Origin of the sequence: Pseudomonas sp. C2B4 (genome assembly GCF_013359695.1) — a bacterium.
Taxonomy (GTDB): Bacteria; Pseudomonadota; Gammaproteobacteria; order Pseudomonadales; family Pseudomonadaceae; genus Aquipseudomonas.
In genome coordinates, this window is sequence record NZ_JABFMU010000039.1 from 1 (window position 1) to 57,288 (window position 57,288).

Consider the following 57,288-nt stretch of genomic DNA (forward strand, 5'->3'; position numbering starts at 1 on the left):
GCAATGTGTCATGCGACATCAATGTTGACTGATCCACCGCTTTCGCGAGCAGGCTCGCTCCCACAGGGGATCGCCGCTGGACTCACTGGCACCGTAATACTCGGGTTTGCAATCAACTATTAAGCCGGACCGATTGGTCTGGCGACTGAAACCTGTTGGGAGTTTCACATGGCAAACGCCTCCAGCATCTACAGGAAGGCCCTTGAAGGTCACCAGGCACCGAAAAAGGTGTTGGTGAAAGTCGATCGCGTCACCAAGAAATTCGACGAAACCACCGCGGTGGACGATGTGTCCCTGGAAATTCATCAGGGCGAAATCTTCGCCCTGCTCGGTGGCTCCGGTTCCGGGAAATCGACGCTGCTGCGTATGCTCGCCGGCTTCGAGCGCCCGACCGAAGGCCGGATCCTGCTCGACGGCGTGGACATCACCGACATGCCGCCCTACGAGCGGCCGATCAACATGATGTTCCAGTCCTATGCCCTGTTCCCGCACATGACCGTGGCGCAGAACATCGCCTTCGGTCTCAAGCAGGACCGTTTGCCCGCTGCCGAAATCGACGCCCGCGTGCAGGAGATGCTGCGCCTTGTGCACATGACCCAGTACGCCAAGCGCAAACCCCATCAGTTGTCCGGCGGCCAGCGTCAGCGCGTGGCCCTGGCCCGCTCCCTGGCCAAGCGGCCGAAACTGCTGCTGCTCGACGAGCCGATGGGCGCACTGGATAAAAAGCTGCGTTCGCAAATGCAGCTGGAACTGGTGGAAATCATCGAACGCGTGGGCGTGACCTGCGTGATGGTGACCCACGACCAGGAAGAGGCCATGACCATGGCCCAGCGCATCGCCATCATGCACCTGGGCTGGATCGCCCAGATCGGCAGCCCGGTCGACATTTATGAAGCACCGGTCAGCCGCATGGTCTGCGAATTCATCGGCAACGTGAATGCCTTCGACGGCACCGTGGTCGAAGACCTGGAAGGTCACGCGATCATCCACAGCCCGGACCTGGAGCAGAAGATCTACGTCGGCCACGGCGTCAGCACCTCGGTGCAGGACAAATCGATCACCTACGCCATTCGCCCGGAAAAACTGCTGGTCAGCACTACCAAACCCGACACCCGCTACAACTGGTCCAGCGGCAAGGTGCATGACATCGCCTACCTCGGCGGTCACTCGGTGTTCTACGTCGAACTGCCTGGCGGCAAAGTCGTGCAGTCGTTCATGGCCAACGCCGAACGCCGTGGCGCACGCCCGACCTGGGACGATCAGGTCTACGTGTGGTGGGAAGACGACAGCGGCGTGGTACTGCGCGCATGAGAACCTTCAATCAGCAATTCCTGCGCCTGGTGCCCAGCGGTCGAAAGATTGTCATCGGCATCCCGTTCCTGTGGCTGTGCCTGTTCTTCATGCTGCCGTTCTTCCTGGTGATGAAGATCAGCTTCTCGGAAGCAGCCCTGGCCATTCCACCCTACTCGGAGATCTACACCTACGCCGAGCAGAAATTCAATCTGCTGCTCAACATCGGCAACTACACGTTGCTGGGCGAAGATGAGCTGTACCTCTCGGCTTACCTCGGTTCGTTGAAGGTCGCGTTTTTCAGCACGCTGATGTGCCTGGTGATCGGCTTCCCGATGGCCTACGCCATTACCAAGGCAAGCAAGGAAGCGCAAAACGTGCTGATGCTGCTGATCATGATGCCGACCTGGACGGCGATCCTGATCCGTGTCTATGCGTGGATGGGCATCATCAGCAACAACGGTTTGCTCAACGCGTTCCTGATGTGGACCGGGCTGATTTCCCACCCGATCGAGATCCTCAACACCAACACCGCCGTCTATATCGGGGTTGTCTACGCCTACCTGCCATTCATGATCCTGCCGCTGTACGCCAACCTGGTGAAGCACGATCAAAGTCTGCTGGAAGCGGCGTCTGACCTGGGTTCGAGCACCTTCAACAGCTTCTGGAAAATCACCGTGCCGCTGGCCAAGAACGGCATCATCGCCGGTTGCATGCTGGTGTTCATTCCGGTGGTGGGCGAGTTCGTGATTCCGGAACTGCTGGGCGGCCCGGAGACCCTGATGATCGGTCGCGTGCTGTGGCAAGAGTTCTTCAATAACCGCGACTGGCCGGTGGCATCCGCCCTGGCGGTGGTGATGCTGTTGATCCTGATTGTGCCGATTCTGCTGTTCAACCGCAGTCAGGCCAAAGAGATGGAGGCACGGGGATGAAGCGTTTCGGTTTCTCAAAAATGATGTTGTGGCTGGGTCTGTCGTTCATCTACCTGCCGATGCTGATTCTGGTGATCTACTCGTTCAACGCTTCCAAGCTGGTGACGGTGTGGGGTGGCTGGTCGTTCAAGTGGTACGCCGGCCTGCTCGACAACTCGCAACTGATGGGCTCGGTGGTGCGCTCGCTGGAAATCGCCTGCTACACGGCGATTGCGGCCGTCGCACTGGGAACGCTGGCGGCGTTCGTACTGACCCGGGTGACGCGTTTCAAGGGTCGCACGCTGTTCGGTGGCCTGGTAACCGCGCCGCTGGTGATGCCTGAGGTGATCACCGGTCTGTCGCTGTTGCTGCTGTTCGTGGCCATGGCGCAGCTGATCGGCTGGCCGATGGAACGCGGCATCGTGACGATCTGGATCGCCCACACCACGTTTTGTGCCGCTTACGTGGCAGTGGTAGTCTCCGCCCGCCTTCGCGAGCTGGACCTGTCCATCGAAGAAGCGGCCATGGACCTGGGTGCCAAGCCGTTCAAAGTGTTCTTCCTGATCACCATCCCGATGATCGCACCGTCACTGGCGGCGGGCGGCATGATGTCCTTCGCCCTGTCGCTGGATGACCTGGTGCTGGCGAGCTTCGTTTCCGGCCCGGGTTCCACGACCCTGCCAATGGAAGTGTTCTCGGCGGTGCGCCTGGGCGTGAAACCGGAAATCAACGCCGTGGCCAGTCTGATTCTGCTGGCGGTGTCGATCGTGACCTTCATGGTCTGGTACTTCAGCCGCCGTGCCGAAGCCAGCCGTAAACGCGCGATCCAGGAAGCGATGGACCAGACGGCGAGCGAATCCTGGCAACAACCTAAGAAGCAAATGGTCGGAGCAACGGCCTAGCACCACCTGATGCCTCTGTGGTGATGGGGCTTTTGTGGCGAGGGGATTTATCCCCATCCGGTTGCGAAGCAGTCGTAAAACCTATGAGCCAGGTGTACCTGATACACCTCGTTAGCAGGTTTTGGGGCCGCTACGCAGCCCAGCGGGGATAAATCCCCTCGCCACAGATAAATCCCCTCACCACTGGTTTTGTGTTCACCGCTTTTGATTTGAATAAAAAGAATGGAGTTGTACCGATGAAAATGTTTGGCAGGACTCTGCTGACACTGTCCTTAATGGGCGCAATGGCGACTGGCGCCCAAGCCAATGACAAGGTACTGCGCGTCTACAACTGGTCGGATTACATTGCCCCGGATACCGTCAAGAAGTTCGAAGACGAGACCGGGATCCAGGTGACCTACGATGTGTTCGACAGTAACGAAACCCTTGAAGCACGCCTGCTGGCGGGCAAATCCGGCTACGACATCGTCGTGCCGTCCAACAGCTTCCTGGCCAAGCAGGTCAAGGCTGGCGTCTATCAGGAGCTGGACAAGTCCAAGCTGCCGAACTGGCAAAACCTCAACCCGGTGCTGCTGAAAAACGCCTCCGCCAGCGACCCGGGCAACGCTCACGCCTTCCCGTACATGTGGGGCTCGATCGGTATCGGCTTCAACCCGGACAAGGTCAAGGAAGTGCTCGGCGCCAACGCCCCGACCAACTCCTGGGACTTGCTGTTCAAACCGGAAAACGCGGAAAAACTGAAAGCCTGCGGCATCAGCTTCCTCGACTCCCCGACCGAAATGCTCCCGGCCGCCCTGCACTACCTGGGCTACCCGGTGAACGATCAGGACAAGGCGCACATCGCCGAGGCCGAAGCGCTGTTCATGAAGATTCGCCCGTCGGTGGCGTACTTCCATTCGTCGAAATACATCTCGGACCTGGCCAACGGCAACATCTGCGTGGCCGTCGGTTACTCCGGCGACGTGCTGCAGGCCAAGGCCCGCGCCCAGGAAGCCGGGGACAAGGTAAAGATCGAGTACAGCATTCCGAAAGAAGGGGCCGGCAGTTTCTACGACATGGTCGCCATCCCGCGCGATGCCGCCAACGTCGAGAACGCCTACCTGTTCATGAACTTCCTGATGCGCCCGGACATCATCGCCGAGATCACCAACAACATCGGCTACAGCAACGCCAATTCGGCGGCAACGCCGTTGGTGGATGAAGCGATTCGCAACGATCCGGGTTCGTATCCGTCCCAGGAAACCATGGCGACCTTGTATGCCATTCCTGATATGCCGATTGGTGTGCAACGGGTAATGACCCGGGGTTGGACCAAGGTGAAACTGGGCAAGTAGTTCACTCAGAACAACTGCTGAATCTGATTCCGCTTTCGTCGGAACGCCGCCCGGAGCCGGCTCGCTCCCACAGGGGAATGCATTTCAAATGTGGGAGCGAGCCTGCTCGCGAAGAGGCCAGAACATCCAACATGGAAGTCAGATCAGCCACACGATTTCCGTTCACGCAGCGCCTTACCACCGCTGCACTCGTCTCCGAAGAACGGCCTCACCTGGCTCCTCGGTTAAGGTGAGTTTGGCGCCCTCGGGCGCCTTTTTTCGTTTCGGCTACGCAGTTCCCAGCGGCCACGAGGCCAACGGTATGTACCGGCCCTTGTGCGATTCGAACAAGGCGAATCGATCGGCGCGCAGGAAAAACTCCGGTGGCGTGGCGGACTCGGGCACCGGTGCGCGAAAATCCCGGGCCAGGGTCAGGTGCGGGCGAAACTCCCGTGGCGCACCTTCCAGGGAAAACGGCAACACGGCCTGTTCCAGGTCATACACCAGACGCAACAAGTCAGACGACGCCTGCTCCGGCGCCAACACCAGAACCCCTGCCCTGCGCCAGACATCCAGCCGATCCAGCACCACGGTCAAGCGTTCGCCCGAGGTGCGCACTGACGCGGCCGCCTTGCAGATGTCGGCCACCTGCGCCGTCGCGACCGCCCCCAGGAACTTCAGGGTCAGGTGAAAATTTTCCGCCGGCACCGGGCGCCCATTGCGCAGTTGCAAGGCGCTGCGCCATTGGGCGATGGCCTTGCGTTGCGCCGGCGCGCAGTCCAGGGCAAAAAACAGCCGTTTGAACGGCTCATGGGATTCGTCGCTCATGGGTGGCACCTCCTGACATCCAAGTTATAGTTCATGCAACCGCTGCAACGGGAGGGGGCCATGCGAGAGATCATCAGCAAAGAGCCATGGTGGGCCGTGCCACCCAAACCCGGCCAGGATGAGTCCGAGCTGGAATGGGGCTGGCTGGTTCACTACAACGAAGGTGAACCGCGTTTCGAGTTCGTCAGGGAGCGACCAACGGACAGCGAGATCCGCAATCGCAAGAGTTGCCGGATCACCCCGTCACCGGAGTGATCCCGGGCCGTCGGCTCAAGCCTTCACGATGATGTCAAAACCGCCAAAGATCATCCGCTGGCCATCGAACGGCATCGGATTGACGTCCGGCTGCATCCTCGGATCGGCCATCATTTTCTCCATCGCGGCGTCGCTGGTGGCCTTGTCCGGCCAGATGAGCCAGCCAAACACCACGGTTTCGTCGTCCTTGAGTTTTACCGCCATCGGGAACGACGTCACCTTGCCATCAGGCACATCTTTGCCCCAGCACTCGACCACGCTCAACGCCCCGTTTTCCTTGAACAGCGCGGCGGCGATGTCGGCATGTTGCTTGTATTTTTCACGGTTGGCGTTGGGCACCGCAGCGACAAAAGCATTCACGTAAGACATGGGATTCTCCTTCGGTCATGGGTTGATCTGCTGATTAGTCGATTGGCTCGGCTGCCATTCGACATGACCGGCTTCCAGCCCGACCGGCGGTTCGGCGCTGCTGGCCAGGTTGCCCTCGATCTGCGCCGCCATGTACAAGGTGCCGGCCATGACCCCCGATGTCGGGTTCTGCACCAACTTGGTCCAGGCCTTGTCGAACGTGTTGCCCAGGCTGCTGCGAATCAGCGCCTCGCTGTCGGGCCGGTCATTGGCCTGGATAATCGCCCGGACCCCGGCCACGCCCACCGAAATCAGGGCACCAGCCAGTTTCCCTGCTGCCGCGGCCACGGCACTGGCTGCACCACGGGGCGCCATTTCGGCTTCGATCCGGCGGCTGGCGCGCCTGGCGACCGGCGCCATGGCCGTGTCGGTCGAATCGACGCCCTTGTCACCACCCGCCTTGTGGATCTTGTCGACCAGCGCGGCGTAGGCCGGCAGGGTGTTCAGCGACTCGGCGTACACCACCTGGTACAGCGAGGCGTCACGCGCCGGGGGCGGCCCGAGGGCAATCGCGGGGATTTTCTGGATCCGGCCATTGAGCTGGGCGATCGGCACGCCATGACGCTTTGAAATGCGCTGCATATCTTCCTTGAGAATGTCCAGGTAGAACGCCGACGCCAGGCTGAGGATCTGATCGGGATCGATCTCCACCGCCACGGGCGCCAGTACCTTTTCCTGGTATTTCTCCAGCAAATAAGCGGCCAGGCGCCTTTCCGAGGCATCCTGCTCGCCCTGGGCGCTGACGGCGTACCAGCTGACCTTCATCGACAGCCATTCCTGGGTCCAGTAGCTGCTGAACCAGGGAATGAAGTTCTCTTCGGTCAATTGATAGACCCGCGTACGCCAATAATCCATGGCGCCACGGGCGTAGATCCTGGTCTGCTCGGTGGCCGATTGCGACGCCTCAACGATCTCCCGATCCACTTGCTGCCAGGTACTGGGCGAGATCATGACCTGCGGCACTTCCACCGGCGCGCGCGGCGCCGTGACGCATCCCGCCAACACCACCAGCACGGCGACGATCAGCGAACGCACGCTCATCGCGGTCCCCGAAGTCTGCGCCGGAGCGGATGCCCGGCGATTGAAAGGTCCTGAATTGAGTATAGGTGGCGACCATTACTCATTCGGGATTGATGTTGTCCTTTAGGGCCCCATCGCGGGCAAGCCCGCTCCCACAGAGATCAGGGGTGTGGGAGCGGGCTTACCCGCGATGGGGCCCTAAAGAACACCGCAAAAACCGACCATCACTCCCATCGATATTCACCATCGCCACGATTGCCTTCCGCCCGGCAACCGTCAGCGTAGGATCAATTCCAACCCAACACGAAACCCTGTAGCGGAGGGTCGAATCATGCTGATCCATCTCCTGACCTGTCTGGCCCTGACGGCCTTCACGTTGAGCGTATTTGCCTGGTTTGTCCTGTCCGAGGAGCGCACGTCATGATCAACGAAGTCACCCTGGCCGTGAGCTTCCCGGTGTTCGGCAACAACTACTACTCGCAGCAATACGAGTCTCGTAAAGTGTTGACCCTGGTGTTCGACGAAAAATTCGAAGCTTTGATGATTCCGGCAGCCGGTCATCACTTCAATAACGAAGTGATCGGCCTCAACGATCAGTTCCGTTTCCTCAACGACGTGCTGGCCGAGCATTTGCTGGAGATCGAAATGGCTCAGGCCGCGCCACGTTCGACCCGATCCTTCACCTTCTAAGACGCCATATCGGTTGCCGGCGCGCACACCTCGCGCAGGCAGCCACGCAACCAGCGATGGACCGGGTCGGCATCCAGCCGTGGATGCCAGAGCATGGCCACGGTAAATTCCGGCAGTACCAGCGGCAGCGCAAAACTGTGCATGCCGGTTCTCAGATTAGCGGTATGGCGTTCCGGCACACTGGCGATCAGATCACTGGCGCGGGCAAGCGCCAGCGCGGTGGAGAAGCCGGCGACGATCGTCACGATCTGCCGCTGCAGGCCGAGCGGCTCCAACGCTTCATCAATCGGCCCCTTGTCCAGTCCTCGCCTGGACACACTGATATGGTTGCCCGCCGCATAGCGCGAAGCCGTGACCTCGCCCTCCCCCAGCCCATGCCCGGTCCGCACCACGCCGATGAATCGGTCACGGAACAACCCCTGGGTCCGCAGCTCCGGGCTGGTCGTTTTGCCAACGACCCCGGTTTCCAGATCGACTGAGCCATCGCGCAGTGAAGCACTGTCCTTGTCGGGTTTGTGCACGAAGCGCAGTCGCACGCCCGGTGCTTGCCCGGCAACGCGGGCGATCAGCGCGGCACCGAAGTTTTCGACGAAGCCTTCGCTGGTGCGCAAGGTGAAGGTACGTGCCAACTGCGTGAGATCGGGCGGCTGCACCGGGCGCAGGACCGCTTCGGCGTCCTGCACCAACTGGCTGACCCGCTCGCGCAATTCCAGCGCCCGCGGCGTCGGCACCAGCCCACGCCCGGCCCTGACCAGCAGCGGATCGCCGGTGGTTTCCCGCAAGCGCGCCAGCGCCCGACTCATGGCGGACGGACTCAGGCGCAAGCGCTTGGCGGCCCGGGCCACGCTGCCCTCTGCGAGCAGGACATCCAGTGTGATCAGCAGGTTGAAATCGGGCGTGGACATGGAGAGCACCTGTGCGCGGTGAAGTGGCGTCAGACGCATGTATTCAGTGCAACCGATGCGTCTTCCGCCATGTTAGGCGCGGGCGTAGATTTTCGGTAGCTCCAATCGGGAGCCTCCGGAAAAGAGGAACAGCATGAACGCCACAACAGCCGTCACCGATATCGGGCAACGGACACGGTCCGTCAGAGGGGCGCTGGCCAGCCTGTCGCTGTCGATGTTGTTGTCATCCCTGGGCACCAGCATTGCCAATGTCGGCTTGCCGACGCTGACCCGTGTGTTCGATGCCTCCTTTCAACAGGTGCAGTGGGTTGTCCTCGCCTACCTGCTGGCCATCACCACCCTGATCGTCAGTGTCGGGCGCCTGGGAGACCTGACCGGTCGTCGCCGTTTGCTGCTGTCCGGAATCGCTGTGTTCACCCTGGCTTCGACCTTGTGCGGCCTGGCGCCGAGCCTTGAACTGCTGATTGTCGCCCGCGCCCTGCAAGGCCTTGGTGCGGCAATCATGATGGCGCTGACCCTGGCGTTCGTGGGCGAGACGGTCGCGAAAGAGAGAACCGGTAGTGCCATGGGACTGCTCGGCACGATGTCGGCCATTGGTACGGCGATGGGCCCTTCGCTCGGTGGCGTGCTGATCGACGGTTTGGGCTGGCGGGCAATCTTCCTGATCACCGTGCCGCTGGGTGTGCTGACCCTGCTGCTCGCCTGGCGTTATTTACCCGCCGATCAACAGAAGGCAAACACCGCCAGGACCGCCTTCGATCCGCTGGGCACGTTGCTGCTGGCCCTGACACTCGCCGCCTACGCGCTGGCCATGACCCTCGGGCGCGGCCATTTCGGTGCGCTGAACAGCGCATTGTTGGCGCTGGCGTGCGTGGGTGCGGGATTGTTTGTGTGGGTCGAACAACGTGTCGCGGCGCCGTTGATTCGGCTGGCCCTGTTCCGCGATCGGTCGCTCAGTGGCAGCCTGGCCATGAGCCTGTTCGTGACCACGGTGATGATGGGCACGCTGGTGGTGGGGCCGTTTTACCTGTCGCTGGCGCTCGGGTTGAACGCCGTCGAGGTCGGGCTCGTACTGTCGGTCGGGCCGTTGGCCGCCGCGCTGGCCGGGGTGCCTGCGGGACGCATCGCCGACCGTTTCAGCGCCCGGCGCATGACCTTCGTCGGGTTGCTCGCCATCGCGCTCGGTTGCCTGTTGTTGTCGGTGTTGCCGAGCAGCCTGGGGGTCGGTGGCTATATCGTGCCCATGGTGGTGATCACGCTTGGCTATGCGCTGTTTCAGACGGCCAACAACACGGCGGTCATGGGCGATGTCCGGCCGGAGCAACGGGGGGTGGTGTCCGGGCTGCTCAATCTGTCGCGCAATCTGGGGTTGATCACCGGGGCTTCGGTGTTGGGGGCGGTGTTTGCTTTGGCTTCGGCGACGGTTGATATCGGTTCTGCGCAACCCGAGGCGGTTGCCAGTGGGATGCGTGTGACCTTTGCCGTTGCGCTGAGTCTGGTCGGGGCGGCTTGCCTGATCGCTGTCGGCAAGCAGCAGTAGGCTTATCTGAAAACACTCACATTTGTGGCGAGGGGATTTATCCCCGTTGGGTCGCGAAGCGTCCCCCAGCGTCCGATCAGTTATACCGAACTGGTAGGTTTACGACTGCTTCGCAGCCGAACGGGGATGAATCCCCTCGCCACATCTAACCCTTTCGCCACAGGTCTACGTTTATTACTTGAGGATCAGCAGCGGCGTATCTTTCTTGACGATGTAGGTCGCCAGTTCCGAAGCCTTGTCCGTGCCGATGTTCTTCGCCACATGGGCGGTGCCGGCCGGGATGTACAGGGATTCACCCGCCTTGAGGATCACGTTTGGCTGACCTTCGAGCTGGTATTCGAACGTGCCCGAGATGACGTAGGCCACTTCAACGCCGGGATGGGCGTGTTTCGGCGACACGACGCCCGGATCGAAATCGACGCGCACCTGAATCACTTCACGCCCTTCAACATCGAGATCGCGACGCACCAGGTCGGTACGGCTGATGCCTGTCTGCCAGCTCTTGGCGGGAGCTGCTTCGGCGGCTGGCCTGCTTTCCTTGGTCTGAGCCTGGGCTTGGGACAAGCCAGCGAACGCGGTCAAAGTCGCGGCGACGAAGGCAGCGCCGAGCAGGCCGGCGGTTTTGAATTTGTTATTTCGGGACATCGCAGTTCTCCAATGAGCGCGGGGTAAACAGTGCGCGGGATGCCTTTGTGAGGCATGTCCATTACGCAGCCAGCGTGTATCGCGTTCGTGTCGCCGGGGGCCGGTTTTTGTATGCCCAAGTAGCTGACGGACAGGGAGATACGTTCAGATACAGAGTTCTGATCCGACGCCTGAAATTTTTTTCAATTTGCACTGATACCTTTTTCGCTGTCGTTCGGTGTGTAGGGGAATTCTCATTTTCTCTTTGCATCCACAGGCATGCCGCATGACACCCAGATCGCCGCAGAACCTTTCCCGACGCCGTCCCGCCCGCCTCCCCCTGAACGTACTGAGCCTGGCCATCGCCCTGACCGCCCTTGCCCCGGTTCACAGTGCCCTGGCCGCCGACACCCCACAAAGCGCTGCCACCCGCAGCTACAGCATCGGCCCGGGTTCGCTGTCCAGTGTGCTGGCGCAATTCGCGGCGCAATCGGGGGTGCTGCTGTCGTTCGATGCCAACCTGCTCAATGACCAACAAAGCGCTGGCCTGCAAGGCAACTACAGCGTGCAGTCCGGTTTCGACCGGTTGCTGCAGGGCAGCGGCTATTCGCTGATCAATACCGGTGCCGACAGTTACACCGTGGCGCCGCAGGTCGAGGGCGGCGCGGCGCTGGAACTGGGCGCCACCACGGTCAATGGCGTGAGTAGCGATGCCGATACCTATGCTGGCGGCCAGGTAGCCCGTACAGCGCGCCTCGGAGTGCTGGGCAATCGCAGCATCAACGACGTGCCGTTCAGCGTGGTCAGCTACACCGCCAAGACCATCGAGGATCAGCAGGCCCGAACCGTGGGCGATGTGCTGCTCAATGACGCGTCGGTGCGCCAGTCCGCCGGCTTCGGCAACTTTTCCCAGGTGTTCACCATTCGCGGGTTGCCACTGACCACCGACGACATTTCGTTCAACGGCCTCTACGGCGTGCTGCCCCGCCAGATCATCACCACCGAGGCGCTGGAGCGTGTCGAGCTGTTCAAGGGTCCGAACGCCTTCATCAACGGTGTGGCGCCGTCCGGCAGCGGCATTGGCGGCAGCGTCAACCTGGTGCCCAAGCGCGCCCAGGACACCCCGACCCGCAGCGTGACCCTCGACTACGCCAGTGACAGCCAGGTCGGCGGGCACATCGACCTCGGTCAGCGCTTTGGTGAAGACAACCGCTTCGGCGCCCGGGTCAACCTCGCCAATCACGGTGGCGAGACCGCCGTCGACGACGAGTCCGAACACTCGCAACTGATCGCCCTCGGCCTGGATTATCGCGGCGAGCGCCTGCGGGTCTCCACCGACCTGGGCTATCAGAAGCTACGCATCAACAACGGTCGCTCCGTGGTCTATCCCACCGGCACCAAAGTCCCGCATGCGCCATCGGCCAAGGACAACTACGCCCAGGACTGGACCTGGTCGGAGCTGGAAGACACCTACGGCATGGTCAACGCCGAGTACGACCTCAACGACAACTGGACCGCCTACGCCGGTGGTGGCGCCAAGCACACCCGGGAAAACGGTCAGTACTCGTCGCTGTATGTCGGCAACGATGGCAGCGGCAAGGTCGGCTTCCTCTACTCGCCCCATGACGAAGACAACAAAAGCGCGATGGCCGGTTTGAACGGCCACTTCAACACCGGCCCGATCAGCCACCAGATGAACTTCGGTTTGTCCGGCACCTGGGGTGAACAGCGCTCGGCATTCGAAGCGATCCTGGTGGCCAACCGGGTCAACGGCAACCTGTACAACCCGGTGCAAGTGTCGCGACCGACCAATACGTACTTCGGCAGCGATATCCATGATCCGCGCATCGTCGGCAAAACCCGGGTCAAAAGTGCCGCCGTTTCCGACACCCTGGGCTTCATCGACGACCGCGTGCTGCTGACCCTCGGCGTGCGCCGCCAGACCCTCGAAGCCGATGCCTGGAACACCACCAGCGGCGCGCGAACGGCCAATTATGAAGAGTCGATCACCACGCCGGTGTACGGTCTGGTGATCAAGCCGTGGGAGCATGTGTCGTTCTACGCCAACCGCATCGAAGGCCTGCAACAAGGCCCGACTGCGCCGACCACCGGCGTGACCAACCCCGGCGAAGTGTTCGCCCCCAACCGCAGCAAGCAGACTGAAGCCGGGGTCAAGCTCGACTGGAACAGCTTTGGCGCGACCCTGGGCGTGTACCGCATCGAGATGCCCAACAGCTCGACCTCGACCGTCGCCGGCGCGCGCCTGCCGACCTTCAGCGTCGACGGCGAGCAGGTGAACAAGGGAGTGGAACTGAACCTGTTCGGCGAGCCCATCGATGGCCTGCGCGTGCTGGCCGGGGCGACGTGGATGGACACCGAACAGAAGAAAACCTCCAACGGTCTCAACGACGGCAATCGCGCCGCTGGCGTGCCGCGCTTCCAATACAACCTGGGCGCGGACTGGGACATCCCGGGCATTCAGGGCGCAGCGCTCAACGGGCGCCTGTTGCGCACTGGCGGCGAATACGTGAACGCGGCCAACACCCTGAGCATCCCGGCCTGGACCCGCGTCGACCTCGGCGCCCGCTACGGTTTCAAGGCCGACGACAAGTACATCACCCTGCGTGCCAACGTCGAGAACGTGGCGAACAAGGCGTATTGGTCGGCGGCTTCGACCGCGAACAACTACCTGACCCAGGGTGAGCCACGGACGCTGAAGCTGTCAGCCACCGTGGATTTCTAAGCCCGCATTACCCCCGTAGGAGCGCGCCCTGCTCGCGATGGTATCAAGGGCACCGCGTACCTTCAGACAGCACGCGTTATCGTTGACGACCATCGCGAGCAGGGCTCGCTCCTACAGTCGGCGACCGTGGATTTCTAAGGGTCAAACGCCCTGACGACGCTTGCGGAACTCGGCCACCTTATGCCGGTTGCCGCACAGCGCCATGCTGCACCAACGCCGTTTATGGGCTTTGGTGCGGTCATAAAACATCAGCGAACAGTCCGCGCTTTCGCATGTGCGCACCAGGTTGAAATCGCCTTCGGCGAGCAATTCAGCGGCGGCATAGGCGAGTCGGCTCAGCTGCCGAGTCATCACATCCGCTTGATGGAAGCGATCCAGTTCGGGTGCCCCCGGTTGTTCCCAGACCAGTTGCGGCACGGCGCCCAGCAGGAACCGGTTCAGCGTCGCCGGATCCGCCGGGCGACTCTCGCGGCGTGCCGTGACCAGGCTTTCGATGCTGTCGCGCAGTGCCCGCAGCTCACCGAGCAAACGCCCGTCGCCAACTACCGTTGCCACCCCCAGCCCGATCTGTTCCAGCCATTGGGCTGCCTGCGCGTCGTTTTGCAGAAGGTCGCGTTTGTGCCCCTCGACCAACATTTGCGTGTTCAACAAATCCAGCGCCGGATGATCAGCCAGGACAAAGGGCGGCGGAAGATCAGGCATTGCGTCGGTGGTTGTCATGGCATTCATCCCCGGAATCGATGAAGCAATTGTAACCCATAAAAACAATTTGACCAGTTACTAAATCCATGCACAATAAAGCCATGTAACCGTATTAACTAATATTTAACAGTTACAGGAGCGCTAGCAATGTCGTCGTTCAACCACCCCTCTGTTGCCTATCAATTCGTCGAAGCCGACGGTGTTAAGGTTTTCTATCGCGAGGCCGGCGCGGCGGATGCGCCGGTTTTGCTGCTGTTGCACGGGTTCCCCAGCTCGTCCCATCAGTTTCGCGACCTGATCCCGCTGCTGGCCAACCAATACCGCCTGATTGCGCCAGATCTGCCGGGATTCGGCTTTACCCAGGTGCCGGCCGAGCGCGGGTACGTCTACACCTTCGATGCCATTGGCAAGACCCTCGAGGCGTTCGTCGATGCGCTCGATCTCAAGCGTTATGCCCTGTACTTTTTCGATTACGGTGCGCCGACGGGCCTGCGCCTGGCGCTGGCACACCCTGAACGGGTCAGCGCGATCATTTCGCAGAACGGCAATGCGTACCTGGAAGGTCTGGGGGAAGCCTGGGCGCCAATCCGTCAGTACTGGGCAGATCCGTCGGCGGACAATCGCCAGGTGATCAGCGATGCCATCCTGCATCTGGAAGGCACCCGCTGGCAGTACGTGGAAGGTGTGAGCAACCCGGACGTCATCGCCCCTGAAGCGTATTACCTGGATGCCTTGCTGCTGGAGCGCCCGGGGAACAAGGACATCCAGCTCGATCTGTTCTACGACTATCAAAACAACCTGAAGCTGTACCCGGCGTTCCAGCAGTTCTTCCGTGACACCCAGTTGCCGACATTGGCGATCTGGGGCAAAGGCGATCCGTTCTTCATTCCGCCAGGCGCCGAGGCGTTCAAGCGTGACAATCCGAAGGCGGTTGTCGAGTTGCTGGACACCGGGCACTTTGCGCTGGAGACCCACGCCGAGCACATTGCCGGGCGCATCGTTGAAGTGTTGGGCACGGCAATTGATTGAGCCCTGCCCCCTGTAGGAGCGAGCCTGCTCGCGATGGAGGCCCAGACGACGCGATCATTCAGACAGCACGCGTTATCGTTGACGTCCATCGCGAGCAGGCTCGCTCCTACAAAGGGATTGGGGATTGCATAAATCCCGGCTTCGACAAATGAACAGTGTGGGAGCGAGCCTGCTCGCGAAAGCGTTGTGACAGTCACAATCGATGTTGACTGACCTGACGCCTTCGCGAGCAGGTTCGCTCCCACAGAGGACGGGGGTCAGGCCTTCATTTCAGCGACCAGTACATTGACCAACGCGGCCGCTGGCATTTCCCGGGCGAGTGGCGCGCCCTGCCCGGCCCACTGTACGGCGAAGTCGGTGTTGGCCTTGGTAGCGGCCGCAGCGTTGAGCGCTTTATTGGCGTCGTAGGCGATCGGATAGTCCGGCAGCGCCGGGGCATTCGCTTCGAGCTGGGTGAAGTTGCGATTGACCATGCCTCGGGCCGGACGGCCGGAGATGGCGCTGGTGACCCGGGTTTGATGAGCGCGCGGACCTTTGAGGGCTTCGCGATAAGCCGGATTGGCGGAGGATTCGGGGCACAGGATAAACGCTGTGCCCAACTGCGCGGCACTGGCGCCCAGTTGCAGGACGGCCTTGATCCCGGCACCGTCCATGATGCCGCCCGCCGCGATCACCGGCAGTCGGCATTCATCGCTCAGCACACGCACGAGGGTAAACGTGCCCATCTCGCTGTCCTGTTGCGGATCGAACACCCCGCGATGTCCCCCGGCTTCGTAACCTTGCGCCACCAGCGCATGCACGCCAGCGCGTTCCGCCTGCTGCGCTTCGGCCAGGCTGGTGACGGAACACAGCAGCACGATGCCGGCGTCCTTGAGCGCGTCGATCGCCGGTTGCGGCGGCAAGCCGAAATGGAAGCTGACCACAGCCGGTTGCTCTTCCAGCAACATCTGCAACATGCCTTCGTCTTCAACGAACGAGGTATAGATCTCGCGCAGCGACGTTGGCGCAGCGGCGTTGAATTCGGCGAAGAACGGCGCGAGGAAGTTCAGCCATCGGGTTTCGCGCTCGCCGTCCTGCACCGCCGGCGCGTGGCAGAACAGGTTCACATTGAAAGGCTTGGCCGTCAGTGCCGCCGTCTCGCGCAGCATGGCCCGCGCCTGTTCGACGTTGCTCGCGCCGATCCCGATGGAACCGAGCCCGCCGGCATTGGACACCGCTGCCGCGAGCCGGGGCGTGGAGACGCCCACCATCGGCGACTGGATGATCGGCAGTTCAATGTGCAAAAGGGACAACAGAGGATTGGACATGACAGCACCTGAATGTGATGGGTAAAAAAACTAAAGCTCCCCGGTCAGAAACTGCGCCCGGCCTCGGCCAAACGACCAGTCGGCATCGGTGTTCTCTACCAGCGAAATGATCAAGTCGTCCGGTGACAAATCACAATCGACTTGCAGCTGCTCGGCCAGCAAGCGGTAGAACGCGATCTTCTGCGCGCGTGAACGCGGGCGCGAAAAAACCGTCAGCAGGACGGCGTTGTTCGACCGCGTGTAACCCAATCCCGTGTCGTGCAGCACCAACTCTCCGGGACGGTGTTGCGTGACGCTTTGGTAGCGGTCACTGGCGGGGACTTCGAACGCCTCGACCATGGCCCGATGCGCCCCATCCAGCAAGGCCTTGAGCTGCTGATCGTTGCGGCCTTCGAGGATGTCGAACTTGAGCAATGGCATCGCGGTTCACCTTTGAAAAAGGGAAAAAATCGGGAGCGAGGAGCTCGCCCCCCCGGGGAATACGGAGTGCGTGCCAGCCCGCGCCAACACGCACTCCCGCCCGAAAAACGACAAACCTTGTTGGGACGTCGGCATCGCGAACCCGGCGCCCCTGGCAATACTGTTCGGCCAGCGCTGCATGGTCGATTTCCGCCTGGTGCAGAAGCGCACGCCCTCTTCGCCATGGGCGGGCCTTTTACTGCGGCTGGCAGAGCCAAGGTAGGCCGGTCGCTTGATCATGTAAAATGATGATTAGTGATCGCATGAATCACAAATGATGAATACTGATTTCAGTGTCTGTCATGGATGAGCCCGTGATGAAGGGGATGCGAGCCGTCGATCACTTGTGATCCACTGTTCACTCCGCGTTCGTCCCTGGAGCCTTCAATGCCGTCCATCACCACGCGCCTGGTGGCGCTGTTCGTTCTGTGCCTGACGCTTGAAGCGCCAGCCCAGGACAACGCCTGCCCGCCTGGCGAGAAACAAATATGCCTGGACGGCTGCATCTGCCTGCCCGACCTGGGCCCCCTGCTTGGCCCCCTGCCTGAGGACATCCACCAGATCGCGGCACCGGCCCTGGCGTTGTGGCTGACCCAGGCCCAGGCTGATGCAGACATGGCCGGCACCCAGCCCATTCCAGAGCACATCCGCGAGCAACTGCTGCGCTGGTACGCCCCCAGCGTCCTCGATGCTGCGCGCTACCAAATCAGCGACAACGGCCAATTCAACGCCGCCACGGCCATGCTGCAAAATCCCGATGTCGGTGCCGTGACGCTGGTCGACATCATCCTCTTCCGCGACGCGCAAAGCGCAGAACAGAACGTCGCGCTTTGGGCTCACGAGCTCAAGCACGTGCAGCAGTATCAGGAATGGGGCGTCGCTGGATTTGCCCAGCGGTATACGCAGGATTTCAATGCGGTGGAGGCACCGGCTTATGCCATACAGGCGGAGGTCAGGCGGGCGGTGCGAGATGCAACTGATTGAGGGGTGAAGAAGTGACTCGCCGTTTCATGGATATGTTCACCATTCTTGCCGTCTGACACATCGCCTTCGCGAGCAGGCTCGCTCCCACATTTGTACGGGGTACAGCCACGAAAACCCGGTCGGCAACCACAAGGGAATCGGAGGGCATCCGCAAAGTCAGAGCGCGTTTTCAGCGCGCTTTTGCAGGTACTTCGCCCGTTCGGACAGCCGTCGCTTCCAGTCGTCTGCCAGGCCACGGGTGGCCGCCAGCGCCAGCAGCTCATCGATCTGCGGTCGGTGCGCCAACTGCACCTGCCAGAACCGGTCGATGGAAAACCGTTCAGTGTGCCGCTCCAACAGTTCGATCCGGTCCCCCGCTTGCAGGTTGCCCGGCTGAAGCACGCGGTAATACCAACCGGTGATGCGCTCTTTGGCGACAAACATCGACATATGCTCGGCATCAAAACGATGGTTGATCTTCCAGCACGGGCTGCGCGGCTGCGACACCTGCAACACCGTGCTGCCGACCTGGAACACATCACCAATGTGCACGTTGCATTCAGAGAGCCCGGACGCGGAGATGTTCTCTCCCAGACTGCCCGCCACCAGTTGCGGGGCACTCTGAGCAAAGGCCTGCGCCAGCCGTTCATAGTGCTGCGCCGCGTAGTGATGCACCGCCTTTTCCGGACCTCCGTGCACCCGAGTGTCGCCGTGCTGGTCGCCGACGATCCCGTGCAGCGCCACCTGTACAGGGCTTTCGTGGCGCTGTTTGAAGATGCCCGTGCGCTGCCATTCGGGTTGCAACACACCCAGGCCGCCGGCAAAAACGTGGTCAATTCTGGTGGTCAGTGTCATCGGTCGAACGGCGCTCGATATCCGGTTTCGGTCACTTTACTAACCGCCGCCGACAGACGTAAAGTGATCGTTAAATATATCCATAATCACTTTTAGAGATGGATGGGGACGATCATGGAAATGCGCCAACTGAAGATTTTCTGCGCCGTGGCGGAGCTGGGCAGCTTCACCGCCGCAGCGTTGCAGGTGAACACGGTGCAGTCCAACGTCACCATGCGCGTGAAGGAGCTGGAAGCCGAACTCAATCGCGAGCTGTTCATCCGCAAGAAGTCCGGGGTGGTGCTGACGTCGGCGGGCGAAACCTTCCTCGGTTATGCGCGACGCATCCTGCAACTGACCGACGAGAGCCGCAGTGCCTTGATGGACACCGGCAGCCCGACGGGCCTTTTGCGCCTGGGTTCGATGGAAACCACCGCCGCCATCCGTCTGCCGCAAGTGCTCACCAAGTACCGCGAGCAATACCCCGAGGTGCAATTGTCGCTGCTGACCGGGACAACCGTGGAGCTGATCAAGGCGATTGAATCCCATCGGCTCGACGGTGCCTTCGTTGGCGGCTTCCACCAGAACTCGGCATTGGCCCAGGAAGAGGTGTTCAGCGAGGAGCTGGTGCTGGTCAGCAGCAACCAGTTCGATTCCCTGCCGGCGCTGATGGAGAAAATGCCCCAGCAGACGGTATTGGTGTTTCGCACGGGCTGTTTCTATCGCTCGACCCTGGAAAACTGGTTCTATCAGGTGGGACTGGTGCCCAACCAGATCATGGAACTGGGCACCCTGGACGGCATCCTCTCGTGCGTCGCGGCCGGCATGGGCGTGACCTTGCTGCCCAAGGCCATCGCGGAAAATTGCAGCGTGCGCCACGGGATTCGCTGGCACACGCTGCCGCCGGAGTTCGCCAACGTGTCCACGGTGTTCATCCGCCGCAACGACTCGATGATCACCTCGGCCATGAGTGCGTTCATTGGCTTGGCGCAGCAGCAGATTGCTCGGCCAGCGGTGGCTTGAATAAATCCGCTCCCACAGGGGATTGGGTGTGTACCCGGATTTCGGCGTCGACAAATAACCATTGTGGGAGCGAGCCTGCTCGCGAAAGCGTCGGGTCAGTCACCCTTAATGCTGAATGTGCCGCCGTCTTCGCGAGCAAGCCCGCTCCCACAGGGGATTGGGTGTGTACCCGGATTTCGGCGTCGAGAAATGAACATTGTGGGAGCGAGCCTGCTCGCGAAAGCGTCGGATCAGTCACCTTAGTGTTGAATGTGCCGTCGTCTTCGCGAGCAGGCTCGCTCCCACAGGGAATTACTGCCAGCCCAGCGTTCTTCTTTGCTCGTTCAGGAATCGCCCTGTCGCAGCATAGTCAGTGCCGCTTCTTTCAGGCACAGGCCGCTGATCCAACCCTCGCGCCAGCTCCGCCACCCGCTGCGCCGCCGGGACGACGCTGTGGATCTTGCCCACCCCCTGCCCCGCATACAGCGACAACTTCTCGGCCATCCGCGCCTTGTCGATCGCCCGGGCACCGCCGCCGATCAGGCGCAACAGGTTCCATTTGTCCCGGTTGGGGATCACCCGGTGCGGCGTGCCATAGGTCCAGCCGAACGAATAGCCGGTGCGGTATTCGGTGTCATCGCTGGTCGCCTCGACGATCTTCTGCTTGTACAGCGGGTGCGCGTTCGACTCATCGGTGGCAATGAACGCCGTGCCCACCACCACCCCCGATGCACCGAGGGACATCAGCGCCCGCACATCGTCGCCGTGAACGACGCCACCAGCCGCCAGTACCGGCCGACCTTCAGAGACCGCAAGGATCGAGGTCAACAGCGGCATGATGCCGATCGTGCCGCGATTGAGGTGACCGCCGCTTTCACTGCCCTGGGCGATGATGATGTCCGCGCCCTGCTCGATGGCGATGTGGGCCAGTTCCACCGATCCCGCCTGCACCATGACCAACAGCCCCGCATCTTTCGCCCGGGGGATCATGTCGGCGGCGTATTTCTCGGCGTAAAACAGCGACAGCAATTTGGGCTTTTCCTTGAGAATCACCTGGAACTGCGCTTCAAAGACATCAGGGCCGCCGAACTGCGGCACCAGGTTCACACCAAAGGGTTTATCGGTGAGCGCGCGGGTTTCCTCGATCCAGCGGCGCAACGCCAGGGGCGGCAGGCGCAAGCCGCCGATGACGCCCATGCCCCCGGCATTGGCCACGGCCCCGACCAGTTGCGGGCCGGAAATGGCCGCCATGCCACCGAGAAAAATCGGGTACTTCACACCGCAGAGCCGGGTGATGGCGTTACCGGCAAAATCGAACTCGTTCATGACTCACAGCTCCACATGTTGGCCAAGCATCCGCTTGAGCGTGTTGTTCTTCAGGAGAAAGTGATTCTTGACCGCGCCGAAGATGTGCAGCGCCAGGCCGGCGAGGAACGCCGAGGCACCGATGTTGAACAACACATCGACCACATGCTTCAACGTTGCATTGGTGGGCAAGACCGACGGTATCCACCAGCCGCCCGGAAGTTCCACGACCTCGCCGGCCGCGGCGCGCGACGCCCAGACGGCGATGGGCAACAGCACCATCGCCAGGGCCAGCGACACCGCCACCGAGCGGCTGATGATCACTTCGATGGGGTTGGGTGTGCCCACCGGCAGCGGATGATAGGACGTGATACGCGCCCAGAACCGATAGGTCGACACGAGGAACAGCATCAGCCCCAGCAGGTTTTGCACCCTGCCGAGTTCCAGTTGCAGCGCCTCGCCGGACGCCTGGCCGATCAACCCTTGCAGGATGAAAATCCCCAGCAGGGAAAACGCCACCACCCAGTGCAGGGCGACGGTGATGGGTGAAAACCTCAAGCCATTGTCTCGTAGTTGCATGGCTGACTCCTTTTGCAGAACGCGCAAATCAGGAAATGGAAGGGACGAAGGGCTTAGTGATTGACGGCCTGTGCTGCGCCGAGCCCGGTCTGGGCGCGGATCAGCTGATCGTCGAACCGCTCGCGCTCAAGCCCTGCCCCATGGCTGCGATCAGTGACCGAGCCCAGCCAGGTGAAGAAGAACGCCACGTTCATCGAGATGATTGCCGGGTAGTCATACGGAAAGATCGCCTCGGCATTGCCCAGCACCTTGACCCAGACAGCCGGCGAGAGAATGACCAGGCCGACCGCGCTGATCAGGCCAGCGACGCCGCCGATCAATGCGCCACGGGTGGTCAGCCCCTTCCAGTACATCGAGAGCACGAGGATCGGGAAGTTGACCGACGCCGCGACGCCGAAGGTCAGCGCCACCAGAAAGGCGATGTTCTGATCCTTGAACAAAATCCCCAGCACCACCGCGACGATACCGATGCCCACCGACGCCATGCGCGACACGCGACGCTCGTCCCGCGCATCGGCCTTGCCCTTCCTGACCACCATCACATACAGGTCATGGGAAATCGCCGAGGTGCCGGCCATGGTCAGCCCGGATACCACCGCCAGGATCGTCGCGAACGCCACGGCGGAAATGAAACCGAGCAACAGGTCGCCGCCCACCGCCTTGGCCAGGTGCATCACCGGCATGTTGCCGCCGCCGATCAGCTTGCCGGCCAGATTGCCGGACTCGTAGAAGGCCGGGTCTTGCCCGACGATCACGATGGCGGCCAGGCCCAGCACGGCGACGATCAGGTAGAAGAAGCCGATGAAACCCGTGGCGACGAACACCGATTTGCGCGCCTGCTTGGCGTCCGGCACGGTGAAGAAGCGCATCAGGATGTGCGGCAATCCCGCCGTGCCGAACACCAGCCCCAGCGACAACGAAATCAGCGACAGCGGGTCGGCCACCAGTTTGCTCGGCAGCAGGATCTTCTCGCCATCGTGGTGCGCGGCCACGGCTTTTTCGAACAGCAGATCGAAGGAAAACCCGAACTTGCTCAGCGCCAGGAATGCCAGCAAGGTCCCGCCCAACAGCAGCAACCCGGCCTTGATGATCTGCACCCAGGTGGTGGCGACCATGCCGCCAAAGGTCACGTAGACCGCCATCAACAAGCCCACGGCGATGACCGCGTAGTTGTACGGCAGGCCGAACAACAGCTGGATCAACTGCCCGGCGCCGACCATCTGCACCACCAGGTAAAAGCACACCACTGTCAGCGAGCCGAAGGCGGTCATGGTGCGGATACGGTTTTGATCGAGGCGGAAAGACGCGATGTCGGAGATGGTGATGCGCCCCAGGTTGCGGATGCGCTCGGCGAACAGAAACAGCAGCAGCGGCCAGGCGACGAAGAAGCTGATCGAATACAGCACGCCGTCGAAACCGTTGAAAAAGATCATGCTGGTGACACCCAGCAACGCCGCCGCCGACATGTAGTCGCCGGCCAGCGCCAGACCGTTCTGGAAGCCCGTGATACCGCCGCCGGCATTGTAGAAATCGTCCATGGATTTGGTCTTGGAAGCGGCCCAGTACGTGATGCCCAGCGTCGTGACCACGAACACCAGGAACATGCTGATCGCGGTGATGTTGATCGGTTGTTTTTCGACGTTCTGCAATACATCGCCGGCCAGGGCCCGCGCCGCAAAGGCGCTCAGCAGGATCGGAAGGATGAGGTTTCGCAGGAGGTGTTTCATACGATCACCCCGTCCCGGATTTGCGCGTTCAGTGCATCGAACTCACCGTTGGCACGCAGGATGTAGAGCCCGGTGAACAACCAGGCGCCGACGATAAACACCAGGCCCAACGGCCAACCGATGTTGATGATGCTGGTGGCGGAAAGCTTCGTCGCGAGCAGGTGGGGGGCGAAAGCGGCGACGAGGATGAACGTGAAGTACGGGACAAGGGTGGCGGCGGTAAGGCCGGCGACGAATCGTCGTTGCCGCGACACCAGTTCCTTGTAACGGGGGTGGTTGCGAATTCTGGCTGATTCGGTTGCAGGGTTCACGTTGACTCCGTGTAGCAGTGGTTGCGTTATTGTTGTTCCACAGCCTCAGATTCAGACTCGATCCGCCACTGGCTGCGGTATCTGTGCCCCTTCAACCTATGCCCGGCACATGATCATGTAAAATGATCATTTGTGAATCAGATGATCGTTTTTGGTGAACCTAAATTCCCCTTTCACTCATCTTTCATACGCCTTAGATTGAGCATCAGTTATTACTTTCACAGATAGGTGAAGTCGATGGATGTCGCGGATCTCAAGGTGGTGGACGCGGTGGCGCGCCACGGCAGCATGAACAAGGCCGCCAGCGAGCTGAACACCGTGCAATCGAACGTATCGGCGCGGATTCGCGCGTTGGAAGACGAGCTGGGGGTGGCGTTGTTTCAACGCAGTGCCAAGGGGGTGCAGGTGACGCCCGCCGGGCGGCGCTTCCTGCCCTTCGCCGCCCGACTGTCGAAGTTGTTGCTCGATGCCTCCAGCGCCGCCCGCGATGACGGTCACCCCAGAGGCGTGCTGGAAATCGGTACGCTGGAAACCACCCTGGCCCTGCGCCTGCCGCACCTGATCGCACAGTTCGCCAAGGCCTACCCCGAGGTTCGTCCGGTGGTGCGCACCGGCACGACCTGCAGCCTGATTCAGGGCGTCATCGACTGTAAGCTGGAGGGCGCGTTCGTCGTGGGGCCGGTCAATCACCCGGAATTGCACAGCGAAGCAGCCTTTCGCGAAGAGCTGGTGCTGGTCACCTCGCCGGCCCTGCGCAGACTGGACGATGTCGCCGATGTCGAGCACCTGAAAACCGTGGTGTTTCGCATCGGCTGCTCCTATCGCCAACGCCTCGACAGCCTGTTGACCCGCCTCGGCATCCTCGCCCCCGAACCGCTGGAATTCGGCTCCATCGAAGCCATCATTGCCTGCGTCTCGGCAGGGGTCGGGGTCACCCTGTTGCCCCGGGGCGTGGTCGCCAACGCGGCCCGCGAGGGATTGGTCGCGGTGCATGATCTGCCGCCGGAACTGGCGCAAGTGGAGACCGTGTTCGTGCGGCGCATCGACGGTTACTTCTCCAGCGCGCTGGCGACCTTTTTGCAGAGTGTGCGCGAAGACCACTAATACAGGTGTGCAAGAAACCTGTGGCGAGGGGATTTATCCCCGTTGGGTCGCGAAGCGGCCCCGTTCTTACCTTCGGGCACACCAAATTGCCCGACTTACGACTGCTTCGCAGCCGAACGGGGATAAATCCCCTCGCCACAAATGTCATGAGTGCCCGCTACCGTGGCACTGTAGCGACCGTTGCAGCATCAAACCGGCTCTTCACCCAGCCATTGATCCCGGCACACAACACCAGCAGCGCGCCGGTCACCAGGAAGACGTGGTGCAAACCGAAATGCGCGCCGATCTGGCCACCGATCAGCGGCCCGATCACCTGCCCGGAAAACTGTGCCGATTGCAGATAACCCAGGATCTTGCCGGTGCTGTGCCCTGGCACCGACTGCCGTATCAGCTTGGCAATCGCCGGCAGCAGCCCGGCGAGGGTCATGCCCATCAGGCCGCGCAATACCGCCAGTTGCCACCACTGCGTGACGAAGGCCTGGGGCACCATGACCAGGCCGGTCAACACCAGGCAAGCGATGATCACGTTCCAACTGCCGACACGATCCGCCAGCGCGCCTAATTTGGCGGCGGTCAAAATGCTGCCCAGCGCCGAGCAGGCCATCACCACGCCGGCGATCTTCGCCTGATCATCGAAGGCCACGCCGAGGTGGCCGATGTAGACGGTGATGATCGGCTCGATGGACATGTTGGCCAGCAGCACCATCATCGCCGTCAGCAGCAGCGCGGCGATGACCGGCCAGCGGGAGCCGGCGCCCTCCCCTTGGGATGGCTTGTCACGCCGCGCGCCGTCCACGCTGCGATCGAAGTCCTCGCGAATCAGCACGATGGTGGTGATCGCCGCCACCGCGATCATCGCGCCACCGACAAAAAAAGTACCGCGAATGCCCACCCACTGCGGCAGAAAACCACCCACCAGCGGCCCGATCAAATTGCCCGACAACGCACCGGTCGACAGCACACCCAAGGCCCAGCCAGCCTTTTCCCGGGGCACCTGGGAGCCAATCATCACAATGGACGCCGAGGCGTATCCACCGATCAACCCGGCGACCAATCGCAGCAGCACCAGGTCGGTGACATTGCGCGCCAGCCCGATCAGCGACATCACAATGGCCATGCCGATGGCCGCACGGATCAGCATCGGCTTGCGACCAAACCGGTCGGCCAGCCGCCCCCACAGCGGCGCGGTTAGCGCCGTGCCAAAAAACGTCGCGCCAAACGCCACGGCCGACCACTGCACCACATCGGCCTGGGCCGTGACGCCCAGTTGTTGCACGTACAGCGGCAAGAACGGCAACAGCATGCTCAGGCTCACCAACGTGGTGAACGAGCCGAACACACAAACAGCCAGGTTGCGGCGCCAATAGGGAAGATTGCGATCGGCATAATTCACGAGGACAGGTGCTCCGTTTGGGCGTCGACAATCGCCGGCAGCAGCGGCGTGCAGGCGAATGCCGTTCTTCAGTCGGGCTGACTCTACGCGCGAAGTTGATATCTCAGTAAACGAATTAAACAGGCAACTGTTATCTGCAAAAGAGATATTCAGTACTGAACATAAGTCCATTGTGGGAGCGAGCCTGCTCGCGAAGACGTCAGGTCAGCCAGCATCGACTGTGACTGTGACACCGCTTTCGCGAGCAGGCTCGCTCCCACAATGGAAACGGGTACATCCGGTCAACCGCGTTGTTTGATTACACGGTGTATCAACAGTAATTCCCGAAGATCGGTATATCTTCAATCTGCGGCTTCTTACAGTCATCGATCCTCACGCCAAGAGTGATCCTTCATGCCCCACGACTTATCTCATCTCGATGCCGCGCTGGCCGCCTACCCCCGGGCGACACTGCTCGAAGGCCCGACGCCGATCCAGAAACTCTCCCGTTTGAGCCCGTTACCTGAAATGAACGGCTGCAACCTCTACGTCAAACGCGATGACCTGACCGGTCTCGGCGGCGGTGGCAACAAGCTGCGCAAACTGGAATTCCTGCTGGGCGAAGCATTGGCCGAAGGCGCCGACACCCTGGTGACCTGGGGTGGCTTCCAGTCCAACCACGCCCGATTGACCGCCGCCACCGCTGCCCGTCAGGGCCTGGCTTGCGAATTGATCCTGACCCCGTCAGCCGTGCGCACCGACGACGACTTTTGCTACAACGGCAATGTCTTGCTGGACGGATTGTTTGGCGCGACGGTCCATCGGTTGCAGCGAGGTGTGGCACCGGATACCTATGCCGCCGAGTTGGTTCGCACGCTCAAGACCCAAGGGAAAAAGCCTTTTGTCATGCCACTCGGTGGCTCCAGCCCCCGGGGCAGCCTCGGCTATGCCGCGTGCGCCGCCGAGATCCTGCGTCAGGCGGATGCGCTCGATATCCGGTTCGATCAGATCATCGTGCCCAACGGCAGCGCCGGCACCCACTCCGGATTGCTCGCCGGCGTCACCCTCGCCCGGTCGTCGACGAAAATCGTCGGCTACTCGGTATTGGCGAGCGAAGAACAGGCATTCGCCACGACCCTGGAAAAAACCCGGCAAACCCTGCAGCTCCTCGACCCGTCCGCCACCCTGGCCGACAACGCGATCAGCGTCGACGGCAGCCAACGCGGCGAAGCCTACGGCGCACCGACCGAAGCGATGCTCGAAGCCGTACGCCTGCTGGCCTCCCATGAGGGCTTGCTCACCGACCCGGTCTACGGCGGCAAGGCCTTTTCCGGTCTGCTGGCTGCCGTGCGCCGGGGCGATTATCCGGCGGGCAGCCATGTGTTGCTTGTGATGACCGGTGGGTTGCCAGGGCTTTTTGCGTATCGAAGTGCTTTTGACTGACTGATTTTTCCCAGGCATAAAAAAACCTCCCCAGTCACAAACCTGGGGAGGTTGGGTTGACGCAATCAATCAGCTCTTGGCTTTGGCCATGTTGGTGAACAGCTCGGTTGGCACTTTCTTGCCGTTCGAGGTGAACTGGTTGGTGCGGAACTTGTAGACCTCGCCTTCGGAGAGGAAACCGTCGTTGTTGGTGTCCATCGCCTTGAATTCTTCGCCGCCCTTCGGCGCCACGGTCAGCAGTTCTTTCAGGGAGACGCGGCCATCGTGGTCGGCGTCGGTACGGGCAAAGGACGCGTCGCCGCATTTGCCTTCACCGCACTTGCCTTCACCGGCCTTGGTCACTTTGGCACCGGCTTCATCGGCGCCGCACTTGCCTTCGCCACACTTGCCCTCACCGGCCTTGGTCGCTTTGGCGCCGGCCTCGGCACCGCATTTGCCTTCGCCACATTTGCCTTCGCTGGTCTTTTCCGCGGCGGCGAGTTGGTAGCCTTGCGGCAGTGCGTCTGCGGCGAACGCGGTCGAAGCGAGGTTCATGCTGCCGGCCAGTGCAACTGCGATCAGGCCAATGCGGGATTTATTCGACATACGGGACATGGTTATTACTCCGGATACAGTGTGCGGTCAGGCCGCTAAGGGTCATGCCACAAGGGCGATAAGCCGTGGTGCGAGAGACGTTTGCTTTCTCGCTGAGGCAGGGCTATTTGACTGCACACGTGTATCCCGGATGTATCCGGATTGCGGGGCATTTGTAAGCCAGTCTCCGAACACGGGGTTGGGATACACAGCGATACATAGGCCCTTCTTTTCGGTCCTGGCGACCTGATTGCGTGGCGTCACAACCATTGCAGCCCGCGAAGCTCATAACCCATTTTGTCTTGACCAGCCCGAACCGGGTGGAATGCAGTACCCTTCACGCCATCACGTCAAAAGGGAATTTCACTCGTGCCAGAACAACGCATTCGCCCTCTCGCGCTGTGCATCTTTCATCATCACGGAAAAATACTGGTCAACCATTTTCAGGATGCCGTTGAGAAGCGGACACTCTTTCGCCCCATCGGCGGTGGAATCGAATTCGGTGAAAGGAGTGTCGATGCCATCGCCCGGGAAGTGCAGGAAGAACTGGGCCTTTCGATCCGCGACGTTCGACTGATTGGCACGCTGGAAAGCATTTTCACCTACGCGGGCAAGCCGGGACACGAGATTGTCCAGGTCTACGATGCACGGTTTGACGACGCAGGCGTCTACGAAAAACCCTGGCTGCAAGGCCATGAAAGCGACGGGGCACCGTTCAGAGCCCTGTGGTGCAACAGCTCCAGCTTCACCGCTGAATCACCGCTAGTCCCTGAAGGGCTTTACGATCTGCTCAAGAAAGCTTCGCTGCTGGAGTGAATAAAGGCTGGCGAACGTATTTTGATTGACCGGCAAGGGCCCCCGCCACGCCCCTGACTGTTGCTATCAAATCCAGCCCCACTGTATCTGCTGCTGCGCGTGCGCTAATGGTTAGCCTTGTGACTCATCCCAGGAGGAGTTGCACCATGCCGGACGCCACCAACCTGTACCTGTTCGTTATCGCCGCCCTACTGTTGTTGATCGTGCCGGGCCCGAACATGGCGTTCGTCACCAGCCACGCCATTGCCCACGGCTGGCGCGCCGGTTTCGCCGCGGCACTGGGGATCACCCTGGCCGACGTGCTGATGACTGCCATGGTCAGTGCGGGTCTCGGTGCGCTGGTGATGAGTTGGACGCCGGCGTTTGATGTGCTGCGATGGGCCGGCGCTTGTTATCTGCTGTGGCTGGCGTGGCAAGCATTGAGGGCACCGTCAGCGAATACCGATGCCCGACCTGCACTGGCGTCGCTGCGCAAGATCTTTGTTCGAGCCACCCTCAACAGCCTGTTGAATCCCAAGGCGCTGTTGTTCTTCATGGTGTTCCTGCCGCAATTCGTCACCCTGGGCACCCGCAGTGTCACCCTGCAGGTGATGGTGTTGGGTGTGTTGCTTGCGCTGATCGCCTTGGCCTTTCATGCCCTGCTCAGCGTTTGTGCCGGACGGCTGCACGGGCGCCTGGGTAACGGAATGATCTCTAGCCGGTTGGGGGCTTACGGCTTCGCAGTGGTCATGACCGCTTTAGCAGCACGTTTGCTGGTGCTCAACCGAACGAACTAAAGAGGCGCTGGCCAAAACGGCTGGCGCTGAAGCCAGCCATTTGGGTTGCGATCGCCAGGCGTTAAACCACGAATCTCGACACCAGACCGTTGAGTGAAACGGCCAGGCGCGACAGTTCCTGGCTGGCGGCGCTGGTTTGTGTCGCACCGGCGGCGGTCTGCGATGCCAGCTCGCGGATGTTGGCGAGATTGCCATCCACTTCCCGGGCTACCTGCGCCTGCTGCTCGGCGGCACTGGCGATCACCAGGTTGCGTTCATTGATGTGGGTGAACGACGAGGTAATCTGATCGAGGGCCTGCCCCGCTGCCTGGGCCACCTCCAGCGTGTCGCGCGCGCGGGTATTGCTGCCTTGCATCGCATTGACTGCCTGTACCGTGCCCTGTTCGATGGCCGTGACCAGTTGCTCGATTTCCTGGGTCGAGCGCTGGGTACGATGGGCGAGGCTGCGCACTTCATCGGCGACCACGGCAAAACCGCGACCGGCCTCCCCTGCCCTGGCCGCTTCGATGGCAGCGTTCAGTGCCAGTAAATTGGTTTGCTCGGCAACCGTGCGAATGACATCGACCACCTGGCTGATGTCCCGCACCCGGTCTGCCAGGTTTTCTACCTCACCGGCCGTTGCCGTTACGCCGCTCGCCAGTTCGCCAATCGCGTCAACGGTGCGCAACACCTGCTCCCGGCCTTGCTGCGCGGTCAGGTCCGACGCGCGCGTGGCATCGGCCGTGGAGATCGCGTTGCGGGCAACATCCTCGGCTGCGCTGGTCATTTCATTGATCGCCGTGGCCGCCTGCTCGATCTCGCCATTTTGCTGGTGCAGCCCACGACTGGCATCTTCGGTGACGGCGCTCAATTCTTCGGCAGCCGACGCCAGTTGATTGGAGGACTCGGCAATGGCCGTGATGGTGTCGCGCAAATTGCCCTGCATGGTTGCCAATGCCGCCATCAACCGTGCGGGCTCATCGTTGCCGATCACCACGGTGTGCGTGGTGAGGTTGCCGGTGGCCACCGTCTCGGCCAACCGGACCGATTGACGCAATGGCAGGACGATACTGCGAATCAAGCCAACGGCCACGGCGCATGACGCCAGTGCGACGACCAACAGCACGCCCATAACGCCACCGCGAGCACTTTTGAAAACTTCGACGCTGTTGGAAGCAGCGCCATTGGCGCCACGGTTATTGAATTCGATCAGGTCGGCGAGTGTCTTGCTCAGCGCATCCGCACGCTGGTTCATCTCACCATTGATAATGTTTCGGGCTTCGTCGAGTTGGTCCTTGCGGGACAGATCGATCACTTTAGCCTGAAGTGACATGTAGGCCGCTGCGGCGGTCTTGAAGCGCTCGTACAACGCCCTGTCTTCATCGACGAGAATGGTTTTTTCGTACTGCTCCATTTCGTTGCGGGTTTCAGCCTTGAGCGCGTCCATCTTGCTGTAGTTCTGCTCGAGGCTCTGTGGATCGCGGCTGATCATGACGCGCAGGGTCAGCGCACGGATGCGTTGAACGTTTTGCGCGCCGTGACTCAAGGCCATCACGCCGGGCAGCCAATCGTCACTGATTTGCCGGGTACTTTCACGCATGTCATCCAGCTTGGACAGCGCAAATATCCCCAACCCCGCGGTCAACGCTGCAACTAGGCTGAATCCAATGGAGGCACGCCAAGCAATACTGATATTTCTGAGCATATTTTGTTTCTTCTTATAGGTGTTGAGCAGTTGGCTCCAGCCATCGGCGGTCCCTCATGTGATGCCCATCGCTGGAAAGGGGGAAACGTGAGACAAGCAGTGGTCGGCAGAACATCTCGATTCCGATGTCGCCAGCGACTTTTTCTACGCGATGATTTCAGGGTCGACTTTTCATTCGACGACAATTTTTTATCATTTCGTAACAAATTGGCTTGTGCTGAATTGAGGTGATCTGAAAATCCGGTTTTTCAACGGATTCGGCCAAAAGCAGGCCCTGGAGGGAACACCATTGATTGAATGGCTATGCTTGATCTGATGCCAGGCGCTGTTTGCACCATCGTGTAAGGAGGTGTTTGCGATGCAACTGATCACGTTAAAAATCGAAAAGCCGGACGAAACGAACTTCATTCTGGGCCAGACGCACTTCATCAAGTCCGTCGAGGACATCCACGAAGCGTTGGTCAATACCGTGCCAGGCATCCGGTTTGGCGTGGCCTTTTGTGAAGCGTCCGGCAAATGCCTGGTGCGATGGTCCGGCACCGATGCCTCAATGATCGAACTGGCACAGAAAAATGCCAAAGCCATCGCCGCCGGCCATAGCTTCATCCTTTTCCTGGGTGACGGTTTCTATCCGCTGAACGTGCTGAACACCCTGAAAATGGTGCCAGAGGTGTGCCGTATTTTTTGTGCAACGGCCAATCCAACGGAAGTGGTGGTGGCAGAGACGGAACAAGGGCGAGCCATCCTGGGCGTCGTGGATGGCTTTTGTGCCAAGGACATTGAAGGCGATGACGACATTGCGTGGCGCAAGAACCTGTTGCGGCAGATTGGCTACAAGCAGTGAGTGATCAATCCAGGCGCTTTTCGAAGTAGACGCGATTGAAGCCATCCTCCGAGCGCCGCTGGACTTCGACGTAACCGAGCCTTGGATAGATGGACAGATTGTCGGTCATCTTCTCATTCGTGTAGAGATGAACACTGCCAAGCCCCAGGCGCATCGCCTCGGCCTCGCAGAATTGCACGAGCGATTTGCCGATGCCTTTCCCGCGCCCTGTTTCAGACACGGCCACGTTTTCGAGAAACATGTGCCGGTCGACCGGAAAGAAGACGATGAATCCTCGCAATTCGTCTTGCTCCCCGGTGCAAAGGTACACATGACCGGCTGCAATCTGCGTCCGGAAATCCGCCAGCATCGGCGCAGGCTTGCGACCGATCAGGGGAACATACCGGGCATAGGCTTGCTCGGCACACGCGCGCACCGCGACTTCATCGTTTGCATTGGCCTGACGGATCATGTGTCGTTCGCACTTGCTGGTCATCTAACACTCTCGCTTGAAGTCGGCATCGTCAAAAAGACACTGCGCACTTTATATGCGCAGGACGACTCGTCCAGCGCCATTCAAAGAATGCAGGCGTATATTGGTAGTGTCGATCCGGGAAGTTGAGGCGGCAGGACGTTGCCAAGGGTGTGGCACGCGAGATGACCGGCGCCAACCAACGGATCATCCAGAACCCTGGAGGTGCGACATGAGCCAATATCAACGCCTCTTTCTGATTGTCGGTCCCACCATGCGTCACACGCCGGCGCTGGAGCGCGCAGTTGCCCTGGCCAAAGCCACTGACGCCCTGCTGCATATCGCAGTGTTCATCGAAGACGTCGACATCCTGGGGTTGATGAGCGGGAATGAGCATTTTCGCGAAATCTGCCAGCAGGAGAATCAGAAGTGGCTGCAAGATGAAGCCCAGCTGATACGCGGCAATGGCATTACGGTGACCACCGAAGTGGTATTGGCTCGGGACGTATTGCAGGAAATCCTTCAGCATGTGAAGGACTTGCAACCGGACCTGGTGATCAAGGACGTCCATCACGAATCGACACTCAAACGTGTCTTCGCCACGCCTCTGGATTGGCATCTGTTGCGCGATTGCCCGGTTGCCGTTCATCTGGTCAGCGAGGTCAGGTGTCCACTGCCACGGGTGATCGTGGCCGCCGTGGATCTGTCGCATCCAGACCATCCGATCACCGACCTTAACGATCGCATCATCCAGGCTGCGCAGCGCATGACAAACCAGTGCGAAGCAGAGCTGCACCTGCTGCACGCCTTCGATCCATCGCAAACACACATCTCCGATGCCGGCGCCGGCGCCGTGACGATGCCAGGCTTCAGCACCGACGTACGTCGGTCACTGCAGCATGCCTTCACGACCTTGGCTGACAACTACCAGGTTCCCTCCGAACGCCAACACTTCCTTGAAGGTTCGCCCACCAAAGTGATGTCCGACTTCGCCGCCCATAGCCGGGCCGACGTGATCATCATGGGTGATACGCACCGAAAAGGGCTGCACAGGCTGATGGGCAGTACCACGGAGCACGTGCTGTACAAGGTGCCCTGCAACGTCCTGGCGATAAAGGGGCACGTGGATCAGCAGGGATCGTCCGCAGCATGACCAGTGCAACGTTCCGCTTCTACGAGGAGCTCAACGATTTCCTGCCGGCCGAACGGCGGCGGCAGTCCTTCACCTGCGAGTGCGCGCAAGGGGCGACGGTCAAGCACATGATCGAGGCGCTCGGGGTGCCGCACACCGAGGTCGAGCTGGTGTTGCTCAACGGCGAGTCGGCGGGCTTCGGGCGGGTGATCTTCGACGGTGACCGGCTGGCGGTGTATCCCAAGTTCGAAACCCTGGACATCAGCCCGCTGCTCAAGGTTCGCGCGCAACCGCTGCGGGTGTTGCGCTTCATCGCTGATGCGCACCTGGGCGGGCTGGCCAGCCTGTTGCGCATGAGCGGTTTCGACACGCTCTACGACAATGGCTTCGAGGATGGCGAGATCGCCGAGATCGCAGCAACGCAAGGACGCATCGTGCTGACCCGCGACCGCGAGCTGCTCAAGCGGCGGATCATCAGCCACGGTTGTTACGTGCATGCCCTGAAACCGTCGCTGCAACTGCGCGAATTGTACGAGCGCCTCGATCTGGCGCGCAGCGCGAGGCCCTTCAGCCTGTGCCTTCATTGCAACGTGCCGCTGCACGAAATCAGCCCGGAACTGGCCCGGCCGCACGTACCGCCACGGGTGAGCACCCTCTACTCGCACTTCCTGCGTTGCGACGCCTGTGAGCGGGTGTACTGGGAGGGTTCGCATTGGCGCGGCATGTGTGCACTGCTGGCGCCGTTGCTGGACCGATAACGGCGCGCATCGCACCGCTTTTCAAGCCAGCATTTCAGCGATCCACCGGGCCTGCCGGGCGACATCCTGCACCTTTTCCTCGGGAACGACCTGCCGCGCCCGGGCGAAGTTATTCAGGGTCTTCTGCTTCTGCCGCAGCTTGCGCTGCCACTTGACCAGGAACGCCGGGCTGCGTGCCTGCATCTGCAGCGGGCCGAAGTACAGTTCCTCGGCGGTGTACTGCACAGGCCCGGCGCGCTCGGCGACGATGATTTCGTAGTCGAAGCGGTTTTCCCGCAGCACTTCTTCGCAGAGGATCTGGTAATCATTGTCCATCAGCCATTGACGCAGTGGCTGCTCGCCGCCATTGGGCTGCAGGATCAGCCGCTCCTGACCGCTCAGGCGCGCCTTATCGCGGTCTAGAATGTCGCGGATGGTCTCGCCGCCCATGCCGCAGAGACTGATCGCCGTAATCCCGTCTCCGGGCTCGATCGCCGCCAGGCCATTGGCCAGGCGCACGGTGATCCATGGCTCCAGGCCGTTCTCGCGCACGGTGCGTTCGGCCGAGCGAAACGGCGTCAGCGCCACCTCCCCCGCCACCGCCGCCGTAATGACGCCACGGCGCAGCAATGCCACCGGCAAGTAGCCGTGGTCCGAACCGATATCGGCCAGGCGCGCACCGGCCGGCACGTGTGCCGCCACGCGCTCAAGGCGCATGGACAATGTCTGTTCGTTCAACGGCTACCCCTTTCTCATCTCGAACGTCCGGCACCTTTGGCCGGATCGGGGCGTGATTCTGTCGGGCAATGCCGAACATTTCAAATCCATGCGACCAGGGCCATGGTTCGCAGGGCCTTCTCGGATGCAGCGTCTTCAATTTGCGGTCCGGCGCACCGGACAATCAATTGGTCTAAAGTGATCGGCTAACCGGAGTAAGGAATAGAGGATGCTCTACTTTCAGGAAATGCTGGGCATCGCCGTGTTTTCGATCACCGGGGTGCTGGCGATCAAAAAAGCCGATGTCGATCTGTTCGGCGCTGTCGTGCTGGGCATCATCACCGCCATTGGTGGCGGCACCCTTCGGGACCTGTTGCTGGATCTGCCGATCTTCTGGATCGTCGACTTCAATTACATCTGGGCCGCGCTGGTTGCTGCACTGCTGGCGTTTTTCCTGACGAAAGGACTGCAGCGACGTTATCGCCTGCTGCTCTATCTCGATGGTCTGGCCGCGGCCCTGTTCGGATTGGCGGCGACCGAAAAAGTGCTGGCCTTGCACCTTGCCGCGCCGTTGGCGGTGATGATGGGCGTGCTGACCAGCATTGGAGGCGGCATCGCCCGGGATGTCCTGGCAGGACGGGTTTCACTGTTGATGTCGCGGGAAATCTACGCCACACCGATCTTGCTGGGCTGCACCCTCTACGTTGCCTTGCGCGACGTGTTCCCGTCGTTCTGGATCGCCGGCTGGATTGCCCTGGTGTTCACTTTCGGCCTGAGATTCTTCGCCATTTACAAGCATCTGCAAATGCCGGCGATCTTCTCTACCCGGCAAGGATAATGCGTCCGCTGTTCAACGCCTGCGCGTTGCGATCGTACCTGTCGGCCCAAACCTTGTGATGCCGACAGGCTGCTCAATGGTATCGAAACCGCCCTGCTCCAGCGGTACTGAAACAATCAGACCAATGCGCTTCTGCGCTTGAGCTCGCTGTTGAGAATGAAATCATTCTCCGAATAATCCACCGGGCAATCGATCACGTGCACGCCCGGCTCGCTGATGCAGCGTTGCAACAGCGGCAGGAAGCCTTCGGCGCTTTCCACCCGATGCCCCTTGGCGCCATAGCTTTGCGCGTACATGACGAAATCCGGGTTGCCATAGTCCAGGCCGAAATCGGTGAAGCCCATGTTCGACTGTTTCCAGCGGATCATGCCGTAGGCGTCGTCGCGCAGGATGATCACCGTCAGGTTCATCTTCAGGCGCACAGCGGTTTCCAGTTCCTGGCTGTTCATCATGAAACCGCCGTCACCGCACACCGCGACCACCGGACGGTCCGGGTAGACCAGGTGCGAGGCCATCGCCGACGGCAGGCCCGCGCCCATGGTCGCCAGCGCGTTATCCAGCAGCACGGTGTTGGGCTTGTGGGCCTTGTAGTTGCGGGCGAACCAGATCTTGTAGATGCCGTTGTCCAGCGCGACGATGCCCTCGGACGGCAAGGCACGACGCACGTCGGCGACGAATCGCTGCGGGTAGATCGGGAAGCGGTTGTCATCCGCGCCCTCGATGATCTGCGCTTCGTTGGCTTCGCGGATCGCCATCAGGCGGCTGAAGTCCCAGTGCGGCTGGACCTGTAGCGCCTCACCGATCTGCCACACGGCGTTGGCGATGTCGCCCACCACTTCGATCTGTGGGAAATAAACGGGGTCGACTTCCGCAGATCGGAAGTTGATGTGGATCACTTCAGTGCCGCCACGGACCATGAAAAACGGCGGCTTCTCGATGACGTCGTGGCCGATGTTGACGATCAGGTCGGCGGCCTCGACGGCACGGTGCACAAAGTCACCGGCAGAGAGAGCCGCGTTGCCGAGAAAGCGTGGGTGACGCTCATCCACCACGCCCTTGCCCATTTGCGTGGTGACAAACGGGATGCCGGTGTTGTCGATCAGTTGCTTGAGAACCTTGCAGGTCATCTTGCGATTGGCGCCGGCGCCGATCACCAGGATCGGGCTGCGGGCGGCCCTCAGCTTTTCGACGGCGCCTTCGATGGACTTGTGCTCGGCCAAGGGACGACGGACCAGGCTTGGCGAGATGGGCAGGCTTTCGGTTTGTTCGGCGGCGATATCTTCCGGCAGTTCCAGGTGCACGGCACCGGGCTTTTCTTCCTCGGCCAGCCGGAAGGCTTCACGCACCCGCGAGGGAATGTTGTCGGCGGAAGCGAGCTGGTGGGTGTACTTGGTCAGCGGTTGCATCATGCCGACGACGTCGAGGATCTGGAAACGGCCTTGCTTGGATTTCTTGATCGGCTTCTGGCCGGTAATCATCAGCATTGGCATGCCGCCCAGGTAGGCGTAGGCACCAGCGGTGACCAGGTTGGTTGCCCCCGGCCCGAGGGTCGACAGACTGACGCCGGTCTTGCCTGTGAGCCTTCCGTAGGTCGCGGCCATGAAGCCGGCGGATTGTTCGTGGCGGGTCAGGACCAGTTTTATCTGGGACTTGCGCAGCGACTCCAGCAGGTCCAGGTTTTCTTCACCCGGAATACCGAAGACATACTCGACGCCTTCGTTTTCCAGGCATTGCACGACGACATCTGCGGCCTTGGCCATTTCTGCACCTCAATATCCGTGGGCAAACGCATCCACTATAGCCCGATACATCGGGTTACCAGTCGCGATCTGCTCCAGCGGTTGTCGTGCTCAATGCCAAACCCTTGTAGGAGCGAGCCTGCTCGCGATGGACGTCAACGATAACGCGTACTGTCTGAATGATCGCGTTGTCCGGACATTTTTCGCGAGCAGGCTCGCTCCTACAGGAAGCGTGGTTAACGGGATAAATTCGCCACGTTGGCCCGTGCTGCATGCAGTTTTTTGTAGCTGTCGATCAGCCGCAAGTGCCTGTCGAGGCCCTCCAGCTTCATGCTGGTCGGGGTCAAGCCGTAGAAACGCACGCTGCCGTTCACGGAACCGATCGCGGCGTCCATACGCTCGTTGCCAAACATCCGGCGGAAGTTGGCCTCGTAGTCTGGCAGTTCCAGATCCTCGTCCAGTTCCATCTCCAGCACCGCGTTCACCGCCTGGTAAAACAAGCCGCGCTCGACCGTGTTGTCGTTGTATTGCAGGAACATTTCCACCGCCTCTTTCGCCTCTTCATATTGCTGCAAGGCGAGCCAGATCAGCAGCTTCAGCTCAAGGATCGTCAACTGGCCCCAGGCCGTGTTGTCGTCGAATTCGATGCCGATCAAGGTGGTGATGTCGGTGTAGTCGTCCAGCTCGCTTTCCACCAGACGCTCCACCAGGCCCTTCAGCTCGGTTTCGTCCAGGCGATGCAGGTTCAGGATATCTTCGCGGAAGAACAGGGCCTTGTTGGTGTTGTCCCAGATCAGGTCGTCCACCGGGTAGATTTCCGAATAGTCCGGCACCAGGATGCGGCAGGCGGTTGCGCCGATGTGCTCATACACCGCCATGTAGACTTCCTTGCCCATCCCTTCGAGGATGCCGAACAAGGTCGCGGCTTCGTCGGCATTGGAGTTTTCACCCTGGCCGGAGAAATCCCACTCCACGAACTCGTAATCCGACTTGGAGCTGAAGAAGCGCCACGACACCACGCCGCTGGAGTCGATGAAGTGCTCGACGAAGTTGTTCGGCTCGGTGACTGCATGGCCTTCGAAGGTCGGCTGCGGCAGATCGTTCAAGCCTTCGAAGCTGCGGCCCTGCAGCAATTCAGTCAGGCTGCGCTCCAACGCCACTTCAAGGCTTGGGTGCGCGCCGAACGAGGCGAAGACACCCCCGGTGCGCGGGTTCATCAAGGTGACGCACATCACCGGGAACTCACCACCCAGCGAAGCATCCTTGACCAACACCGGGAAGCCCTGGGCTTCCAACGCCTCAATGCCGGCCAGAATCCCCGGGTATTTCGCCAGCACATGCTGCGGCACGTCCGGCAGTGCGAATTCACCTTCGATGATTTCGCGTTTCACCGCACGTTCGAAGATCTCCGACAGGCACTGCACCTGGGCTTCCGCCAGGGTGTTGCCGGCGCTCATGCCGTTGCTGAGGTACAGGTTTTCGATCAGGTTGGACGGGAAATACACCACCTCACCGTCCGACTGACGCACGTACGGCAGCGAACAGATGCCGCGCGCTTCATTGCCGGAGTTGCTGTCGAACAGATGCGAGCCACGCAGCTCGCCATCGCGGTTGTAGATCTTCAGGCAATATTCGTCGAGGATTTCAGGCGGCAGCTCATCCTTGCGGCCAGGCTGGAACCAGCGCTCATCCGGGTAATGCACAAACGGCGCGTTGGCGATCTCTTCGCCCCAGAACTGATCGTTGTAGAAGAAGTTGCAGTTGAGCCGCTCGATAAACTCGCCCAGCGCCGACGCCAATGCACTTTCCTTGGTCGCGCCCTTGCCGTTGGTAAAGCACATCGGCGAGTGCGCATCGCGAATATGCAGCGACCAGACATTGGGCACGATGTTGCGCCACGAAGCGATTTCGATCTTCATGCCCAGGTCGGCCAGGATGCCCGACATGTTGGCGATGGTTTGTTCCAGCGGCAGGTCCTTGCCGAGGATATAGGTGCTCGCCTCCGACGCACCCTCTAAATTAGAAGCAGGCATCAACAACGCCTGGGCATCGGCATCGAGGTTTTCCACTTCCTCGATCACAAACTCAGGCCCCGCCTGCACCACCTTCTTCACCGTGCAACGGTCGATGGAACGCAAAATGCCCTGGCGGTCCTTGTCCGAGATGTCCGCCGGCAACTCGACCTGGATCTTGAAGATCTGGTTGTAGCGGTTTTCCGGGTCAACAATGTTGTTCTGCGACAGGCGGATGTTATCCGTGGGGATGTTTCGGGTTTCGCAGTACAACTTCACAAAGTAAGCCGCACACAAGGCCGACGAAGCCAGAAAGTAGTCGAACGGACCCGGTGCCGAGCCATCGCCCTTGTAGCGGATTGGCTGGTCGGCGATGACCGTGAAGTCATCGAACTTGGCTTCAAGTCGAAGGTTGTCGAGAAAATTGACCTTGATTTCCATGCGGGATTACCAGAATAGCGAGCAGACGATTTGGCCGCCATTATCCGGTTTTTCAGCGGGATGTATTGTGCTTTCAGAGAGAAGGCGGCTGATCGATTGAATATCCGATGTCTGCCGGCTGTACTCGCTCCCACAGTTGGATCTTTTTACTCAATCACTTTGGCATACACCGCTCGATCAACGTTCCCGCCGGACAGGATCACCCCCACCCTTTTGCCCACCATGGTTTCTCGCTCCTGAATGAGCGCCGCCAGGGCCGCCGCACCTGCCCCTTCGGCGAGATTGTGGGTGTCGGTGTAATACACGCGCATGGCCTCGGCTACCTGTGCCTCACTGACCGAGACGATGCGCTGCGCACCTTCCGCGTAGACGGCAAAGGCTTCCGCAATGGGCCTGCGCACGGCAAGGCCGTCGGCAAAGGTATTGGCCGAGGCGGTTTCGCGTATTTCTCCCGCCTCGAACGACAATTTGGCGGCCTCGGCTTCGGTGGACACCACGCCCACGACGCGGGTCTTCAGGCCCAGTGCGTCGCGGGCGGCGATCACCCCGCAAATGCCCGATCCACAGCCGATTGGCACATAGACGGTATCCAGATCCGGTGCAGCCTTGAACAGCTCCAGCGCATAAGTGGCCACGCCTTTGACCAGCTCGGTATGAAACGGTGGAACCAGGTAAAGGTCATGCAGTTGCGCCAGCCGTGCGGCCTCCTCACGGGCCTCATCGAAATCACGGCCAAACTCGACCACTTCGCCGCCAAAGGCGCGCATGGCACTGTTCTTTTCTACCGAGTTGCCTTCGGGCACGACAATCAGCGCCTGCAAGCCCAGCGCGCCGGCGGCCATTGCCAGGCTCTGGCCATGGTTGCCGCGGGTCGCGCTGACAATCCCCTTGATGCCCGGGTGCGTACTTTTGAGCCAGTGCATGAAGGTAATGCCACCACGCACCTTGAAGGCCCCTGTGGGGGTGTGGTTTTCGTGTTTGACCCACACCGTGCAACCCAGACGCTCGGCCAACAACGGCCAGGGGTACTGGGCAGTGGCAGGCATGGCCTGGTACACCTGGCGAGCGGCTTGTTCGATATCGTCGAGGGTCAGTCTGTGCATGAGTCGTTCTCCCTTGGGTTGTGCCCAGTCTAGACAGGGGCGCATGACGCTGACTTTCAAAAAACTGACCTGACTTTTGGGCCCCTGCTTCACTACTATGGTGCCTATGAGCCATCGAAACCGCCGCCTGCCGCCACTCCCCTCCGAACCGGTCCGTCGTATCGAGGCTGGGCCCTGGGCCATCGAATTGTTACCCGGCGCCGCCTACGCGACCCGCTATGTCGCGTCCCAGTCGGCGATCGGCTTTGCCTTCGACAGCCAGCGCGGCCTGCACGCCATCGGCAGTGACCGGGTTCAGCCCTTCGATGCCATGCCCAACGGTCTGGCATTCGTCCCCGCCGGCTGCGACGTGTTTTCCGAGTCACCCGAGGGCGGTGAATACCTGCGGATCATGCGCCGCGACGGTCTTGCGCTGCCGGGGGACCGTGCCTTCAACAATCGCATCGATCCGCAAGCGATCGCCCTCGCACTGCGCATGCGCGGCGCGTTGTTGCGGCCCTCGGTGGAGGACGACTGGGAAGCCTGGGCACTGGCGCTGGCGCAACGGACACAGGCGGACGATGCGCCGCCGTCAGTGCCCTCAGGTTCAATCACCGGCAAACGGATGCGCTTGCTCGATGAGTTCATTGATGCGGGCCTCGACGGTGCGCTGGGGGTGAAGGTAATGGCGGATGAGTTGGGGTTGTCCGAAGGCTATTTCATGCGCGCCTTCAAGCAGGCGACCGGCCAGAGCCCGCACAGTTACCTGATCGACCGACGTCTCGCCAGGGCCCGTGCCCTGATGCGCGACTCCACCGCCACGCTGGCGCAGATCGCCCTCGCCTGCGGCTTCAACTCCCAGGCGCACATGGCGACCGCCTTCAGGCAACGGCTTGGCATCAGTCCGGTGCAGTTGCGCAGGTGCTTGACCTTCTGAGCCGTGCTGGCGCGAATCCTGCTTCGTTCAGCGGCATCACGTCGGTGCTGACTATGCGGATGACACTTTTGAAGTGAGTCGCATCAGTGGCTGCCCCGATAATCGAACGCTCACTGACGAAATGTCGAGGTCAAGCATGACGAGCACCGCTATGGAACAGGTCAGCCCGCAAACCCTGAGGAAAGTGATTGTCGCCGCCGGCATCGGCAATTTTGTCGAGTGGTTCGACTTCGCCGTCTATGGCTTCCTGGCCACCACCATCGCCCAGCAATTTTTCCCCAGCGGCGATGCCAGTGCCGCGTTGCTCAAGACCTTTGCGGTGTTCGCCGTGGCCTTTGCGTTTCGGCCCCTTGGCGGGATTTTCTTCGGCATGCTGGGCGACAAGATCGGTCGCAAGCGAACCTTGGCGGCAACAATTCTGTTGATGGCCGCCGCCACAACCTTGATCGGGCTTTTGCCCACCTATGCCGCCATCGGGGTCGCGGCGCCGATTCTGCTGTCGCTGATTCGTTGCGCCCAGGGCTTTTCCGCCGGGGGTGAATACGCCGGCGCCTGCGCGTACCTGATGGAGCACGCACCGAATGACAAGCGCGCCTGGTACGGCAGCTTCATTCCGGTGTCGACCTTTGCCGCCTTCGCCTCGGCAGCGGTGTTGGCTTATGCGCTGGAGGCCTCCCTGTCCGCCGAAGCAATGGCCAGCTGGGGCTGGCGCCTGCCGTTCCTGGTGGCTGCGCCTTTGGGTCTTGTCGGTCTGTACCTGCGCTGGAAGCTGGACGAGACACCCGCGTTCCAGGCGGTCACCCAGGAAAAGGACGTCGCCCACTCCCCGCTCAAGGAAACCCTGCGCAACCACGGTGCAGCGATGTGCTGCCTGGGCGCTTTTGTGTCGCTCACGGCGCTGTCGTTTTACATGTTCACCACCTACTTCACGACCTACCTGCAGGTCGCGGGCGGCCTGAGCCGCGCCACCGCGTTGCTGGTGTCGCTGATTGCCCTGATGTTCGCGGCGGCGGTCTGTCCGTTGGCCGGGCTGTACTCGGACCGGGTTGGACGCAGAAAGACAGTGATGAGCGCCTGCGCCTTGTTGATCGTGGTCGTGTATCCCGCGTTCCTGATGGCCAGTTCCGGCTCGTTCGCCGCCTCCATCATCGGCGTCATGCTGCTGGCGACGGGCGCGGTGCTGTGCAACGTGGTCACCGCGGCCCTGCTCTCGGAAACCTTCCCGACCCGAACCCGCTACACCGCATCGGCCGTCACCTACAACATGGCCTATACCCTGTTTGGCGGTACGGCGCCGCTGATGGCGACCTGGCTGATCAGCACCACCGGCAGCAACCTGTCGCCGGCCTTCTACCTGATGCTGGTGGCCTTGCTGGGGCTCGCGGGTGGCTTGGCCTTGCGGGAGACTTCGCGGATTTCCCTGCATGACGTGCCGACGGAAGAGAAAGTTTCCGCGAAAGCAATCGAGGCCTGAAGTGCTTTTCTGTGGGAGCGAGCCTGCTCGCGAATACGGTCCCTCATTCAATATTGATGTTGACTGACGCACCGCCTTCGCGAGCAGGCTCGCTCCCACAATGAACCGCGTAGGTGTTTGAAAAAAAACAAAATCGCCATGTGCTCCATACGTTCTTCCATACGTCGCAGTTCTTCACTGCCCGTTCTTGTCCGTATGGAGTTCTCTCAATGCCCTCGCCCAAATCCCTGCCCGCCGCGTTGCTGGGCCTGGCCCTTGTCTGCCCGGTGATCGCCGAGGCCGAGGGCCTGGAATTGGGGCAAGTCGTGATCGGGGCCGAGGACCCAAGCGGCGAAGACGCGACGATCGAGGACGCCAAGGCACGGCTGGATCGAGTGCCCGGTGGCACTAACGTGGTGGATATGCGCCGCCCCCTGCAGGGTCGCGTGGCCAGCAATCAGGATGTGCTGGCTTATCAACCCGGGATCTACGCCCAGTCGGCGGGCAACGAAGGGGTGAAGATCTCGATTCGCGGCTCGGGGATCAACCGCGCGCCGGGCGCCCATGCCTCGGGGCTGTACACGATGCTCGACGGCCTGCCGCTGACCGGTCCTGGCGGCACGCCCTATGAATTGCTCGAACCGCTGTGGCTCGATCATGTGGAAGTGCTGCGCGGCGCCAACGGTTTCGACAGGGGCGCCCTGGCCTTGGGCGGGGCCATCGATTACGTCAGCCACACCGGCTACAACGCCCCCAAATTGCAAGTGCGCTACGCGACGGGCAGCCATGGCTATCAGCAACGCCAGGTCAGTTCCGGGCAGGTACTGGGCGACTTGGATTACTACGTCGCGGTGACCGACGCGCAGTCCGACGGCTACCAGGACCACACGGCGAGCGAGAGCCAGGGCGTCATCGCCAATTTCGGTTATCGCTTCAACCCGAACCTGGAAACGCGCTTTTACCTGCGCTACCGCGAGACCGACAACGACCTCGCCGGACGCGTCACCCAGCATTCCATCGAGCACGACCCGCGAGCGGCCAACCCGGCTTACGTGTCGCGGGACGATAGCCGCAAGCAGCCGGGCAGCACCTTTATCGGCAACAAGACCACGTTCTATCTCGATGACGATTCAAGCATCCAGACCGGTCTTGCCTACCACGACTATCCGATGGATTTGCGCGAGGGTCCCAACCGCTTGAAGGTGGCGTACACCGATGTCAGCGGCACCTTCGACTACAAGCGGCGCGACACGCTCTGGGGTCTGGAAAGCCACAGCACTGTGGGTCTGCGAGTGACCAAGCACCTGCCCAACGATGGCGCCAGCGAACGGGTGCGCATCCCCACCGGCAACACCGCCGGCTATGCACCGGGCACGCACATGCGCAACTTCACCTATCAGGGCTCCGACACCGTCCTGCACCTGGGCAACGACCTGGAGATCGCCGAGGACCTGTGGCTGACCACGGGCCTGGCCGCCATTTACACCCGCCGTGAGAGCGCGGTGACTTACCCGGATGGGGGTGGCAAGACCAGCCTCAGCGACTGGGATTACGCGCCACGCCTGGGGCTGCGCTATCAAGTGACACCCGATCTGCAACTGTTCGGCAATCTCAGTCGCTCCGTCGAGGCGCCGCATCCGTGGTCGCTGATCTACAGCGCCAATCAGCGCTTCCCGGCGGGCAGCGGCCCGGCCACCGGCACTCAGCGCGATCCGATCGAACTGCAAAACCAGACCGCGACCACACTGGAACTGGGTGGGCGCGGCGACAGCGTGGCGGGCCAGTGGAGCCTTTCCTGGTACTACGCCCAGGTGCGCCACGAATTGCTCTCGGTGTTGCCCGACGCCAACGCCACCACGCCCTACGAACTCAACGCCAGCCCCACTGTGCACCAGGGTGTGGAAGCCAGCCTGCAGAGCAACCTGTGGTCGCGGGACGATGGCGGCCAGTTGAGCCTGCGCCAGAGCTACACCTTCAGTGACTTCCACTACCGCGACGACGAGCGTTTCGGCGACAACCGCCTGCCGGGCTTGCCGATGCACTACTACCAGGGCGAGCTGCGCTACGACTGGCCCCAGGGCTTTTTCGCCGCGCTCAACACGCAGTTGGTGTCTAAGGTGGCGGTGGACTACGCCAACAGCTACTACGCCGATCCCTACGCGCTGTTCGGCGCGACCCTGGGTTACAACGCGCCCAAGGGCGACTGGCAGACCTGGCTGGACATGCGCAACCTGACGGACAAGCACTACGCCGCCACCGTCACCCCGGGCTACGACGACAACGGGCTGGACGCGGCACGCTCCACACCGGGCGAGGGTCTGGGGGTGTATGTCGGGGTGTCGTGGAGTTTGCTCTGAGTGCCTGTTGCGGTTTGAAATCAATGAGCGAAGCCGAGTGCCAGGCGACAGCTGTCTCTACATTTCGACCTGTGTGCCCAACTCGATGACCCTGTTCAATGGCAACTTGAAGTACTTCAGGTTGCTGTTGGCGTTCTTGAGCAAGAACGCAAACAAGTACTCGCGCCACTTGGCCATGCCGATGCGCTTGGTCGGGATAACCGTCTCCCGACTCAGGAAATAAGTCGTGCGCATAGGGCTGAAATCAAGTTCTGGCAAATGGCAAGCGCGCAAAGCGAGGGGAACATCGGGCTCTTCGGTAAAACCAAAGTGCAGACTGACCCGAAAGAAACCTTCGCCAAAGGATTCAACTTCGAACCGACGGTCAACCGGTACGCGCGGGCTGTCTTCCGAGACCACGGTCAACAACACCACTTGCTCATGCAAGACCTGGTTATGCAGCAGGTTGTGCAACAGCGCATGAGGAACAGCGTCGGCCCGGGCCGTAAGGAACACCGCCGTACCTTGTACACGATGGGGAGGTTGCGTACGAAGGCTGCTGATGAAAAGCGGTAGCGGAAGCGCGGTTTCATCCAGCCGCTCAACAATAATCTTGCGCCCCCGCTTCCAGGTCGTCATCAAAACGAACAGGGCAATACCCGCAATCACCGGAAACGCACCGCCCTGTAGAATCTTCGGTGCGTTGGCCGCGAAATACAGGCTGTCCACCAGCAGAAAGCCAAGCAACATCGGGATGGCCAACCAGCGCGGCGTTTTCCATAGCAGCAGGACGACCGCCGAGGACAAAATGGTGGTGATCAGCATGGTTCCCGTCACCGCCACCCCATAAGCGGCCGCCAAGGCGCTGGAGGACTCGAAACCCATCACCAGAAGCACGACACCGACCATCAACGCCCAGTTGACTGTGCCGATGTATATCTGCCCCTGCTCCTCGCTGGAGGTGTGCTGGATAAACATGCGCGGCACGTAACCCAGCTGAATGGCCTGGCGAGTCAGGGAGAACGCGCCGGAGATCACGGCTTGAGAGGCGATGATCGTCGCCAGTGTGGACAGCGCAACCATCGGTAACAGCGCCCAGTCAGGTGCCAGCAAATAGAACGGATTGCGCACCGCTTCCGGGTTTCCGAGGATCAAGGCGCCCTGGCCAAAGTAATTGAGCACCAGACCGGGTAAAACGAGCATGAACCAGGCACGTGAAATCGGTTTGCGACCAAAGTGACCCATGTCGGCATACAACGCTTCAGCACCGGTCAACGACAAGACCACGGCCCCCAGTATCGCCACGCCGATACCCGGATGGACCACGAAGAATTGCACCGCCCAAACGGGATTGAGCGCTTGCAGCACTTCGGGACGTTGCAAAATGCCGTAGACCCCAAGCGCCCCCAACACCACGAACCACAGCACCATGACCGGGCCAAACAGAATGCCGATCCGGGCTGTACCGTGTTTCTGAATCAGGAACAACGCGACCAGCACCACCACTGACAGCGGCACTACCCAGTGCTCAATTCCATCAAACGCCAGCTCAAGCCCTTCAACCGCTGACAGCACTGAAATGGCCGGGGTGATCATGCTGTCCCCGTAAAACAGTGCCGCCCCGAACAGCCCCAGCAGAACCAGTGCTTTGCTCATGAAAGGGTAAGGTGCCGCCGCACGTCGGGCCAACGCCGTCAACGCCATGATGCCGCCTTCACCCTGGTTGTTGGCGCGCAGGACGAACAGCACATACTTGATGGAGACCACCCAGATCAGTGACCAGAAGATCAACGACAGAATGCCCAGCACGCCGTCGTGATTGAGTTGAACGCCGTAGTGGCCGGAAAACACTTCTTTGAGCGTATAGAGGGGACTGGTGCCAATGTCCCCGTAAACCACTCCGACAGCGGCAACCAGCAAGGCCACTCCGGATGTTCTGGTTTCGGAGCCTTCTTTCGCAATGGTCACTGACTTACTCAAGGGGCGCTTCTCTCAAACGACGGGAAGGAACGGCATGCCATCCTTGGGCAATACGATTGGCCAAGGCCGTTGAAGGGACGGGCGCATGGTCGATAAAAATCGCGGCCAGTATCGTTGCGAACGAAAACAGCCATCGTAAAAAAAGCGTAAAAAGTTGAAGGTACCCAGCGTCGCCTGCGGACCGTGGTTTCAACTTTCGATTATGCGCAGAGGCTACTAGGGTGTTTACAAGACCCTTTCCAACACAGGAGCGCAGCGCATGTCCAGAATCCTCTTTTTGATGTTCGCCAGCCTGGCGCTGTGCACCGGCCAGGCCATGGCGGACGGCCTCAAGATCGGCGTGATCGGCGCCGGCAAGGTCGGCGGCACGCTGGGTACGCTGTGGGTCAAGGCCGGGCACTCGGTGATGTTTTCCTCACGCCACCCCGAAGAGCTGACGGAACTGGTGAAAACCGCCGGCCCCAATGCCAAGGCAGGCACGGTCAGCGATGCCGCGACATGGGGTGATGTGATCGTGTTGAGCGTTCCCTACGGCGCCATGCCGGTGTTGTCCGAACAGCTCAAGGGCAAGCTCGACGGCAAGGTGGTGTTCAGTACCAGCAACCCCTTCAGCGGTCGAGACGGCGACGTCGGGCGCAAGGCGCTGGAGACGGGCGTCGCCTCGGCGGACCAGCAGTATTTTCCCGGCATCCACCTGGCACGCGCATTCAACGCCATCGGCTTCGCTTCAATGAAAGACCTGTCTGGCCAAGGCAAGGCGATTCCCGTGTTCGCCGACGACGCCCAGGCCCGCGACCTCGGCGCCCGCCTGGTGCGCGACGCCGGGTTTGTGCCGGTGTTTGCCCCGCTGGCGCGAGCCAACGAAGGCTTGCCGGGCGGACCGCTGAGCGGCGTCTGGAGCGAGGATGAGCTCAAGCGCAAGCTGGGTCTTTAACCGGCCTTGCCAAACGCCGCCTTGGCAAAGTCCATGAAACTGCGAAGCTTGGGTGTCAACCGACGGTCAGGGGCATACAACAGGTTCATCGGGGAAACCGGCACGGTGTAATGGGGCAGAAGATTCACCAGGGTTCCACTTCTCAGCGCGTCCTTGACCAGCTCCAACGGCAGCAGCACCACACCCAGCCCCGCCACCGCGGCGGCCAGCAACGGATCGCCCTGATTAATCGTCAATCTGCTTTTGATCGGCACATCGATACACCCCTCCGGCCCTTCGAGGCTGATGTGCGAGCGCCCGTCCGAATAGGCAAACGCCAGGCATTCATGCTCCTGAAGATCCCAGGGTGTGGTGATGGGTGGTCGGCGCGCCAGATAGGCAGGTGCGGCACACAGCACCATCTGGTAAGGCGCCAGCGGCAATGCTTTCAAACCGCTGTCCGCCAGCTCGCCGATTCGAAACACCACGTCATAGCCACCCTCGACCAGGTCAACGAGTTCGTTGGATAACGTCAAATCCACGGACACCTGCGGATACCTGACCATGTATTCCAGCAAGCGAGGCGACAAGGTGCTCACGCCGAACGTGACCGGCGCATTGATCCTGAGGCGGCCGCTGGGCACGCCCCGGGTCACGGCGGCCATTTCCTCGGCGGCGTCCACATCGGCCAGAATCATCTTCGCCCGCTGATAGAACGTGCGGCCAAAATCGGTGAGGCTCTGTTTGCGGGTCGTTCGATTGAGCAGGGAGACGCCCAAATGCTGCTCAAGCATTTTGACCTGCTTGCCCACCAATTGCGGGGACAGGTTGAGCTCGTCCGCCACCGCACTGAAGGAGCCCAGCTCCACCGCTTTGACGAAGGTGGCCATCAAGGTGAGGCGATCCATTGGAAACCCTGTGTTTCTAGTGTTGCGCCATCGTAGGCCTTTATCCGGGTCAGGCCAAAGCCTAAATTGACGGCCACGACACCGAGGCGCCCGGACACATCCGGCGCGAACGGGTCTAGGCTTTCACGGGGTTTCAGGCCGGCAGATACCGGCCTCATCAATGACAGAAGAGGTAAACATGGCACGCATTGTCAGAATTCATGAATACGGTGACGCAAGCGTTTTGAAACTGGAGGCGGTGGATGTGCCTGCGCCTGCGCCGGGCGAAGTGCAAATTGAAGTCAAAGCCTTTGGCTTGAATCGGGCAGAAGTCATGTTCCGCAATCACGCCTACCTGCAGGAAGCGCAATTTCCCAGCCGCCTGGGTTATGAAGCGGCGGGTGTCGTGTCGGCCGTCGGCGCCGGCGTCACCGATTTCAGCGTCGGCGATGCAGTCAGCGTAATTCCACCGCTGGACATTGCGCGCTGGGGCACTTATGGCGAACTGGCGAACGTGCCCGCCCACCTCACGGTCAAGCACCCGCAAAACCTTTCCTTCGAGCAAGCGGCGGCGTCCTGGATGCAATACGTCACCGCATGGGGCGCACTGGTCGAACAGGCCAGGCTTCAGAAAGATGATTTCGTGCTGGTCACCGCCGCGTCCAGCAGCGTCGGGTTGGCCGCCTTCCAGATCGCCAAAAAGGTCGGCGCCACCGCGATTGCCGTGACCCGCACCCGCGCAAAAAAACAGGCACTGCTGGAAGCCGGAGCGGCCCATGTCATCGTCAGCGATGAAGAAGATATCGTCGAAGCAGTCATGGCGTTGACCGATGGCAAAGGTGCTCGCGTCGTGTTCGATCCGGTGGGCGGTCCGTCCTTCGAAGCGCTCACCCAGAGCATGGCCAAGGGCGGCATCCTGCTTGAGTACGGCGCATTGAGCCCCGAGCCCACGCCGTTCCCGTTGTTCACCGTGCTGGGTAAAAGCCTGACCCTCAAGGGCTACCTCTACTCGGAGATCGTCTCCGACCCGGCCACGTTGGCCCGGGCCAAAACGTTCATCCTCGACGGACTGGCGTCGGGCTCGCTTTCGCCGATCATCGCCAGGACGTTTACGCTGGACGATATTCAAGAGGCGCACCGGTTTCTGGAAGCTAACCAGCAGGTTGGGAAGGTTGTGGTGACGGTCTGAGGGGTTGCGCCGGGGCTGGGTTGAGACCGGACAATGGGAAGCGCCCTGCTCCCCTGCGATCCAGCATCAACCTAACACCTGTGGCGAGGGGATTTATCCCCGTTGGACTGCGCAGCAGTCCCTCTTTTTGGGGGCTGCTTCGCAACCCAGCGGGGATAAATCCCCTCGCCACAAATTGAGTGTCAGAACGAGTTGTGTAACTCCCGCGGGCCAATCTGCTCCAACACCCCACTCGCCCTACCCCCACCTTTAATCAATCAACCTCCAACCAAAAGCACCCAGCGGATGGAGCGATGGAAAATGAGAGCTAAGCTTCCTTCAATGTCGGGCGTATCGAGCTTCACAACAACCTCGGAGGGGAGCCAATGAAACACTTCGTCCTGCTCATCGCGATCGCGTTACTGACCACGGCCTGTCAGAGCACCGATGAATACGGCATCACCCGACTGGATAACTGTACCTGCTACAAATCGCCCGAGGGCCAAGCACTGAAACCCTCGCAAATGGCATGGAAAGACTCCGACAAGCTGCAGGAACAATTCTCACATTGCGTTTGCAGAGCTTTGATTGATCTGAAGAAGGTTGATGATCCCAGCAAGTTTTTTGTGCCTGGGACGGAAATAAAAACGGAGCTGAAATAAAGCAGATGTTGCGGTTTAGCGGACTCTGCTTCTGATGTAGTCAGTGTGTTTTCACGTAGTCTTGGTCGACTGGGGCGTTTCGTGACAACTATTAGCGGACGCTCACCCTACGTCTTTTTTTGGCCAGAAGTCGCCGACTGAAAGACAATCATGAAACGAATTTACTACCGACACGCCTTACTGTTAGACCTCGCCACTTGAAAAATAACCACCATTCAACCTATAAATACACTTGGTTTTTACTTGCACCATCACAAGTTCTTCAAATACCAACTCTTGATTATTGTCGGTGTTTTCGGATCAAGATAGACCCTACTGTGAATAATTGGCCCTGACACAAACGGCAGCGCAGCCATGAATTTTCTAAAAAAACTTCCACTATGAAGGGGGGAGTTCCTCATGATCAACATTTACAATCTGTATCTGAGGCACTCTTTGGGTGTGCACGTCAAGCCAGAGATGATCCATTGCACTAATGGAGCCAACACCCATTCGCGATACCGCGATTGAAACAATAAGGGCCACAACCCAAATTAGAATCGGCACTACAGCGACGGCACACCCCACATAAAAGAAAACTTGCCCAACTGCAGCGGCTGAAGCTAATCCACCCAGGTGAGCAGTTGTGTCCATTCCACTTTTTATTCCAAACCAGAAAGCAGCAAGTGTAGCCGCACCCGTAGCAACAGGCATTACGAAAGCGGACAGGTATGAAACAACATGATGCATCCACTCACCCGCCATTCGTACGGCTCTAAGCCACCAATAGGCTTCATCCAGACCAAACCAGATACATAATGTTTTTACATTAACAGGGCTTAGACTTTGCGACCACTCACTGGCTTGCGCCCGCAACTTAAGCGATGACAGTTAACCGCACTAAAAGTCGACCTTCAAACGGAATTCAACAACCCGAGCAAGATCAGCACATATCCTCCCCCTACCCACGGACTCGCCGAAAACGCGAGTAATCCAATGCCGAAAAGGAGTGCGCCCAATGCTAGCCATACTAACCATGAAACATTTGATAAAAAGGCTAGCCATCCTTCGGGCCCGGATTGATTTCGGAACAGAGTGAAGCCGCTTGTATCACCCGATACGACAAATCTTGCGATTGCTTCGAGCTTTCCTTCATCTGATGCATCCACACCAGCACTATGGGCGCCGGAAGCGAATTGGAAGTTCTCGATTCTTTTCTTGGCATCTGAGGCATCCTGGAAGCCTCGGAAGCCTCCGGAGCCTATATCCAATGGGCCATCGCTTGGCTGCACCTCGATCCAGTCGGCAATCTGTTCAAAAAAGCGCGGAAAGATGGCTACGACCCAATCCCCAGCCGCAACCACGTTAGCTACGTATTTAACCCTCCCACTATCGGCCAGTTCCTGCCATTTGAAGTGTTTGGGAACAACGCTGCCGGCAAGGTACACGCGTTCGACTTTGAGCGTTTTATACTTATACAAGGCGCTGGCCAATATGTAAGTACCGTTTGAGTGGCCCACATAGTCAAATTTTACAGCTTGCGGATACTTGGCACGGTTCTCTGTGTATTCGTCCATGAATAGACGAACATTCTTTTGTCTGTCCCAAAAGAGCAGGAACGGCAACATCGGAAAGTGCCCATATTTTTGGTTCACCACGGCCAATCCTACTTGAGTTGCTGCAGCCTTTTGCTCAATGACGGTCCGAAGTTGGTCGGTCCACTCTCCGTAATCCCTGATCCCGTGCATGACGTAAACTATGCGCTCGATGCTGTGATCCTCATCCTGCCCAACCAATTTATCAGTATCGAGTAGTTCAATTTTTCCTTGTAGTGCATGCTTGACCGCCTCGCGCCGCTCTTGGTCGGCTGGCGTAGTTCCACCATTGAGCGCAGTACCGATGTCGCGGTGACCAGTGTTTTCCAGTGTCACGAATAGAGTGTCTTTGGCAGCTTTCAGGTCCATGCTGTCTTCTTTGCTGACAATGTCATCTTTATCGCCCAGGAGATGTATCGTCTGAGGCACATGCTTCGGTGTCGGGAATTCGCCCCGGCAGAGTTCGATCCACTGAACTCGCGCATCCGCAACAAAGGGGGCACCACGTTGGAGGGCCAGTAACAACTGAGCACTCTGACTTAACCTGGCAAGCCGCTCACCCAGCCAGATGGACAGATAGGTTGCAGTACTCATGTTCTTTGGGCGTGGATCGATCGACCAGCCCCTGTTGATTGTGGCTAAGGAAACGAAGCGGGATACTTTCTGTACCCATGCCCGTTCCCCGCGCAAGCCGAAATCGTGGCGATCATCCTCCAAGCCGTTACCCCAGACGATTGCTTTGCGCAACAACATACCGCCCATGCTATGGCCGACCAAAATGATTTCCTCATAGTCGTACCTGATGTGCGCCTTGTTGATTTCCTTTTCGATGCTGTTCGCAATCGCATAGGGACTGGTGTTGGAAAAAACTCCGCTGTCGAAGTCGAAAATCAAAAGATCGGATTTCGGTAGCGCCTCACGCGCCAGATGAACGGCGGGCTTGAAGTCCTCCAGCCCTGTCAGGCCATGAACGAGAACGACCAATCTCTTGTGCCCTTCACTATGCTCCAGGTCTACCTTTGTCTTCTGCGAACTGGCTAGTAAATGCAGTGTCACCAGAAGAGCAATAAAGAGCACACCCAAAATCAGAGCAACTTTGACCCAAGTAGCGAGGCTCGTTATCGATACCATTTCGGTTGCCTCTAGATCACAGAAGCGAGCGGTGACTGTCTCAGGGCGCTGGTAAAGGCCGGCAAATCAATTTGAGATCGACTGTCTAGCCCCGGCTTCGAGGGATACTTGGATCAGATGGATAGACTGCCTGATCAGCGCATTTCGCGGCTGCATGGCGGCCTCTCTCTGCAAGGGTACTGAGCTATTAGCATGGCTGAGGGTGAAGGGTTGTCAAGTTGCACTCGAGTCTATGTCTAAGCGTATGCCGCACGCCCCGTCTTGGGCAGCCACCGGTTTAATCCAGAGCCGGCAACCGCCGTCAGTTCAAGGTCTATTAACTTACTCAGCGAGAGTGCCCGTCGCTGGATTGACAACCGACGTTTGTGATTAGCCGGTTGTTACAGTTGCTATTGCCATGGAGTACATCGAGAAGTACGAAGGAAATATGCTTCATTGGTGATCTTTATAGAAAATACAAATTGCAAGGCCAGACCTTTTAATTTGTATCCGGCCCCTAACGCCCCACCAACAAACTCCCCAACAACGCCTCCAACCCCATCGGCTTGGCAAAGTAATACCCCTGAGCCTGCCCTGCCCCCATTTCCCTCAGCAAATCCAGCGTCGCTTCATCCTCAACCCCTTCGGCGACCACGCTCAGGTCCAGGGATTCGGCCATCCGCACAATGGCCCGGACGATTGCGCGGCTGCGGGGGCTGGTGGTGAGTTCGAGGATGAAGGATTTGTCGATTTTCAAGCCGCTGAAGCGGTATTGGTGCACGTAGCTCAGGGAGGAGAACCCTGCGCCGAAGTCGTCGAGTACGACTGACATGCCGTTGTCCGCCAATTGCTGCATGGTCTGTCGGGCAATGGCCGGTTCGGCGACCAGCGCGCCTTCGGTCAGTTCCAGGCAGATCCGTGACGGCGAGACCCGGTGTCGCGCCAACAGGGCAAGCACTTCGCTGGCGAAGTCCGGGCGCGTCATGCTGTAGCTGGAGCAATTGACGTGCACCGGCGGCCAATTGGCGTGCTCTGGTTGCGCGAGGATCGCTGCAATGCTGTTGAGCATGTACAGGTCCAGTCGACCGATCAGACGCAAACCCTCGACATCCGGCAAAAACTCGCCCGGGGCGATGACCCGGCCGCCCGGCTGGTGCCAGCGAATCAGCGCTTCCAGGGCCACCAGTTCGCCGCTGTCGACGCTGACAATCGGCTGGAAGTACGGCAGCAGTTCGTCGGTACGCTTGAGCGCGTTGCGCAAGGCGCCTTCACGTTCAACCTGGTCCGAGACTTCGCGGCGCACTTCCTGGTTGAACACCGCGTAGCTGTCGCGCCCGGCACTTTTGACCCGGTACATCGCGGCATCGGCGTCGCGCAGCAAGTCGGCCGGCTCGTGATGGAACTGGGTGTCGGCGCTGACGATACCGATGCTGCACGACGAAAACACTTCATGGCCGTTGATGAAAAACGGCAGGTCGAACGCCACCAGAATCCGCTCGGCGATTTCGATCAGCACTTCCAGCGGCGCCTCGGGCGCGAGCACCGAAAACTCATCGCCTCCCAGGCGCGCCAGCATGTCGGTTTCACGCAGGCAACCGCGCAAACGCTGGGCGGCTTGCATCAACAGCAGGTCGCCAAAGTGGTGGCCGAGGCTGTCGTTGACCATCTTGAACCGGTCGAGGTCGATGAACATCACCGCCAGGTGCCCGCCTTCTCTGCCGAACCGCAGCCAGGCCTGGCTGAGGCGTTGTTGCAGGTAGGTGCGATTCGGCAGACCGGTCAGCGCATCGTGGGCGTTTTCGTGTTGCAACTTGGCGTTGGCGTGATCGAGCTCGCGGGTGCGGCTCTGGACCCGGGCTTCGAGCTTGAGGTTGGCGGCATGAATCGCTTCGGCGGCGGTGCGGCGCGACAACGCGGTGTCGATGTGCCGCGACACGAACGTCAGCAGTTCCTGGTCGCGCAGGGTATAGCGAACCCGCGAGGTATAGCTTTGCACCGCCAGCACGCCACGCACGACATCGCCATCGAACAATGGAATGCCCAGCCAGGAGTAGGACCGGAAATACTCCTCGGCAATTTCGATCTCACCTTGCACGGACAGCCGTTCAGCCTCGCCGACGTCGATCAGGCAGGGTCGACGCTGACGGATGACGTACTCGGTCAAGCCCCGGCGTCCCCGCCGTGGCGCCGGGCATATGGTCTGCCGCTCATCGATGTAATACGGAAAGGTCACTTCACCGGTCGTGTCGTCGAACAGCGCGATGTAGAAGTTCTGCGCGAACAGCAAATCACCGACGATGCCATGCAAGGTCTGGAACAACTCGGCCATGTCGCCGGGTTGGCTCGACAGCTCGGCAATCTGGAACAGCGCGCTCTGCAAATGCTCGGCGCGCTCCCGGTCGGCCACTTCCTGCCGCAAGGCGTCGTTGAGCGCTGAAAGCTCCAGGGTGCGCCGTATCACCGTTTCTTCCAGGTCCGCCCGGTGCAGGAGCCGATCCAGGGCCATGGCCACGTGGCGAGCCACCACCAGAAACAGTGCGCGATCTTCGGCGCTGTAGGTGCGGGACACGTCGTAGACCTGCATCGCCAGCATGCCAAACACCTCATCCGAGGCATTTTTCAACGGTGCGCCCATCCAGAACTCGGGACGATCACCGATGCAGTAGAAACGGCCCTGGGCCTGAGCCGCGAGAATGCCGGCGGCGTCGATCAGCAATGGCTGGCCACTGGTCAACACCTGGCCGGTCAATGACAGGTGCGACGGGTCGAGGAATTCGTAGTGGGAGGACTCCACAGCATCAACGTCGATGATGTCGACGTAGTACGGGTAGTCAATCTTGCCGCTGCGCGGGTCATACAA

Annotated in this window: 50 protein-coding genes and 1 pseudogene (1 of these 51 only partly in view); 25 read left to right on the forward strand and 26 right to left on the reverse strand. The window is 60.4% G+C overall.

The window, feature by feature from the left end:
* The first annotated feature begins 168 nt into the window (after nt 1-168).
* The 4 genes from potA to HNQ83_RS21560 all read left to right on the forward strand — a co-directional run bounded on the left by potA (nt 169) and on the right by HNQ83_RS21560 (nt 4,437).
* Nucleotides 169-1,311 carry a polyamine ABC transporter ATP-binding protein gene (gene potA / locus HNQ83_RS21545; protein ID WP_175390797.1) on the forward strand — a complete coding sequence of 381 codons (1,143 nt, stop codon included), beginning with the start codon at nt 169-171 and terminating at the stop codon, nt 1,309-1,311.
* Nucleotides 1,312-1,340: 29 nt separating this feature from the next.
* Nucleotides 1,341-2,222 carry an ABC transporter permease subunit gene (locus tag HNQ83_RS21550; protein WP_175390848.1) on the forward strand — a complete coding sequence of 294 codons (882 nt, stop codon included), beginning with the start codon at nt 1,341-1,343 and terminating at the stop codon, nt 2,220-2,222.
* The gene (locus HNQ83_RS21555) at nt 2,219-3,103 is read left to right on the forward strand and encodes an ABC transporter permease subunit (RefSeq protein ID WP_175390798.1); all 885 of its coding nucleotides are present in this window, start codon (nt 2,219-2,221) and stop codon (nt 3,101-3,103) included. The genes HNQ83_RS21550 and HNQ83_RS21555 overlap by 4 nt, the downstream gene beginning before the upstream one ends.
* A 236-nt stretch (nt 3,104-3,339) precedes the next feature.
* Nucleotides 3,340-4,437, forward strand: a complete 1,098-nt coding sequence (locus tag HNQ83_RS21560) for a polyamine ABC transporter substrate-binding protein (RefSeq protein ID WP_175390799.1) — start codon at nt 3,340-3,342, stop codon at nt 4,435-4,437.
* A gap of 267 nt (nt 4,438-4,704) precedes the next feature.
* Here HNQ83_RS21560 and thpR read toward each other — a convergent pair whose 3' ends face one another.
* Nucleotides 4,705-5,244, reverse strand: coding sequence for an RNA 2',3'-cyclic phosphodiesterase (thpR, locus tag HNQ83_RS21565; protein ID WP_175390800.1), 540 nt, complete (start codon nt 5,242-5,244; stop codon nt 4,705-4,707).
* A gap of 60 nt (nt 5,245-5,304) precedes the next feature.
* On the opposite strand from thpR, the gene HNQ83_RS21570 reads away from it, so the two are divergent.
* The gene (locus HNQ83_RS21570; protein ID WP_175390801.1) at nt 5,305-5,499 is read left to right on the forward strand and encodes a hypothetical protein; all 195 of its coding nucleotides are present in this window, start codon (nt 5,305-5,307) and stop codon (nt 5,497-5,499) included.
* 15 nt (nt 5,500-5,514) lie between these two features.
* Here HNQ83_RS21570 and HNQ83_RS21575 read toward each other — a convergent pair whose 3' ends face one another.
* The gene (locus tag HNQ83_RS21575) at nt 5,515-5,868 is read right to left on the reverse strand and encodes a DUF1428 domain-containing protein (RefSeq protein WP_175390802.1); all 354 of its coding nucleotides are present in this window, start codon (nt 5,866-5,868) and stop codon (nt 5,515-5,517) included.
* A 15-nt stretch (nt 5,869-5,883) separates the two neighbouring features.
* Nucleotides 5,884-6,948, reverse strand: a complete 1,065-nt coding sequence (locus HNQ83_RS21580; protein ID WP_175390803.1) for a hypothetical protein — start codon at nt 6,946-6,948, stop codon at nt 5,884-5,886.
* A gap of 399 nt (nt 6,949-7,347) precedes the next feature.
* On the opposite strand from HNQ83_RS21580, the gene HNQ83_RS21585 reads away from it, so the two are divergent.
* On the forward strand, nt 7,348-7,617 hold the full coding sequence (locus HNQ83_RS21585) for a hypothetical protein (RefSeq protein ID WP_175390804.1): 270 nt from the start codon (nt 7,348-7,350) through the stop codon (nt 7,615-7,617).
* Here HNQ83_RS21585 and HNQ83_RS21590 read toward each other — a convergent pair.
* Nucleotides 7,614-8,522, reverse strand: coding sequence for a LysR family transcriptional regulator (locus HNQ83_RS21590; RefSeq protein WP_175390805.1), 909 nt, complete (start codon nt 8,520-8,522; stop codon nt 7,614-7,616). The genes HNQ83_RS21585 and HNQ83_RS21590 overlap by 4 nt on opposite strands.
* A gap of 133 nt (nt 8,523-8,655) precedes the next feature.
* On the opposite strand from HNQ83_RS21590, the gene HNQ83_RS21595 reads away from it, so the two are divergent.
* Nucleotides 8,656-10,062, forward strand: coding sequence for an MFS transporter (locus tag HNQ83_RS21595; protein WP_175390806.1), 1,407 nt, complete (start codon nt 8,656-8,658; stop codon nt 10,060-10,062).
* A gap of 174 nt (nt 10,063-10,236) precedes the next feature.
* On the opposite strand, the gene HNQ83_RS21600 is transcribed toward HNQ83_RS21595, so the two are convergent.
* On the reverse strand, nt 10,237-10,707 hold the full coding sequence (locus tag HNQ83_RS21600; protein ID WP_175390807.1) for a cupin domain-containing protein: 471 nt from the start codon (nt 10,705-10,707) through the stop codon (nt 10,237-10,239).
* Between the two features lie 265 nt (nt 10,708-10,972).
* Here HNQ83_RS21600 and HNQ83_RS21605 point away from each other — a divergent pair, with 265 nt between their 5' ends.
* Complete coding sequence (locus tag HNQ83_RS21605; protein ID WP_175390808.1) at nt 10,973-13,429, forward strand: TonB-dependent receptor; 2,457 nt, start codon at nt 10,973-10,975, stop codon at nt 13,427-13,429.
* Between the two features lie 141 nt (nt 13,430-13,570).
* Here HNQ83_RS21605 and HNQ83_RS21610 read toward each other — a convergent pair whose 3' ends face one another.
* Complete coding sequence (locus HNQ83_RS21610) at nt 13,571-14,149, reverse strand: ABATE domain-containing protein (protein WP_175390809.1); 579 nt, start codon at nt 14,147-14,149, stop codon at nt 13,571-13,573.
* A gap of 129 nt (nt 14,150-14,278) precedes the next feature.
* Between HNQ83_RS21610 and HNQ83_RS21615 the strand changes: the two genes are divergently transcribed.
* Nucleotides 14,279-15,160 carry an alpha/beta fold hydrolase gene (locus HNQ83_RS21615; RefSeq protein WP_175390810.1) on the forward strand — a complete coding sequence of 294 codons (882 nt, stop codon included), beginning with the start codon at nt 14,279-14,281 and terminating at the stop codon, nt 15,158-15,160.
* Nucleotides 15,161-15,417: 257 nt separating this feature from the next.
* Here the strand turns inward: HNQ83_RS21615 and HNQ83_RS21620 are convergent, their stop codons facing one another.
* The 3 genes and pseudogenes from HNQ83_RS21620 to HNQ83_RS31275 form a co-directional block, all read right to left on the reverse strand.
* On the reverse strand, nt 15,418-16,467 hold the full coding sequence (locus HNQ83_RS21620; protein WP_175390811.1) for a nitronate monooxygenase family protein: 1,050 nt from the start codon (nt 16,465-16,467) through the stop codon (nt 15,418-15,420).
* Nucleotides 16,468-16,497: 30 nt separating this feature from the next.
* Nucleotides 16,498-16,887: a tautomerase family protein gene (locus HNQ83_RS21625; RefSeq protein WP_175390812.1), complete on the reverse strand. Its 390-nt coding sequence runs from the start codon at nt 16,885-16,887 to the stop codon at nt 16,498-16,500.
* Nucleotides 16,888-16,893: 6 nt separating this feature from the next.
* Nucleotides 16,894-17,115, reverse strand: a pseudogene (locus HNQ83_RS31275) (hypothetical protein); the annotation flags it as partial.
* Between the two features lie 198 nt (nt 17,116-17,313).
* Here HNQ83_RS31275 and HNQ83_RS21630 point away from each other — a divergent pair.
* On the forward strand, nt 17,314-17,910 hold the full coding sequence (locus HNQ83_RS21630) for a DUF4157 domain-containing protein (RefSeq protein ID WP_175390813.1): 597 nt from the start codon (nt 17,314-17,316) through the stop codon (nt 17,908-17,910).
* Between the two features lie 156 nt (nt 17,911-18,066).
* Here HNQ83_RS21630 and HNQ83_RS21635 read toward each other — a convergent pair whose 3' ends face one another.
* Complete coding sequence (locus tag HNQ83_RS21635) at nt 18,067-18,744, reverse strand: MOSC domain-containing protein (RefSeq protein ID WP_175390814.1); 678 nt, start codon at nt 18,742-18,744, stop codon at nt 18,067-18,069.
* A 114-nt stretch (nt 18,745-18,858) separates the two neighbouring features.
* Between HNQ83_RS21635 and HNQ83_RS21640 the strand changes: the two genes are divergently transcribed.
* Nucleotides 18,859-19,746, forward strand: a complete 888-nt coding sequence (locus HNQ83_RS21640) for a LysR family transcriptional regulator (RefSeq protein WP_175390815.1) — start codon at nt 18,859-18,861, stop codon at nt 19,744-19,746.
* Nucleotides 19,747-20,037: 291 nt separating this feature from the next.
* Here the strand turns inward: HNQ83_RS21640 and HNQ83_RS21645 are convergent, their stop codons facing one another.
* From HNQ83_RS21645 to HNQ83_RS21660, 4 genes are read right to left on the reverse strand one after another with little or no spacing between them, the layout of a single operon-like run.
* Entirely contained in the window at nt 20,038-21,051 is a 1,014-nt protein-coding gene (locus HNQ83_RS21645) for a nitronate monooxygenase family protein (RefSeq protein ID WP_175390816.1), read from the reverse strand.
* A gap of 3 nt (nt 21,052-21,054) precedes the next feature.
* Nucleotides 21,055-21,609 carry a cytochrome b gene (locus HNQ83_RS21650; protein ID WP_175390817.1) on the reverse strand — a complete coding sequence of 185 codons (555 nt, stop codon included), beginning with the start codon at nt 21,607-21,609 and terminating at the stop codon, nt 21,055-21,057.
* 53 nt (nt 21,610-21,662) lie between these two features.
* On the reverse strand, nt 21,663-23,336 hold the full coding sequence (locus HNQ83_RS21655; protein WP_175390818.1) for a cation acetate symporter: 1,674 nt from the start codon (nt 23,334-23,336) through the stop codon (nt 21,663-21,665).
* Complete coding sequence (locus HNQ83_RS21660) at nt 23,333-23,647, reverse strand: DUF485 domain-containing protein (protein WP_175390819.1); 315 nt, start codon at nt 23,645-23,647, stop codon at nt 23,333-23,335. Before HNQ83_RS21660 ends, HNQ83_RS21655 begins: the two co-directional genes overlap by 4 nt.
* A gap of 237 nt (nt 23,648-23,884) precedes the next feature.
* Here HNQ83_RS21660 and HNQ83_RS21665 point away from each other — a divergent pair, with 237 nt between their 5' ends.
* Entirely contained in the window at nt 23,885-24,751 is an 867-nt protein-coding gene (locus tag HNQ83_RS21665; protein ID WP_175390820.1) for a LysR family transcriptional regulator, read from the forward strand.
* Nucleotides 24,752-24,908: 157 nt separating this feature from the next.
* Here HNQ83_RS21665 and HNQ83_RS21670 read toward each other — a convergent pair whose 3' ends face one another.
* Entirely contained in the window at nt 24,909-26,144 is a 1,236-nt protein-coding gene (locus tag HNQ83_RS21670; protein ID WP_175390821.1) for an MFS transporter, read from the reverse strand.
* Nucleotides 26,145-26,537: 393 nt separating this feature from the next.
* On the opposite strand from HNQ83_RS21670, the gene HNQ83_RS21675 reads away from it, so the two are divergent.
* On the forward strand, nt 26,538-27,566 hold the full coding sequence (locus HNQ83_RS21675; protein ID WP_175390822.1) for a D-cysteine desulfhydrase family protein: 1,029 nt from the start codon (nt 26,538-26,540) through the stop codon (nt 27,564-27,566).
* 69 nt (nt 27,567-27,635) lie between these two features.
* On the opposite strand, the gene HNQ83_RS21680 is transcribed toward HNQ83_RS21675, so the two are convergent.
* Nucleotides 27,636-28,160: a hypothetical protein gene (locus tag HNQ83_RS21680; RefSeq protein WP_175390823.1), complete on the reverse strand. Its 525-nt coding sequence runs from the start codon at nt 28,158-28,160 to the stop codon at nt 27,636-27,638.
* Between the two features lie 348 nt (nt 28,161-28,508).
* Between HNQ83_RS21680 and HNQ83_RS21685 the strand changes: the two genes are divergently transcribed.
* Complete coding sequence (locus HNQ83_RS21685) at nt 28,509-28,955, forward strand: NUDIX domain-containing protein (protein ID WP_175390824.1); 447 nt, start codon at nt 28,509-28,511, stop codon at nt 28,953-28,955.
* A gap of 146 nt (nt 28,956-29,101) precedes the next feature.
* Nucleotides 29,102-29,731, forward strand: coding sequence for a LysE family translocator (locus tag HNQ83_RS21690; protein ID WP_175390825.1), 630 nt, complete (start codon nt 29,102-29,104; stop codon nt 29,729-29,731).
* A gap of 61 nt (nt 29,732-29,792) precedes the next feature.
* Here HNQ83_RS21690 and HNQ83_RS21695 read toward each other — a convergent pair whose 3' ends face one another.
* Complete coding sequence (locus tag HNQ83_RS21695) at nt 29,793-31,415, reverse strand: methyl-accepting chemotaxis protein (protein WP_175390826.1); 1,623 nt, start codon at nt 31,413-31,415, stop codon at nt 29,793-29,795.
* A 358-nt stretch (nt 31,416-31,773) separates the two neighbouring features.
* On the opposite strand from HNQ83_RS21695, the gene HNQ83_RS21700 reads away from it, so the two are divergent.
* A complete protein-coding gene (locus HNQ83_RS21700) occupies nt 31,774-32,259 on the forward strand; it encodes an adenosine-specific kinase (protein WP_175390827.1) in 486 nt (161 codons plus the stop codon).
* A gap of 4 nt (nt 32,260-32,263) precedes the next feature.
* Here HNQ83_RS21700 and HNQ83_RS21705 read toward each other — a convergent pair whose 3' ends face one another.
* On the reverse strand, nt 32,264-32,710 hold the full coding sequence (locus HNQ83_RS21705) for a GNAT family N-acetyltransferase (protein ID WP_175390849.1): 447 nt from the start codon (nt 32,708-32,710) through the stop codon (nt 32,264-32,266).
* A gap of 232 nt (nt 32,711-32,942) precedes the next feature.
* On the opposite strand from HNQ83_RS21705, the gene HNQ83_RS21710 reads away from it, so the two are divergent.
* Complete coding sequence (locus HNQ83_RS21710; protein ID WP_175390828.1) at nt 32,943-33,863, forward strand: universal stress protein; 921 nt, start codon at nt 32,943-32,945, stop codon at nt 33,861-33,863.
* Entirely contained in the window at nt 33,860-34,600 is a 741-nt protein-coding gene (locus tag HNQ83_RS21715; protein ID WP_175390829.1) for a Mut7-C RNAse domain-containing protein, read from the forward strand. Before HNQ83_RS21710 ends, HNQ83_RS21715 begins: the two co-directional genes overlap by 4 nt.
* 21 nt (nt 34,601-34,621) lie before the next feature.
* Here HNQ83_RS21715 and HNQ83_RS21720 read toward each other — a convergent pair whose 3' ends face one another.
* Nucleotides 34,622-35,317 (reverse strand): tRNA (adenine(22)-N(1))-methyltransferase TrmK, encoded by a 696-nt coding sequence (locus tag HNQ83_RS21720; protein ID WP_306157327.1) that lies wholly within the window; start codon nt 35,315-35,317, stop codon nt 34,622-34,624.
* Between the two features lie 208 nt (nt 35,318-35,525).
* On the opposite strand from HNQ83_RS21720, the gene HNQ83_RS21725 reads away from it, so the two are divergent.
* Nucleotides 35,526-36,134: a trimeric intracellular cation channel family protein gene (locus tag HNQ83_RS21725; protein WP_175390830.1), complete on the forward strand. Its 609-nt coding sequence runs from the start codon at nt 35,526-35,528 to the stop codon at nt 36,132-36,134.
* A gap of 116 nt (nt 36,135-36,250) precedes the next feature.
* Here HNQ83_RS21725 and HNQ83_RS21730 read toward each other — a convergent pair whose 3' ends face one another.
* The 3 genes from HNQ83_RS21730 to HNQ83_RS21740 all read right to left on the reverse strand — a co-directional run bounded on the left by HNQ83_RS21730 (nt 36,251) and on the right by HNQ83_RS21740 (nt 41,429).
* Entirely contained in the window at nt 36,251-37,894 is a 1,644-nt protein-coding gene (locus HNQ83_RS21730) for an acetolactate synthase large subunit (protein ID WP_175390831.1), read from the reverse strand.
* A 215-nt stretch (nt 37,895-38,109) separates the two neighbouring features.
* A complete protein-coding gene (locus tag HNQ83_RS21735; protein ID WP_175390832.1) occupies nt 38,110-40,326 on the reverse strand; it encodes an OsmC domain/YcaO domain-containing protein in 2,217 nt (738 codons plus the stop codon).
* 146 nt (nt 40,327-40,472) lie between these two features.
* Complete coding sequence (locus tag HNQ83_RS21740; protein WP_175390833.1) at nt 40,473-41,429, reverse strand: threonine dehydratase; 957 nt, start codon at nt 41,427-41,429, stop codon at nt 40,473-40,475.
* Between the two features lie 97 nt (nt 41,430-41,526).
* Here HNQ83_RS21740 and HNQ83_RS21745 point away from each other — a divergent pair, with 97 nt between their 5' ends.
* From HNQ83_RS21745 to HNQ83_RS21755, 3 genes are all read left to right on the forward strand, one after another.
* Entirely contained in the window at nt 41,527-42,345 is an 819-nt protein-coding gene (locus tag HNQ83_RS21745; RefSeq protein WP_372241924.1) for a helix-turn-helix transcriptional regulator, read from the forward strand.
* 136 nt (nt 42,346-42,481) lie between these two features.
* Nucleotides 42,482-43,819, forward strand: a complete 1,338-nt coding sequence (locus HNQ83_RS21750) for an MFS transporter (RefSeq protein WP_175390835.1) — start codon at nt 42,482-42,484, stop codon at nt 43,817-43,819.
* A 209-nt stretch (nt 43,820-44,028) separates the two neighbouring features.
* On the forward strand, nt 44,029-46,155 hold the full coding sequence (locus HNQ83_RS21755) for a TonB-dependent receptor domain-containing protein (RefSeq protein WP_175390836.1): 2,127 nt from the start codon (nt 44,029-44,031) through the stop codon (nt 46,153-46,155).
* A gap of 57 nt (nt 46,156-46,212) precedes the next feature.
* On the opposite strand, the gene HNQ83_RS21760 is transcribed toward HNQ83_RS21755, so the two are convergent.
* Nucleotides 46,213-48,114, reverse strand: a complete 1,902-nt coding sequence (locus tag HNQ83_RS21760) for a potassium transporter Kup (protein ID WP_175390837.1) — start codon at nt 48,112-48,114, stop codon at nt 46,213-46,215.
* A 259-nt stretch (nt 48,115-48,373) separates the two neighbouring features.
* Between HNQ83_RS21760 and HNQ83_RS21765 the strand changes: the two genes are divergently transcribed.
* Nucleotides 48,374-49,048, forward strand: coding sequence for an NADPH-dependent F420 reductase (locus tag HNQ83_RS21765; protein ID WP_175390838.1), 675 nt, complete (start codon nt 48,374-48,376; stop codon nt 49,046-49,048).
* Here HNQ83_RS21765 and HNQ83_RS21770 read toward each other — a convergent pair.
* Nucleotides 49,045-49,935, reverse strand: coding sequence for a LysR family transcriptional regulator (locus tag HNQ83_RS21770; RefSeq protein WP_175390839.1), 891 nt, complete (start codon nt 49,933-49,935; stop codon nt 49,045-49,047). The genes HNQ83_RS21765 and HNQ83_RS21770 overlap by 4 nt on opposite strands.
* 178 nt (nt 49,936-50,113) lie before the next feature.
* Between HNQ83_RS21770 and HNQ83_RS21775 the strand changes: the two genes are divergently transcribed.
* Both HNQ83_RS21775 and HNQ83_RS21780 read left to right on the forward strand, forming a co-directional pair.
* Nucleotides 50,114-51,103 (forward strand): zinc-dependent alcohol dehydrogenase family protein, encoded by a 990-nt coding sequence (locus tag HNQ83_RS21775; RefSeq protein WP_175390840.1) that lies wholly within the window; start codon nt 50,114-50,116, stop codon nt 51,101-51,103.
* Nucleotides 51,104-51,468: 365 nt separating this feature from the next.
* Nucleotides 51,469-51,744: a hypothetical protein gene (locus HNQ83_RS21780; protein ID WP_175390841.1), complete on the forward strand. Its 276-nt coding sequence runs from the start codon at nt 51,469-51,471 to the stop codon at nt 51,742-51,744.
* Between the two features lie 893 nt (nt 51,745-52,637).
* On the opposite strand, the gene HNQ83_RS21785 is transcribed toward HNQ83_RS21780, so the two are convergent.
* The gene (locus tag HNQ83_RS21785) at nt 52,638-54,449 is read right to left on the reverse strand and encodes a triacylglycerol lipase (protein WP_175390842.1); all 1,812 of its coding nucleotides are present in this window, start codon (nt 54,447-54,449) and stop codon (nt 52,638-52,640) included.
* A 496-nt stretch (nt 54,450-54,945) separates the two neighbouring features.
* A protein-coding gene (locus HNQ83_RS21790; protein ID WP_175390843.1) for an EAL domain-containing protein crosses the window boundary here: on the reverse strand, nt 54,946-57,288 show its 3' portion. Its footprint extends 555 nt past the window's final position; the window shows 2,343 of its 2,898 coding nt (coding positions 556-2,898); the start codon falls outside the window, past its right edge — the gene reads right to left on this strand; its stop codon occupies nt 54,946-54,948.

Excerpts from the sequence above, each read along its gene's own strand:
- potA (WP_175390797.1), top strand. The coding sequence starts at position 169 with ATGGCAAACGCCTCCAGCATCTACAGGAAGGCCCTTGAAGGTCACCAG.
- HNQ83_RS21555 (WP_175390798.1), top strand. The coding sequence starts at position 2,219 with ATGAAGCGTTTCGGTTTCTCAAAAATGATGTTGTGGCTGGGTCTGTCG.
- HNQ83_RS21560 (WP_175390799.1), top strand. The coding sequence starts at position 3,340 with ATGAAAATGTTTGGCAGGACTCTGCTGACACTGTCCTTAATGGGCGCA.
- thpR (WP_175390800.1), bottom strand. The coding sequence starts at position 5,244 with ATGAGCGACGAATCCCATGAGCCGTTCAAACGGCTGTTTTTTGCCCTG.
- HNQ83_RS21570 (WP_175390801.1), top strand. The coding sequence starts at position 5,305 with ATGCGAGAGATCATCAGCAAAGAGCCATGGTGGGCCGTGCCACCCAAA.
- HNQ83_RS21575 (WP_175390802.1), bottom strand. The coding sequence starts at position 5,868 with ATGTCTTACGTGAATGCTTTTGTCGCTGCGGTGCCCAACGCCAACCGT.
- HNQ83_RS21580 (WP_175390803.1), bottom strand. The coding sequence starts at position 6,948 with ATGAGCGTGCGTTCGCTGATCGTCGCCGTGCTGGTGGTGTTGGCGGGA.
- HNQ83_RS21585 (WP_175390804.1), top strand. The coding sequence starts at position 7,348 with ATGATCAACGAAGTCACCCTGGCCGTGAGCTTCCCGGTGTTCGGCAAC.
- HNQ83_RS21590 (WP_175390805.1), bottom strand. The coding sequence starts at position 8,522 with ATGTCCACGCCCGATTTCAACCTGCTGATCACACTGGATGTCCTGCTC.
- HNQ83_RS21595 (WP_175390806.1), top strand. The coding sequence starts at position 8,656 with ATGAACGCCACAACAGCCGTCACCGATATCGGGCAACGGACACGGTCC.
- HNQ83_RS21600 (WP_175390807.1), bottom strand. The coding sequence starts at position 10,707 with ATGTCCCGAAATAACAAATTCAAAACCGCCGGCCTGCTCGGCGCTGCC.
- HNQ83_RS21605 (WP_175390808.1), top strand. The coding sequence starts at position 10,973 with ATGACACCCAGATCGCCGCAGAACCTTTCCCGACGCCGTCCCGCCCGC.
- HNQ83_RS21610 (WP_175390809.1), bottom strand. The coding sequence starts at position 14,149 with ATGACAACCACCGACGCAATGCCTGATCTTCCGCCGCCCTTTGTCCTG.
- HNQ83_RS21615 (WP_175390810.1), top strand. The coding sequence starts at position 14,279 with ATGTCGTCGTTCAACCACCCCTCTGTTGCCTATCAATTCGTCGAAGCC.
- HNQ83_RS21620 (WP_175390811.1), bottom strand. The coding sequence starts at position 16,467 with ATGTCCAATCCTCTGTTGTCCCTTTTGCACATTGAACTGCCGATCATC.
- HNQ83_RS21625 (WP_175390812.1), bottom strand. The coding sequence starts at position 16,887 with ATGCCATTGCTCAAGTTCGACATCCTCGAAGGCCGCAACGATCAGCAG.
- HNQ83_RS21630 (WP_175390813.1), top strand. The coding sequence starts at position 17,314 with ATGCCGTCCATCACCACGCGCCTGGTGGCGCTGTTCGTTCTGTGCCTG.
- HNQ83_RS21635 (WP_175390814.1), bottom strand. The coding sequence starts at position 18,744 with ATGACACTGACCACCAGAATTGACCACGTTTTTGCCGGCGGCCTGGGT.
- HNQ83_RS21640 (WP_175390815.1), top strand. The coding sequence starts at position 18,859 with ATGGAAATGCGCCAACTGAAGATTTTCTGCGCCGTGGCGGAGCTGGGC.
- HNQ83_RS21645 (WP_175390816.1), bottom strand. The coding sequence starts at position 21,051 with ATGAACGAGTTCGATTTTGCCGGTAACGCCATCACCCGGCTCTGCGGT.
- HNQ83_RS21650 (WP_175390817.1), bottom strand. The coding sequence starts at position 21,609 with ATGCAACTACGAGACAATGGCTTGAGGTTTTCACCCATCACCGTCGCC.
- HNQ83_RS21655 (WP_175390818.1), bottom strand. The coding sequence starts at position 23,336 with ATGAAACACCTCCTGCGAAACCTCATCCTTCCGATCCTGCTGAGCGCC.
- HNQ83_RS21665 (WP_175390820.1), top strand. The coding sequence starts at position 23,885 with ATGGATGTCGCGGATCTCAAGGTGGTGGACGCGGTGGCGCGCCACGGC.
- HNQ83_RS21675 (WP_175390822.1), top strand. The coding sequence starts at position 26,538 with ATGCCCCACGACTTATCTCATCTCGATGCCGCGCTGGCCGCCTACCCC.
- HNQ83_RS21680 (WP_175390823.1), bottom strand. The coding sequence starts at position 28,160 with ATGTCCCGTATGTCGAATAAATCCCGCATTGGCCTGATCGCAGTTGCA.
- HNQ83_RS21690 (WP_175390825.1), top strand. The coding sequence starts at position 29,102 with ATGCCGGACGCCACCAACCTGTACCTGTTCGTTATCGCCGCCCTACTG.
- HNQ83_RS21695 (WP_175390826.1), bottom strand. The coding sequence starts at position 31,415 with ATGCTCAGAAATATCAGTATTGCTTGGCGTGCCTCCATTGGATTCAGC.
- HNQ83_RS21700 (WP_175390827.1), top strand. The coding sequence starts at position 31,774 with ATGCAACTGATCACGTTAAAAATCGAAAAGCCGGACGAAACGAACTTC.
- HNQ83_RS21705 (WP_175390849.1), bottom strand. The coding sequence starts at position 32,710 with ATGATCCGTCAGGCCAATGCAAACGATGAAGTCGCGGTGCGCGCGTGT.
- HNQ83_RS21710 (WP_175390828.1), top strand. The coding sequence starts at position 32,943 with ATGAGCCAATATCAACGCCTCTTTCTGATTGTCGGTCCCACCATGCGT.
- HNQ83_RS21715 (WP_175390829.1), top strand. The coding sequence starts at position 33,860 with ATGACCAGTGCAACGTTCCGCTTCTACGAGGAGCTCAACGATTTCCTG.
- HNQ83_RS21725 (WP_175390830.1), top strand. The coding sequence starts at position 35,526 with ATGCTCTACTTTCAGGAAATGCTGGGCATCGCCGTGTTTTCGATCACC.
- HNQ83_RS21730 (WP_175390831.1), bottom strand. The coding sequence starts at position 37,894 with ATGGCCAAGGCCGCAGATGTCGTCGTGCAATGCCTGGAAAACGAAGGC.
- HNQ83_RS21735 (WP_175390832.1), bottom strand. The coding sequence starts at position 40,326 with ATGGAAATCAAGGTCAATTTTCTCGACAACCTTCGACTTGAAGCCAAG.
- HNQ83_RS21740 (WP_175390833.1), bottom strand. The coding sequence starts at position 41,429 with ATGCACAGACTGACCCTCGACGATATCGAACAAGCCGCTCGCCAGGTG.
- HNQ83_RS21745 (WP_372241924.1), top strand. The coding sequence starts at position 41,527 with ATGGTGCCTATGAGCCATCGAAACCGCCGCCTGCCGCCACTCCCCTCC.
- HNQ83_RS21750 (WP_175390835.1), top strand. The coding sequence starts at position 42,482 with ATGACGAGCACCGCTATGGAACAGGTCAGCCCGCAAACCCTGAGGAAA.
- HNQ83_RS21755 (WP_175390836.1), top strand. The coding sequence starts at position 44,029 with ATGCCCTCGCCCAAATCCCTGCCCGCCGCGTTGCTGGGCCTGGCCCTT.
- HNQ83_RS21765 (WP_175390838.1), top strand. The coding sequence starts at position 48,374 with ATGTCCAGAATCCTCTTTTTGATGTTCGCCAGCCTGGCGCTGTGCACC.
- HNQ83_RS21770 (WP_175390839.1), bottom strand. The coding sequence starts at position 49,935 with ATGGATCGCCTCACCTTGATGGCCACCTTCGTCAAAGCGGTGGAGCTG.
- HNQ83_RS21775 (WP_175390840.1), top strand. The coding sequence starts at position 50,114 with ATGGCACGCATTGTCAGAATTCATGAATACGGTGACGCAAGCGTTTTG.
- HNQ83_RS21780 (WP_175390841.1), top strand. The coding sequence starts at position 51,469 with ATGAAACACTTCGTCCTGCTCATCGCGATCGCGTTACTGACCACGGCC.
- HNQ83_RS21785 (WP_175390842.1), bottom strand. The coding sequence starts at position 54,449 with ATGGTATCGATAACGAGCCTCGCTACTTGGGTCAAAGTTGCTCTGATT.